This is a genomic window from Glaciecola sp. XM2, assembly GCF_018595715.1.
GTDB lineage: Bacteria > Pseudomonadota > Gammaproteobacteria > Enterobacterales > Alteromonadaceae > Glaciecola.
On sequence record NZ_JAHEOJ010000026.1, the window covers coordinates 57,672 to 115,342 of the forward strand.

Here is a 57,671-nt window from a genome sequence, read left to right on the forward strand (position 1 = left end):
CTTATTGCAATGCTTAGGGGATTGTCAGCAAAGCGAGTACAAAGATGTAACGGTTGAAAAGCTGCTGCATGAACTGGATGCCATTAGCCTATCGGATAAGAATTTGATTCGCATGGATTCGATTAAACAAAAATTTAAGATGATTGCCTGATCCAAGGGTTAAACCTCATCGGTATATGATAGTATTATCGTTTTTACGGATTATCCTATGTCGACTCCAACTGCCCAAGACAATGTGCACAGCCACAGTGTCACTCTGAACAACGCTGATCAGCTCGACCTGTCGCAATATAAAGGCAAGGTTCTATTGCTGGTCAATACCGCAAGCAAATGCGGCTTTACCCCACAATATGAAGGCTTAGAGGCTTTGTATCAATCCCATAAAGATAAGGGCTTAGAAATCATTGGTTTTCCCTGTGACCAGTTTGGGCATCAAGAGCCAGGCAATGATGATGAAATTGCACAGTTTTGCTCACTGAAATTCAATGTAAGCTTTCCTATGTCGACAAAAGTTGAGGTTAACGGAGACAATACCACCCCGCTTTATCAGACGCTAAAAACTCAAGCGCCCGGTTTGCTCGGTTCGACACGAATTAAATGGAACTTCACTAAATTCTTAGTCAGTAAAGACGGGCAAGTGGTTAAACGTTATGCTCCCACCACTAAACCACAGGATATTGTGAACGACATTGAAGCAGAACTTGCCAAAACCGTTTAGGGGTTTCGCATTTTAAGTGAATTGGGCTTGGCAATAACAAGCCAGGTTAATTTGCCACCATACCGACTACCGCCAAATGCTTGGAGTTTGGACTTATCGAGAGTCTGCCCGCCCCCTTAATCCCAAACTCACTCAAATCTGCAACCGCTTGCATTGTGCCATTTTCAAATGGCTTGCTTTGAAACAAAACATTGTTTTGTATCATAAATATTCGTTGGTCTTGTGACCAAGTATAATCATGATTATCCCCAACAATGCTTAGCAAAGGCGTGACAGAAAGAGTAGTCGGGTCAATCATTTTAATCACGACTTGTTCGTTCAATTGGCGATGCACAAAACTGAAATTATCAGTTTGTGGAATAAGGTGTGGCGTTGCCGGTGGAGTATTACCTGCAACAAAGTGGTAAGTTGATGTTGATTGATTAACAAGCTTAATGCTAAAGCCATAACGGGACCAATATAAAAAATCCTGGGTCTTATCATTAAAAGCGAAATAGCCTATCGGCTCTCTGTTGTCACTTGCTTGCATTAACCAGCTCGGTGCATTCGGGGCACTTCGCTGTGCACGCCAAACGCTGCCGTTTCTATCACTGACAAATAACATCGACGCATTATCGGCGCTCGGCGTCGGTGAGTACTCGGTGTTGGCACCGTCAGTCACTTGCCTGTGCTCTGCTGTCGCAAGCACGTACTCGAACACATCTACAACACTGTCTTGCTCCCGCGAATACAAGAACGTGGTGCTGTCAGGCGTAAAATAGGGCTGGTTGTCATACCCCATGCGCTTAGTGGTATTGACGACATTAGAAATGCTGACTGTGTCACCCTCTATAAGCAAATCAAATAAGAAAATTTCGGTCAGGGATGCCGGACTTACAGGCGCCTCTTGCGGGGCTTCAAGATATTCTGACAATGCAGATTGTGTATACATCAACAATGGCAAAGCGCTTATCAAAACTTGGAGAAACTTCATCTATTGTTCCTTTTATTGTGTATGCCACCGAGCGTAAGGGCGCACTATCTTGCCCGCCTCTACTAGTTATCTGTGAGGGGCTTATTGTTAAACCCTTTAATGAAATCAGGGAGTTCACTAGCAGGCAATGGCTTACTAAAATAATATCCTTGGTAGTCACAATTTTTATCACCTAAAAAGGCTACCTGGCTTTCAGTCTCTACGCCTTCGGCAATGACCTCTAGCTTCAGCGTTTTTGCCAAGCCAATAATGGCATCAGTGATAGCCTTATCATCTTCATCATCAGGTATATCGTTGATAAAAGAGCGGTCGATTTTTAAGCGATCGATAGGCAGCTGTTTCAAATAACTGAGCGATGAATAACCTGTACCAAAATCATCAAGGGATACCGATATTCCCATTTGACGAAAACGCTGCAGCTTCTTAATCGCTTCATCGGTGTTATCCATGACCAGACTTTCAGTAATCTCTAGCTCGAGAGATGAGGCCGATAACGCAGTTTGCTCTAATATACCGACCACCTCTTCAACAAAGTCAGTGTTATAGAATTGCACAGCACTGAGATTTACGGCCATTTTACCTAGCTTGTAGCCTTGCTGCTGCCATTGCGCTGCTTGTTTACACGCTGTTCTCAAGACCCATTTTCCGATCTTACCAATCGTGCCATTTTGTTCAGCGATTGGAATAAATCTATCAGGGGGAATGAGACCGTCTGTGGGATGCTGCCAGCGAATCAAGGCTTCGATACCCACGATTTCATTTAAGTCGGCCGAAAACTGCGGTTGATACACTAAAAAGAACTGCTCTTCGACGAGCGCTTTCTTCAAGGCATTTTCCATGTATACAAACTCAGCGGCTTGGCTGGTAAACTCCGAAGAATAAAATGTAAAGGTGTTTTTACCGCTCTCTTTGGCTTTATACATTGCCGCATCGGCATGGGCCATCAGATATGCAATATCCTGCGCATCTTGGGGATACATGCTGATACCGATGCTTGCTGTCACGCTAATTTCAATATCGTTAATGATAAAAGTATCTTGCAGCGAATGAAGCAAATGTCGGGCAACGTGTGTTACATCCGCCACGTTTTTTGCATCCTCCACAATCACTACAAACTCATCACCACTGATGCGAGCAACAGTATCTGACTCTCGTATTGACACACAGAGTCTTTGTGCAACGTGACGTAAAAGCGTATCGCCCACCGGATGTCCCATGCTGTCATTGACGTGCTTAAATCGGTCAAGGTCAATAAACATAAGGGCTAAGGAGCGATTATTGCGAGCAGATATGCGTATACTGTGCTCCAACTTTTCAGTTAACAAAACGCGATTAGGTAGGTCGGTAAGCGGATCGTGATGGGCCAAGTGAGTCAGTTTGTCTTGCTGTTCTTTGAGCGTAGAAATATCAGAAAATACGCCAACGTAGCCTTGCGCCTCGCCTCCTTCATAAAAGGTATTGATGGTCAGTAGCTCAGGGTACACAGTTCCATCTTTACGACGATTCACAATTTCTCCCTGCCAATTCCCCTCTCTTTTAATCGACACCCACATTTTGCGATAAAAGTCTCTATCTTGAAGGTCAGAGGTGAACACATTTGGCGTCTTGCCCATAACCTCTTGTTCTGTAAACCCCGTTATTTTACAAAAGGCCTTATTTACTTCTACAATTTTACTATTTAAATCAGTAATCATGACCCCCTCTGCCGTGCTCTCAAACACGGCGGCGGCCTGTCTTAGCTTTTGTTCTGAAGAGATGCGATCTGTGATATCGATAGCAGAGCCGTAAACAACGCCTTCATCAAGGGAAATATTTGAAGACCACGATAAATAACGATAATGCCCATCGTAATGTCGATATCGATTCACAAAGTTTTCAGAGTACCGATAACCCTCAACAATCTCGTCTTTTTCTTGATTGGTCATCTCAAGATCATCGGGGTGCAAAAACGCTGAAATATTCTGACCAACAAAGTGCTCAATAGGATAGCCTAGGGTGTTCGTCCAATTTTGATTGACCTTTAAGAAGTTACCCTCAAAGTCGAATATCGCATTTAAGGCAAAGGGTTGTTCAAAAAAGCTATCTAGTGCTTTTTCTAAATGTTGTTCTGTCGTGACGTCAAGTACGACACTATTCCACATTATGTCGCCATTTTCCGCCCGTCTCGGAGAGCCCGTGCCTTTTAAGTTTTTAGTTTTCCCCGATGGCGTAACAATTTGCCATTCATGTGACCAGTACGACAATGATGTTGCAGATTCAACAATCGACTGTTGTAAAGCTTCAATATCATCTGGTTGCACCATGTCCCAGATGAGCGAGGGTGATTCTACAGCCTCCCTAGGAGATACCTCCCACACATGTCGACAGCCAGCACTCATGTAAGCAATTTTATCGGTGTTGTCAGCGCATAAAATATATCTAAAAATGGCACCTGGGATGCCGTTAGTTAACTCTTCATATAGCGCTTCGGCTTGGGATGAATTGCCATCTGAGTCTAACAAATACAGTTTATTATCAATCGCTGCGTCATCTAGCTGACCTGTGGCGTCATGACTAATATCTGAACTTTTAGAGGTATTGGCGTTGTCTGACTTCATATACAAGGTATATTTGAAGGACGTATATATACAATGTTAGGTATTAGCATGTATTCGTCCTGAGTTCATCTGCGAGATATTGTTAGTGTAATGTATAGATCTGAATTTTAGCAAGTTTTGGACCGGTAACAATTTACGTATTTTGTGCGTTGTCCTTTATCGTTTTATGTATTTAATCGTCAAGATCCCTACCGGGCTATCAATTGTGAACACACAATGTAAAACGAAACGCAGTTAGTTCAGCTTTCTCACTCGAATATAAAAGTACTTCCCCAGCCATTTATAGGGCGTCTGAGCGCCATACTGCTTCTCAAGTGCAAGCAACTCGTCAAACCGATTACTCTGCATACTTGGGTCTCGCATGTAGTCATGAAAGCAGCGGATACCCGCGCTTAACTCGATACTTATATCATCTCGTTTTGCCAGATGCTCCAGCACGCTAGCAGGTGACTGTGGATTGTGCGGATTCAATCGCACGACATTTCGCACTTTCATGCCTTTTTCTATGTAATCAAAATTGCCGTAGATTGCGTTATTAAACAACATTGCTTGTTGGTTGAAAAAACTCACACTCATCTGCCCGTCCACTTTTACATGCGCTAACAGTGCGTCTAATGCCTGTAAAGGATGCTCAAGCCATTCTAAGACAGCATGGCACACGACAAGATCATATTTGCCGCTTATGCTATCGATGCCGCCTAATGTAAATTGAGTATGAGGATGCCCATTCAGTCGCTCACGGGCGATACTAAGGGCTTCTTCAGATACATCCACTAGATGCAAGTGATGACCTTGCTGCGCAAAGGCCTGCGCCATCATACCAGTGCCAGCCCCTGCATCTAATACAGTCATGGGCGCACCATTGAGCAAGTCGCTTAGATAAAAACACAGCAACTGGTGGCGCATTTGCCCCTTTGTTGTGCCGTAGATATTGCGGTCAAACTTGTTTGCAATGCCATCAAAACTGCCACTTTTCATAGATGCTTACGCCGGATTTTGAATATCAACAAAACTCACTTTTAGCCCAAAATTTTCAGCTAAGTGCTCGCCGACAGCTTTTACGCCATAACGCTCAGTAGCATGGTGTCCTGCGGCGAAATAATCGATGCCGAGCTCGCGCGCACTGTGGGTGGTTTGTTCGGAGATTTCACCAGAGATAAAAGCGTCGATACCGCACCCATCTGTCGATAGGTTTACCAGCTCATCTATAAACCCTTGCCCACCACCGGTGCACCAAGCAACGCGTTTTATCTGGGCACTACCACCCACACTGACCGGTGCACGATGCAAAGCGTGCTGCAAACGCGCGCTCAACTGCTCGTGAGTAATTGCCTCTGGCAAAATCCCCTGCATGACCACACCTTCAGGTGCAATATCAACCACAGGAGTAACCTCAGTTAGTGCCAGTAGCTTTGCAAGCTGTGCATTGTTGCCAAGCGTTGGGTGAACATCTAAGGGTAAGTGGTACGCAAACAGATTGATATCATGTTGCAAAAGCGCCGCAATTCGACGCTTTTTCATTCCCACGATGTTATAAGCCTCGTTTTTCCAAAAATAACCGTGATGAACTAGAATTGCGTCGGCATCCAAGGCAATCGCATGGTCAATAAGCGCCTGACTTGCCGTCACGCCAGTTACGATATGATGAATCTCCTCTTTACCTTCAACTTGAAGGCCATTTGGACAATAGTCTTTAACCAAATGAGGTGATAATAGTTGATTTAGAGTCGATAAAAGCTGATCACGCTGCAATTTCGCTTCCTTTTGCTAAGAAATTAGACTTTTTCGTCAGATTATGGTTTCATTCATAATATTAACATCATTACAACAATAAAGGTTTATTTTACTCAATGAGCAAACTAGATAAAGACAGCGTCATCGAAAAATTCACCACTGCTTATACAGCGGCAAATGGTAAAGCGCCTCAGATTGAAGCTAAAGGCGGTTGGTACAGCGTAGATGGCGGTAAAAACATGCGCTTGGCACAATTGGACGAATTAGCCGATAGCATGGCAGGCAGTGCACCAGCACCTAAAAAGGCCGAAAAGGCAGCACCTGCCAAAGAAAAAGCAGCGCCTAAAAAAGCTGAACCGAAAAAAGCTGAACCAAAAAAAGCAGAGCCTAAAAAGGCTGCAGCAAAGAAACCCGCTGCGAAGAAAGCTAAGAAGCCAGCTTCCGCCTTCTCTGTAAAGGATTTCTATACTGCGCAGATTCAAGAAGCTAATCCTGGCAGCAGAGCACCACGCTAGATTCTAAAGAATAGACGCAATAAAAAAAACAGCACGTGGTGCTGTTTTTTTATGTTTGCTCGTTAATGTGTAAGCGCATCTCGCTGAATACTAAAAGTGCCAGCGCCCTGCTTGATTCATCACTTTAGTGACCACGTTTTCCACCCCTTCTGAGGCCGCAATACCCAGTTTTTGCGCAAGGGTCTTTTTCGTCGCATATTTCAATCGATATAGCTTATGGGTGTCATTCGCTTTCAACAAAAAATCATCCGACGTTTGGATGTCATCTACGAGATTTAACGCTTTAGCTTTAGTGCCATACCAATATTCGCCTGTTGAGACCTTGGCGATATCAATATCCTTGCGATGTTCGGATACAAAATCCTTAAACATCTGGTGCACCTCTTCCAACTCACTTCTAAACTTTTGGCGACCGTCGTCAGTGTTTTCACCAAACAAGGTCAGCGTGCGTTTGAATTCTCCTGACGTGTGCATTTCAAAATCAATATCGTTCTTTTTCAAGATTTTATTAAAGTTGGGGATTTGTGCAATCACACCAATAGAACCAACAATTGCAAACGGCGCGGCAATTATCTTGTCAGCCACGCAGGCCATCATATAGCCGCCACTCGCCGCTACCTTATCGATACTGATGGTCAGTTTAAGCCCTTTGTCTTTTATGCGCTGAAGCTGAGACGCAGCCAAGCCATAGCCATGCACTACACCGCCACCACTCTCCACATTCACTAAGACCTCATCTCCTTCTTGCGCAACACACAAAACTGCAGTGATTTCTTTGCGCAATGAGTCTACTTCTTTGGCCATCGAAGAGCCGACAAAATTGATCACAAAAAGGTTGGGCTTAGCGTCAGTTTCGGCATCTGCGTCTTTTTTCTTCGCCTTTTTTGCTTTTTGCGCCTTTTTATCTGCTTTTTGTTTCTCTTTTAGCTGGTCCTTATCTAATAGCACCGATTCAGCTTGGTGCTTTAGGTCATCAAAGGTCTCTGAAATAGAATCAAACTCTAAGCTGCCTGGGCGTTGCTTTTGCTTACTCGCCATGGACACAACAAAGCCGACTACAATCAAGATAGCAACCACCCATGTGATCACTTTGGCTGCAAACAGCCCGTATTCAAATAAAAACTCCAAACATTTACTCCATTTATTTTAAGCGGCGTGTGTAGTGGATGTGGGGCCTTTTGTAAAAACAAGAAGGGTGTGTTTAACAAAACACACCCTTAAACTTTTTATATCGTTAGCCTCTGCGCATCTTACGAAGTCGCGCTTGACTAATTGGCCACAACAGACGTGTCGGTTACCACTATCGTTGGCGTTCCCATTTGAGTAGTGGCAAAGAACTGCGCAAGTTGTCTTTGCATTTCTACTGTCGTTGCCGCGCTTGGTACAGGAGCAAGCAAAGAACCATGAGAGCCAGCTATAAATCTTACTATGCCGTTACCTTCAGTGGTAACGCTCACGCCCGGCAATCCAATTAACCCTGCTAACGCTTCTGTTCCAGAAAGCGGTGGAACAAAGTTAGGGATGGTTTGGTCAGGTAATGCAGTACTTCCATCGTCGTTTGTACCACCACCGACTACCGATGCCATATAAACAGGCGTTGATTGCGCACCAAGAATAGCGGCGTAAGTATTTGGGTCACCTGCATCTAGCATTGTTTGCGCAGCATATGCAAATTGAGCAAATATAGCGTTAGCCGTGGCTTGCTGCTCGGCGTTAAACGTAGCAGAGAATGCTGCGTACGCACCTGGTAAGGCAGATTCAAGAGGTAGCTGATTTTCTGCTGCAAATTGACCTAAAAACGCTTGAAACTCTGGTGATGTAGCCGCAAACAAAGACCCTTTAACAAGGTTTCCAAACGAGCCAGACTCTAAAAGGAAACCAGCGATACCACCGCCAGGAACGTTTAACCCTGCTCCTTTAATCGCAAACATAGAATCAAAATTCGCTAACGCTGGATTAACTTGCGCCAAACTTTCATTTGCGATTGCGGTAGCCGATGTCGCAGCTATTGCACCTAAAGACTGACCGGCAAGATAAACGCTAGAGGCGTCGATATCAACTGAACCTGATGGGTCGACAAGCGCGTTGACACCCAATCTTAAACCAATCAAATCGATGATCGCCTGTCTGTTATTATCGCGAGATGATAGCAAGTTAGCTAGGTTGAAGTAATCGGTAGTAGAACCACCTAAACCATTCGTCGCGTTAATGATTGTGCCATCTTCTAACACAAAACCACGCTCACCATGCAAAGGTTGGTCGATTGCAATCGTTGCAAAACCAGCCAACGAGAGCGCACCACTTGCAGCTAACATGGCTTCTTTACTGCTGGTAATACCGTGAGACAAAATAACCACTGGCCATCCTGCTTCTGGTTTTGTTATCGCAGACACTGTGGGATTAATAGCCGCCAGCGTTTGAATAAAATCGACATCAGGTACAGATATTTGAACACTTAGGGTTTCAGTACCATCAGCATTACGGCCTTTTGGCTTTGGAATCGGGCTGTAGCGCGTTAAGTGACGGCTATCAAGAATCCCTAATGCAGATACGTCTAAATCTAATAAGCTACCGCCAGATGCAGTCTGACAATAGTCATTTAATGGACCAACAGGTAATGTTCCATTAGCAATAAGACCTGGAATATTTTCAGCGCCAATACCTTGTAAGGCTAAGCCATTAGTACATGCTGCTTCCCAGCTGTCACTAAGTGGCTCGGTTGGGCTTAAATAATACGGCAGATTAATAGTCGCTTCAGTCACTTCTGCTGAGCATAACAAACCAAAAGCGGCGAAAGTAGAAGACGCTGTTGGAAATAAGGGGGAATCTGGATTGGTAGCCGCGCCAACTAAGCCAGCACAATTACCTAGACCAACAGCTTGTAAGCCAGCAAAAGCATCAGCGCCTAAAAACAACGGCGCAACCACATCATATGCAGTTCGAGGTGACGTAGCATCCACTAAGATTGCAGGTAAAAATTGGCCTGCAGCCGCTGTAGCAGTTGCAAGATCTGCCCCTTGGCCTAATGCAGTGCTAAAGGCCTGCGCAAACCCGCCTATTTGCAAACCTTTTATGGTATTAAAGATGTCACTGGTAGTTTGCGTGGTAAACGTAGAGCTGTAGATAATAGAGTCTGCATCTACACCGCCTTGACTGACTAAGACGCTCTCATATGAATTGACTAAACCCTGCAGCGCTAGCTGAGACTCAGATCCAAGAGGAGAAGTTGCAATGGGCTGGCGCACTAACTCATACGTAGTTGAACCCTTCAACGCGCGACCATCACTTGCTTTGAGACCGTCTGTAAGCACCACATAATAGCTCGTGGCTCCCTCAAACGCTTTTAATGGGATAACATTGATGTTATTGCCTGATGCCTGAGCAACAAAGTCAACACCAAACGTAAGCTCATCATATATCTTACAACCTGTTAATGGCGACGCAGTTGTGCAATCAGGGTCTCTAAGATCACCCCCTATTGCGCCTCTGAATATACGAACAGAGCCTGGCGTGCTAACAGACGCAGCATCAAGACTAATACCCGCGGCATGTCCTGTGGATATCGAAAACGCAGCCTGCGTACTCCAACCATCTTGAGCACCTAATGCAACACCTGGATCGCTATAATCGGCAACGCCGTTATTAGCTAATCGAGATTCAACCTCGTCTGGCAATTCTAGCGTACCATCCTGTGTTTGCCCTGCAAGCGCGAACAACAAATCGGTAGGCACCGGCAACACAGCATTTGTAGGATCGAATAATATTCTTGATGCTGGTCTCTCCGCTGTCGCTTCAGCTTGTAGATCCTCGATGGTTTCGCCACCACCACATCCGGCAAGCCCCAATGCTGCGATTATACTTGTGCTTACTAACAGTTTTTTCATTCTTTCTCCCTACTCAATCCATGAATGCTTAATTTGTTGAGTGACTAAAAATAATTGGTAACACGCGTTTTGCATTAGCGTAACTCGTATGACCAGTTTAATAACGCCTATAGTATTGACTTTATCAGCACTTTGCAAAGTGTTTGTAAACGTAATGTAATAAAAAACTCAATTATGATGTTTAGTATTAGCTGATACTTTAGGTAATTCAAATTATGGGCTACTATTTGCGCCTCTTTTTTCAACATATGCGTTTTTATGTCTAATTTAGCACCCCATTTAAGCTTTTCGCCATCTCCTACTGCCCTGCAATCCAAAGTCATTTTAGTGACTGGGGCTGGAGACGGTATTGGTAAAACCGCTGCGCTCACATACGCATCGCTTGGCGCAACGGTCATCCTCTTGGGGCGCACCGTCGAAAAACTCGAGGGTGTATACGACCAAATTGTCGCTGCGGGTCATCCTCAGCCAAGCATTGTTCCAATGGACTTGGCAGGCGCTACCGCTCAACATTACCAAGGCTTAGCAGACACCATAAATGGAGAGTACGGCAAGCTCGATGGCGTATTACTAAACGCAGGTATCTTAGGCGCATTGTGCCCGTTTGCTGAAATCAAAAGCAAAGAATATGACAACGTTATGCAAGTTAACGTCAACAGCCAGTTCTATTTGCTACAGGCTTTATTGCCGTTACTTAAACATAACAAAACGGCGTCGGTCATTTTTACTAGCTCTGGCGTGGGACGCGTGGGACGCGCATTCTGGGGCACCTACAGCATATCGAAATTTGCTACCGAGGGAATGATGCAAGTGCTTGCTGATGAATTTAAAAACAGCGGTTTACGATTTAACTGCATCAATCCAGGTGCCACGCGCACTGACATGAGAGCCAAAGCATATCCAGCGGAGGATGCTTTACTGCTTAAAACACCAGAAGACATTATGGCAACGTACACCTATCTGATGGCTGATGATTCCATGGGTATTACTGGCCAAAGCTTGGACTGTCAGCCTAAGTAAAACCTAAACAGTAAATAGAACACCACAAAAAAGCGCCTTTAGAAGGCGCTTTTTAGCATTGAAGAACGATTAATTAATCACCAATTTTCGCCCAAGTATCGCGCAGTTCAACCGTTCGGTTGAAAATAAGCTTGTCAGGTGTACTTTCTTCGTCAACACAAAAATAACCTGTTCTTTCAAATTGAAAGCGTTCAAGGTTTTCAGATTGCGCTAAAGCGGGTTCAACAAAGCCGTGCTTAACCACCAAAGACGATGCATTAATACAGCCTGCAAAATCCTCTTGTGCAGCAGGGTTTGCCTCAGTAAACAATCTGTCATAGAGCATAAACTGCGCTGGCTTCGCTTCTGTTGCACTTACCCAATGAATAACACCCTTTGCCTTGCGGCCATCTGCAGGATCTTTGCCTAATGTGTCTGGGTCATAAGTACAGTATATTGTAGTCACTTCACCGTTTTGGTCTTTATCGACGCTATTTGCCTTTAGGAAATAAGCATTTCTAAGCCGCACTTCTTTATCTAAAACGAGGCGCTTAAATTTCTTATTCGCTTGCTCTCTAAAATCTTCTCGTTCTATCCAAAGGGTTTTTGAAAAGGCGATTTTGCGTGTACCCATGCCCTCTTCGCTTGGATGATTAGCCGCATCAATCCACTCAACCTTATCCTCGGGATAGTTTTCTATTACCACCTTAATTGGATCGAGAACCGCCATGCGTCTTGGTGCATCGGTATTTAGTTCATCGCGAATACAGGCTTCTAACATGCTCATCTCTACCATGTTATCCATCTTGGTTACGCCAATCCGTTTACAAAATTCTTGGATAGAAGCAGGAGTGTATCCACGACGTCGAATACCGGCGATGGTTGGCATACGCGGATCATCCCATCCATTCACGTGCTTATCTTCCACTAATTGAATGAGCCTGCGTTTACTCAACACGGTGTACTCAAGGTTGAGACGACTAAACTCGTACTGACGAGGTGTGCACTCAATGCTGATATTTTCAATCACCCAGTCATATAAACGGCGATTATCCTGGAACTCTAGCGTACATAAAGAATGCGTGATCCCCTCAATTGCGTCTGAAATACAATGCGTAAAGTCATACATTGGATAGATGCACCACTTATCCCCAGTTTGGTGATGATGCGCAAACTTTACCCGATAAATGACCGGATCGCGCATGCACATAAACGCAGACGCCATATCAATTTTAGCGCGCAAGCTACAAGAGCCCTCTTTGTATTCACCAGCCTTCATCTTTTCAAAGTGAGCGAGGTTTTCTTCAGGAGTGGTATCACGGTATGGGCTATTTTGACCTGGCTCAGTTAAGGTACCACGCAAGGCTCTGACCTCGTCAGGAGAGCTAAAATCAACGTATGCTAAGCCCTTTTCAATCAACTCAACCGCATAGCCATACAGAGCATCAAAATAATCTGAGGAATAACGTTCTTTGCCTGCCCACTCAAACCCGAGCCATTTAACATCTTGCTTTATTGCATTGACGTAATCGATGTTTTCTTTATCAGGGTTGGTATCATCAAAGCGCAGATTACAGGTTCCTTGGTAATCTTGTGCGATACCAAAATTCAAGCAAATCGATTTTGCATGCCCCATGTGTAAATAACCATTTGGCTCAGGCGGGAAGCGTGTAGCAACGCTTGAATGTAAGCCAGAGGCCAAGTCTTTATCGATGATTTGACGAATAAAGTTGGACGGACGTGGCGCAGTCTCGGCCATAGAATGTATATCCTTTTGCGAATGTAGTTCAGGTAATAAGCAAAGTATATCACCCCGACACAAATTTCATCATGGCTTTTTGTTGATTATTTTGGTTTTTGTATACTGCAAATACAAAAAATCCGCGATAAACGCGGATTTTTTTAATCGCTTAGAAAAGCGTTAATTACCAACCGGTAATCTCGCGCAATCCTTTACCTATTTCAGCAAGTGAACGAACCGTTTTAACGCCAGCATCTTCCAATGCTTTAAACTTCTCGTCAGCAGTACCTTTGCCTCCAGAAATAATTGCTCCGGCGTGGCCCATACGCTTACCAGCAGGTGCAGTTACACCAGCAATGTAAGACACAACAGGCTTAGTTACGTTAGCTTTGATGTAGGCAGCCGCTTCTTCTTCAGCAGTACCACCAATCTCACCAATCATCACGATCGCTTCAGTTTCAGGGTCTTCTTGGAACAAGGCTAATATGTCGATAAAGTTTGAACCAGGGATTGGGTCACCGCCAATACCAACACACGTTGATTGACCAAAACCTTCGTCAGTGGTTTGCTTAACCGCTTCATAAGTCAATGTACCAGAGCGAGATACAATACCTACTTTACCTTTCTTATGAATGTGACCTGGCATAATACCAATCTTACACTCATCAGGGGTAATAACACCCGGGCAGTTAGGACCAATCATGCGCACGCCTTTGCCATCGACATATTCTTTTACGTATAACATGTCGATAGTTGGGATGCCTTCGGTAATACATACAATCAGTTCAATGCCAGCATCAGCGGCTTCGACGATTGAATCTTTACAAAATGGTGCAGGAACGTAGATAACCGTTGCAGTCGCGCCAGTGGCTGCAACTGCGTCTTTAACGGTGTTAAACACAGGTAAACCCAAGTGAGTTGTACCACCTTTACCGGGTGTTACACCACCAACCATTTGCGTACCATAAGCAATCGCTTGCTCAGAATGGAATGTACCTTGTCCACCAGTAAAACCTTGGCAGATTACTTTCGTATCTTTATTAATTAATACTGACATTATTTGCCCTCCGCTGCAGCAACGACTTTCTGCGCTGCATCCGACAAAGATTCAGCTGCAATAATATCTAATCCAGAGCCGGCTAACACTTCGCGACCGAGTTCTGCATTGGTGCCTTCTAAACGAACTACCACTGGCACTTCAACACCTACTTCTTTAACTGCACCGATAATACCTTCAGCAATCATGTCACAACGTACAATACCGCCAAATATATTTACCAATACTGCTTTTACATTAGAATCAGATAGGATGATTTTAAACGCTTCAGCTACACGCTCTTTCGTTGCGCCGCCACCAACGTCTAGGAAGTTAGCAGGGTTACCGCCGTGCAAATTAACGATATCCATCGTACCCATTGCCAGGCCTGCGCCATTTACCATACAGCCTACGTTTCCATCAAGGGCAACGTAGTTAAGCTCCCATTTTGCTGCAATCGCTTCACGCTCATCTTCTTGTGAAGGATCGTGCATGTCGCGCATTTTTGGCTGACGATATAAAGCGTTGCTGTCGACCGCGAGCTTTGCATCTAAGCAATGTAAATCACCGTCTGCTTTAATCACTAGCGGATTAACTTCGATTAGTGCGATATCCAAGTCTTCAAACATCTTCGCAAGGCCTAAGAAGATCTGCGTAAACTGCTTAATCTGAACACCTTTAAGGCCAAGGGCGAAAGCAATTTCTCTTGCCTGATAAGGTTGTGCACCTACAAGCGGATCGACTTCTGCTTTTAGGATTTTCTCAGGTGTTTCTTCAGCTACTTTCTCAATTTCAACACCACCTTCTGTAGAGGCCATGAATACAATTTTACGAGAAGTTCTATCGACAACTGCGCCTAAGTACAATTCTTGGGCGATATCTGTACAAGTCTCAACAAGGATGCGCGTAACAGGTTGACCGTTTTCATCTGTTTGGTAAGTGACAAGATTTTTGCCTAACCAATTTTGTGCAAACGTTCTAATTTCGTCTTTAGTTTTAACAAGCTTAACGCCGCCAGCTTTTCCGCGACCGCCTGCGTGCACTTGGCACTTAACTACCCATTCGTTTCCGCCAATGCGGTCGGCTGCTTCAACAGCACTTTGGGGAGTATCAGCAGCGTATCCTTCAGATACAGGCAAGCCGTACTCTTTGAATAGCTGTTTACCCTGATATTCATGCAAATTCATGGTGATTTATCCAATTTTTGTTGAGTGATGGGCCAAACATAGTGGCCCTGATAATCGACGCAGGCTATATTTCAAACCTGCGACACTGACGATGATACCTTAAGTATCATCTAAAGCGCTCGTTTCAGACCAAAGTATCAAACGTCTAATAACAAGCGAGTTGGATCTTCCAACATTTCTTTCACGGTCACTAAGAAGCCGACCGATTCTTTACCATCAATGATGCGGTGATCGTACGATAACGCTAGATACATCATTGGTAAAATTTCTACTTTCCCATCAACAGCCATAGGACGATCTTGGATTTTATGCATACCCAAGATAGCACTTTGAGGTGGGTTGATGATTGGCGTAGACATTAGCGAGCCGAAGACGCCGCCATTGGTAATGGTGAAGTTTCCGCCCTGTAACTCTGCCAATGACAACTTACCGTCACGACCTTTGATGGCTAACTCTTTGATACCTTTTTCGATGCCCGCCATACCCAACGTATCGGTGTCTTTTAACACTGGTGTCACAAGACCACGTGGGGTAGAGACAGCAATCGAAATATCAAAGTAGTTATGATAGCAAATATCATCGCCATCGAGTGAAGCATTTACTTCAGGGAAGCGTTTTAGCGCCTCGGTTACCGCTTTTACATAAAACGACATGAAACCAAGACGAATACCGTGACGCTTCTCAAAGCTATCTTGATACTGCTTGCGAAGGTCCATAATGGGCTTCATGTTCACTTCGTTAAAGGTTGTTAGCATGGCTGTTGAGTTTTTAGCTTCTAACAAGCGATTGGCGATGGTTTTACGTAAACGCGTCATTGGCACGCGTTTTTCAGTACGTTCACCGACTGCAACGACCGGTGCAGATTCTGGTGCCGCTTTCGCTGGCGCTGGGGCACCTTTAAGATGTTTTTCAACGTCTTCTTTGGTGATACGTCCACCTTTTCCAGAGCCTTTCACAGCACTAGGATCAATGTCTTTTTCAGCTAGCAGTCTTCTGACAGATGGCGATAACGCATCGGTATCTGCCTCACCACTGTCACTTGGAGCGTCTGCTTGAGCAGGCGCAGCACTTGCGCCAGCACCTTCAATGAAGGTGGCAATAACTGCTTCAGCCGTAACCGTTTCACCCTCTTGGGCGATGATCGCTTTTAACGAGCCATCCGCTGGTGCAACGACTTCTAGTACCACTTTGTCAGTTTCAATATCAACGAGGTTTTGATCACGAGACACTGCCTCACCTACTTGTACATGCCAAGTAGCAATCGTTGCATCGGCAACCGACTCCGGTAATACCGGCACCTTAATTTCGGTTTCTGCGCCACCGGCATCACTTGCTGGGGCTTCGCTTTCAGTTTTTGCTGGTTCTTTTGACGACATCTCGCCCTTTCCTTCTTCTATGGTTCCAATGACTTGTTCACCCATTACTGTTGCGCCTTCTTCGGCAGTAATGTCACCCATCACCCCATCAGAAGGAGCAACAACTTCTAGAACAACTTTATCTGTTTCAATATCGACTAAATTTTGATCTCGCGTGACAGAATCACCCGCTTTCACATGCCAAGTGGCTATCGTTGCATCTGCAACCGACTCTGGAAGAACTGGAACTTTGATTTCATGTGCCATTGGGGTTCCTTATTTAAGTGTGAGTGCGTCTTCAATCAACGCTTTTTGTTGTTGATTGTGGACAGATACATAGCCAACCGCAGGAGAAGCCGAAGCCTTTCTACCCGCATAAGTCAGCTTTGCATCAGACGGTATTGAGTTAATGAAGTGATGCTGACTACAGTACCATGCGCCTTGGTTTTGCGGCTCTTCTTGACACCATACCCAATCTTTCACATGACTGTATTTTTCAACTACTTTCGCCATCTCTTCTTGCGGGAATGGATAAAGCTGTTCTATACGCACGAGCGCAACATCGTCTTGTTCATTTTTACGGCGTTGGTCTAACAAATCGTAATATACCTTGCCTGAGCACATTACCACGCGCTTAACCGATTTCGGCTTTATCTCATCAATCTCATCGATGACGTTATAAAATACGCCCGCTGCCAACTCGTCAATGCTACTTACTGCTAACGGGTGACGCAGTAACGACTTAGGAGACATCACAATCAGCGGACGACGCATTGGTCTGACCGATTGACGACGCAACATATTATAAACTTGCGCTGGGGTTGATGGCACGCAAACTTGCCAGTTATGGTCAGCACACATTTGTAAGAAACGCTCTAAGCGTGCCGAACTATGCTCAGGCCCTTGCCCTTCATAGCCATGAGGAAGCAACACTGTAAGGCCACATAACCTGCCCCACTTAGCCTCACCAGATGAAAGAAACTGATCAAATACAACTTGGGCGCCGTTTGCAAAATCACCAAACTGGGCTTCCCAAATGGTTAAGGTTGCAGGCTCTGCCGTTGCATAGCCATATTCAAATGCCATCACCGCTTCTTCGGATAACACCGAGTCGTATATTTCGATATTACCTTGGTCATCGCTAATGTGCTTGAGCGGCATATATTCATCACCACTATCTTGACCGTGCAATACCGCATGACGATGGAAAAACGTACCGCGACCAGAATCCTGACCGGTAATACGAATATTGGTCCCTTCTTTTAAGATAGAGGCATACGCTAAGTTTTCTGCCATACCCCAATCGAGTAGACGTTCACCTTCAACCATTGCCACACGGTCTTTGTAAAGCTTGTTCACTCGAGATTGCAAGCGATGACTTTCAGGGATGTTCGTTAGGGCTTCGCCTAACTTTTTCATGTCATCGGTGCTGAGTTTGCCGTTATATTCAGCATCCCAGTCGTGGCCAAGAAACGGTGTCCAATCTACTGAGTGCTCTGTCATCGGACGCCATTCATCTACCACGCAAGCACCATGGTCAAGCGCTGCACGATACTCCGCCATTAAACGCTCAACCTCAGCGGCATCAATAGTACCCTCTGCAATAAGCTGATCGGCATACACTTGGCGAGGAACAGGATGCTTTTTAATTTTTTGATACATCAACGGCTGAGTTGCATTTGGCTCGTCGGCTTCATTGTGCCCGTGACGGCGATAACATACTAAATCAATAACGACATCACGCTTAAACTTGTTGCGATAATCTAATGCGAGTTTGGTAACAAACAATACCGCTTCAGGGTCATCGGCATTAACGTGGAAAATTGGCGCCTGCACCATTTTAGCAATATCGGTACAATACTGCGTAGAGCGGGTATCTTCGGTTTTAGACGTTGTAAAGCCCACTTGGTTATTAATAACAATGCGTACCGTTCCACCCACCGAGAAGCCGCGTGTTTGAGACATGTTGAACGTCTCTTGCACCACGCCTTGCCCTGCAATAGCTGAGTCACCGTGAATAGTAATAGGTAATACTGCTGAACCATCGGTGCAATTACGACGTTGTAGACGCGCGCGTACCGAGCCCATGACCACCGGGTTAACGATTTCTAAGTGCGATGGGTTAAATGCCAAAGCCAAGTGCACGTTACCGCCAGGAGTTGCGAAATCTGAAGAGAAGCCTGCGTGATATTTTACGTCGCCAGCACCGAGTGAATCGTCGTGCTTGCCCGCAAATTCGTCAAACAATACAGAGGGGTTTTTACCGAGAACGTTAACCAGTACATTCAAGCGGCCTCTATGCGCCATTCCCAATACGACCTCTTTAGCGCCTTGGGTACCGGCCTCAGTAATTAGGCCTTTTAACATTGGAATCAATGCATCGCCACCCTCAAGTGAGAAGCGCTTGGCACCAGTAAACTTCGCTCCAAGGTATTTTTCCATACCATCAGCTGCTACCAGGCCCTTTAATATTTTGATTTTTTCATCACGGCTAATAACCGGCTTAGCTTCTACCGATTCTATGCGTTGCTGAAGCCAGCGTTTTTGCTCAGTATCGGTAATGTGCATGTATTCAGAACCGATTGAACCGCAATACGTGCGGTTTAGTGATTTAAACAAATCACCCAACTTCATCTTTTCAGCATCTACCGCATATGAACCTAAGTTGAAGATGGTTTCAAAATCTGATTCTTTTAAATTATGATGTGAAAGCTCTAAGTCGCGAACGCGTTCTTGTTGCCATAACCCTAATGGGTCTAAATTAGCATGCTGATGACCACGGAAACGATAAGCATTTATCAGCTGCAGTACCTTAACCTGTCTTTCATCAGTGGGAATATCGTTTTGTGCAGATCCACCACCGCCCATGCGAGCAGCTGGGCCAAGCGCGGCCATTCTCTTAAACTCTTCTCGAATATCGGAGTGGTTAGTTTCAACACTCACGCCATCGACTTTAGGAAGTTCGTCAAAAATAGATTTCCATGTTTCAGGAACGTCTTGGGGATTGCTTAGATAGATTTCATAAAGTTCTTCGACATAAGAAGCATTGCCGCCTGCCATATGGGACGAATCCCACCACGCTTTCATCACGCTATTTTGCATTATTTAGCCTTGATATCATCATTAACCAACGAAAGGTACTATATTACAAATGCTATTGTATTCTAAGTAATTTTCTTTTTAAATCTCCTACCACTATAGTGGTAAAGAAATTTGCAAAAAATGGTCTAATTGCAAAAAAAATAGCCACTCTTTGCAGAGTGGCCATTTTATATGAGGTATTTAACCGTTCAACACTGTCAATTATACAGCTCGTTGCAACAACATTGACTTAATATGGCCAATTGCTTTTGTTGGGTTTAATCCTTTTGGACATACACTCACGCAGTTCATGATGCCGTGACAACGGAAAACACTGAACGCGTCATCAAGATCGCCCAAACGCTCGTCGGTTGCTGTATCACGGCTATCTACTAAGAACCTATAGGCATGTAACAAGCCCGCAGGCCCGATGAACTTGTCAGGATTCCACCAGAACGATGGACATGCAGTGGAACAACATGCACACAAGATACACTCATATAATCCATCTAGCTTTGCGCGGTCTTCAGGGCTTTGCAAATGCTCTCTTGCTGGCGGTTGCTTTTGATCGTTAATCAAAAACGGCTTGATTTTCTCGTATTGCGTGTAGAACTGAGACATATCAACGACAAGGTCGCGCACAACAGGCAAGCCTGGTAGTGGGCGAACAACAATTTTGCCTTTGCCTAGCGCAGATAGTGGCGTAATACATGCCAAGCCGTTTTTACCGTTCATGTTCATTCCGTCAGAGCCGCATACGCCTTCACGGCATGAGCGTCTGAACGAAAGTGACGGGTCCTTTTCTTTTAACGCAATAAGCGCGTCAAGCACCATCATGTCCTGGCCTTCTTCTACCTCAAGCTGGTAATCTTCCATGCGTGGGGCATCGTCTACATCTGGGTTATAACGATAAATTGAAAAAGTAAGTTGCATCAGATTACTCCTAATTAGTACGAACGCACTTTCGGAGGGAATGCTTCCCTCAACTTCGGTGCCATGTTTACATCACGTTTTCTCATTGAATCTGACTCTGGCAGATACACTGAGTGACATAACCAATTTTCATCATCACGCTCAGTAAAGTCGAAGCGGCTATGTGCGCCGCGGCTTTCTGTTCTAAAGTTTGCTGCCACAGCAGTGCTGTATGCAGTTTCCATTAAGTTGTCTAGCTCTAAACACTCAATACGTTGAGTATTAAAGTCGCTGCTCTTATCGTCCAAGCGAGCGTGCGCTAAGCGCTCTTTAATTTCTTTAAGCTCTTTGAGGCCTTCAGCCATCGCTTCACCTTCGCGGAATACAGAGAAGTTTAATTGCATACACTTCTGCATATCTTTCTTGATTTGAACCGGGTCTTCACCTTTACCCACTTCAGAACCTTCCCAGCGATTAAAGCGAGCCATTGCGCCTTCAAGATCTGACTCAGAAGCGTCAGATTTAATATCGATTTGATCAAGGCTCTTGCCAAGATGCAAGCCAGTTGCACGACCGAATACAACCAAATCGAGCAATGAGTTACCACCTAAGCGGTTTGCACCATGCACAGATACGCAAGCTATCTCTCCACATGCGAATAAACCATCGATTTGTGATTCGTTGCCATCTTTATCGATGCTAATTACCTGACCATCAACATTGGTAGGTATTCCACCCATCATATAGTGGCAAGTAGGAATGACAGGAATCGGCTCCTTAACAGGATCAACGTGAGCAAATGTGCGAGAAAGCTCCAAAATACCTGGTAGACGCGACTCAAGTACGTCTTTACCGAGGTGATCAAGCTTCAATTTCAAGTGAGTGCCCCAAGGACCTTCACAGCCGCGACCTTCACGAATTTCAGTCATCATCGAACGAGCAACAACATCGCGCCCGGCTAAGTCTTTAGCATTTGGTGCGTAACGTTCCATGAAGCGCTCACCGTCTTTGTTCAGCAAGTAACCACCTTCACCGCGACAACCCTCTGTCACAAGCGTACCTGCACCAGCTATACCCGTTGGGTGGAACTGCCACATTTCCATGTCTTGAACAGGAGCACCAGCGCGCATCGCCATACCAACACCGTCACCGGTATTGATGTGAGCGTTAGTAGTAGAAGCGTATATACGTCCTGCACCACCGGTCGCCAAAACAACCGCGCGTGATTTAAAGTAAACTACCTCACCGGTTTCAATATCGATAGCAGTACAACCTACTACTTGGCCTTGTTGGTTTTTCACCAAATCTAGCGCGTACCACTCACTGAATACTTTTGTTTTGTTCTTTACGTTCTGCTGATATAGAAGGTGTAACAGGGCGTGGCCGGTTCTATCTGCTGCCGCCGCTGTGCGCGCTGCTTGCTCGCCACCAAAGTTACGAGACTGACCGCCAAATGGGCGTTGATATACTTTTCCGTTTTCAAAACGAGAGAAAGGTAATCCCATATTTTCCATTTCGATAATGGCTTCTGGGCCGGTCTTACACATATATTCAATGGCTTCTTGGTCACCAATGTAATCTGACCCTTTAACGGTGTCATACATGTGCCATTCCCAGTTATCTTCATGGGAGTTACCTAACGCGACGGTAATACCGCCTTGCGCTGATACCGTGTGCGAACGGGTAGGAAACACTTTTGATAATAATGCGCAAGAGCGACCAGATTGAGAAATCTGCAGTGCCGCACGCATTCCCGCGCCGCCAGCACCAATTACTACTGCGTCAAATTCATGAACTGGTAAAGTCATCTTTAAACACCCCACAATACAAATAAGCCAACCGCAACATAAGCAAAGGCGATTAAATTCAATACAAACTGCAACGCTGCTCTTAAGCGATACGGTTTAACATAGTCAGTCAGCACCTGCCAAAGACCAACGCGCACATGCAACATAATTGCTACTAGCGCGGCAAGCGTGAATGCTTTCATATATATAGAAGAGAAGATACCCTGCCAGATCTCAAAGGTCATATTTTCGGTGGAAATAAAAACGTACACCATGTAGAACGTGAACGCAGCGATGACCGCGGCACTTGCTCTAAGGGTGACGTAATCTTGAATACCGTCGCGCTTCATTGATGCTTGATTTGTTACCACAATACCACTCCTATCACGATAGTTAATACAATCCATACGCCGATAGTGATATCAGCACTTAGGTTGCCGGACTTGAGTTCTTCCCAGTAACCCATGTCCATGACTGCATGGCGGATGCCACCGAGAATATGATAAGAAAGTGCCGATAAGGTACCTATCGCAACAATCTTACCTAGAATGCCGCCCATCACACTCTCGACAAGAGCAAAGCCTTCGGCAGATGCCAAAGAAGTGGCCCATGCCCAAATAACGAATAACAATGCAAAAAACATTGCTACGCCTGTTACTCTGTGAAGAATTGAAGCCTTGCCGGCAGATGGTAATTTGATTGTGGTTAAATCGAGATTTACTGGTCTTTGTTTTTTCACAATAAAACGCCTGTTGTTGTTTCCTTATAGAAATACCACAAAGCAAGCACTTCGAGATATTCTACTTTGGTTGTGTGTGTATTACGCATTTACACCTGTAAATGTTAACTAATTGTGAACAAGAATTTATAAAGTTATTACAAAATAACCCTTATAATTCAGGGGGTTTGAATATAACAATGCAAATCGCGAATAGCAATTAAATGTTGCATGCTAGAACTTTGGTCGTAAAGAATTCTTTATAGGCGAGTATCGATGTAGATTATAGAGAATATATATTAAGCAGATATGCATTTAAATTGACTTCACTGTGCTTTAAGTTAAGAATATCGCCACTTTTCGCACTAATTTGGACAATTTCCACCATATTGTGAACAAATTGCGCACTTTATCCGTTTAATCGGATTCCTCAACTTAGGAGAGTATTTTATGTCAGAAAAGATGGCCACATTAAAAGCAGGTGATGTCGAAATCGAGTTCCCGATTATAGAAGGAACGGAAGGACATCCAGTGATTGATGTTAGAGCACTTGGCAGCAAAGGCTACTTTACTTTCGACCCTGGTTTTATGGCAACAGGATCATGCGAATCGTCCATTACTTTTATTGATGGCGCTAAGGGCATCTTGCTCCATCGTGGTTTCTCTATTGAAGATTTAGCGCGCGACTCAGACTACATTGAAGTGTGCCACATGTTACTTCACGGCGAAAAACCAACGGAAGAAGAGTATCAAGAGTTTAAACACACCATCACGCGCCACACAATGGTGCATGAGCAGCTCAACATGTTCTTCCATGGGTTTAGAAACGACGCGCATCCAATGGCGATGCTGTGCGGCACCGTAGGCGCGCTATCATCATTTTACCATAGCGACTTAGACGTATCAGACCCAGAGCAACGCAAGCGCTCTGCACATAGACTGATTGCGAAAATGCCAACGCTTGTAGCAATGTGCTACAAATACAATGTAGGTCAGCCGTTTGTGTATCCACGCAACGATTTGAGCTACGCAGCTAACTTCCTAAACATGATGTTTTCTGTACCTGCGGAAGATTACAAAATCACGCCTGCTGTTGAGCGCGCCATGGATCGCATCTTCATTTTGCATGCTGACCACGAACAAAACGCCTCTACATCTACTGTAAGATTAGCGGGTTCATCTGGTGCTAACCCATACGCATGTATCGCAGCGGGTGTCGCTTCTCTTTGGGGGCCGGCGCACGGTGGTGCTAACGAAGCATGTTTAAAAATGCTAGAAGAAATTGGCAGCGTTGACCGTATTCCAGAGTTTATTGCTCGTGCAAAAGACAAAAACGATCCGTTCCGTCTAATGGGCTTTGGCCATCGCGTTTACAAAAACCATGATCCACGCGCAACCGTAATGCGTGAAAGCTGTCATGAAGTATTAGCTGAGCTAAACGTTGACAACCCGCTGTTAGATGTTGCAATGGAACTGGAGCGTATCGCGTTGAGTGACCCATACTTTGCTGAAAAGAAACTCTTCCCTAACGTAGATTTTTATTCAGGCATCGTGCTTAGTGCAATTGGTATTCCAACGAACATGTTTACGTGTATCTTTGCTTTAGCAAGAACGGTAGGTTGGATTTCACATTGGCACGAAATGATGAGTCAACCAGGTCAGAAAATTGGCCGTCCTCGTCAGCTATACACCGGTCACAGCAAGCGCGAATATACGCCGCTTAAAAAGTGATGGTAAAAAGATAAAGAAAAGCGCGTTTATCGCGCTTTTTTTGTTTAACATATACGTGTTTTTAACACGCGATAAAAAAGAAGAGCACCATGCATAATGCCGCAAAACTCTTAGGCTACGCCGGATTATTACCGTTTATTGGAATACCTATTCTGATTTTAACGGGGCAGATATATTACTATCAGGGATACACTTATTTCATTCAATATTCGACGATAATTCTGTCGTTTTTTGGTGGTATCCACTGGCTAGACGCATTACAAAATCGCCGTAAAAACCACCAACTATATGTGGCGATGCTACCGAGCATCGTAGGTTGGTCATCACTTGTTTTTCTAGACGGATATCTTTTGCTTAGCGTGCTTTCCATTACCTACATTGGCATGCTTATGTATGATAAATACGTATTGGCCTTGGAAAAGGATATCTTGATTGACTACACGTTTTTGCGCACCATTTTGACAACCATTGTCGTGATTTGTCACTTGTTCATGGCATCTATTTAAACCGCAAGTACCTTAGTATGATTTTAAGGTACGCGCGTTATTTTACTGCTAAGGACCTCTGATCTAGCAATGATGATACTCGCTGGCTTGCTTGTATACTGATGAATCGCGACAAAGTATTGTACCGGCAAGTGAAGATTTCGGAGATTTACCTCATTTTCACTAGCGTGATCTAGCACGCCAGGCCATAGGATACTCATATTTCCTTGACCCGGAAGCAGTTTGCAAAATGGTGTGCCATCTTCATTTAAAATACTTCGGTTAGTAAAACTTTTACCGTCTTCTTTATGCACAAACTGCACTGTGCAAAAGTAGCGATTGGCGTCGCTTTGTTCATTATCGCTTTTTATTTCATAATCAAAGCTAAGATTAATAAGGTGCTGATAACGATTACTGTCTAAGCTCTCAGTAGCAGACACATTGCTAATAGTCGCAGCACTAATACTCATTGGCTGAGGGCCTTTTTGGCATGCCGTTATCAGCAATACCATTATCACAAGCGAAACATATTTCATCTTTTAACCTTCTTTTCACTATTCACAGTGAGCAGCACTCGGGCGGATATAATGATAAGCTCAACTTGCCTAACCTGTTATAAGACTGGCCAAAAGCTCTGTCTTTTCTCTCATTAATGCAATATCAGCCTTCGATTCGACATTTAAACGAATAACCGGTTCGGTATTCGACTTTCGTAAATTAAAGCGCCAATTACCAAACTCCATACCAATGCCATCCGTCTTGTCGATGTGCTGTGCTTGAGATTCAAAGTGGGTAATGATGCGTTTAATCGTCTGCCCTGCGTCCTCTACGCGATAATTTATCTCACCAGACGATGGATACAGCCCAATACGCTCTTTGACCAACGACGATAGTGGTTTTCCTGTCGTGCACAGTAACTCTGCCACTAATAACCATGGGATCATGCCTGAATCGCAATAAGCGAAGTCCCTAAAATAATGATGAGCACTCATCTCACCACCATAAATGGCGTCTTCTTTGCGCATACGCTCTTTAATAAACGCATGCCCGGTTTTTGACTTGATGGGTTTACCACCCGCTTGCTTAACAATATCTTCAGTATTCCAATACACACGAGGGTCATAAATGATGCTAGCGCCCTTCTCTTTACTTAAAAAGGATTGAGCGAGCAGGCCTACAATGTAATACCCTTCAATAAATTCACCGGTTTCATCAAACAAAAAACATCGATCGAAATCACCGTCCCAAGCAATACCCATGTCGGCTTTGTGCGCGATAACGGCATTAGCAGTATCGTCGCGGTTCTCTGGCAACAGTGGATTAGGGATACCGTTAGGGAAGTCTCCGTCTGGCAGATGATGAACCTTTATAAACTCGATAGGAATCTGTTGGTGGGAAAATAATAGCTCCAATGCATCAATGACGTGTCCTGCAGCGCCATTGCCCGCATTAACCACACATTTCAACGGTTTTAGCTTGCGAATATTAATGTATTCACACAAATGTAAAATATAGTCGTTTACGCAGCTGACACGTTCATAAGACTTTGAGGCTAACAAACTTAAATCTTTTATGCTCGACTCGCCTTTTAAAAAAGCCTCATCGGTCACGCGCTCACCATAGGATGACAACTGCGCTTCTACGAGAGTATCGTCAAACCCTTCCGCAATTTCTTTTATAGCGTTAAGACCACTGTCGCCACTGATAGGCACAGAGCCGGCTTTAACTAATTTCATACCGTTGTAATTAATGGGGTTGTGACTTGCGGTGACTTCAATCCCGCCGTCGACGCCAAGGTGTTTGGTTGCAAAATAAATTTCTTCCGTCCCTGCCATGCCCAAATCAAACACTTTTGCGCCGCCATCGATTAACCCGGCACTTAATGCTAGCTTGAGCGGTCGCGCGGTGTGACGGACATCTGAGCCTACCACCACTGTTTTAGCGTTTAAGTAGCTCGCAAACGCTCTGCCGATGCGATACGCCACGTTTTCATCTAACTGCTCGATGAGTTCGCCGCGAATATCGTAGGCTTTAAAACATGTAATTGGCTTCATTGGATTCCTTTCTGAATTACGAATAAAGGTGCAAGCGTCAATAGTAGGTAAAAATAGTGATTTGTTCAATCGTCATGACCGATGAGCACAATAGCGCCATACAATTAAAGGGTATAGAAGCGAATTAAGAATGTGACGCATTACCCTTAATGAAAGGCAAAACGTCACATGATGGCTTATGCCAGTGCGCCAGACTGATAGTCTCTAATGGCCTGATGAATTTCCTCCTCTGTGTTCATCACGAAAGGACCATATTGAACGATGGGTTCATTAATGGGCTCACCGCTGACAAAAATCGCTTTAGACTCACAGCTTGCTTTAACCTCAATGTCGCCGTCAAACTTCAATACACCTAGCTGACCTTTTGTCAGGATTTCTGCACCGACGGATACTTCACCTTCGTACACGTATAAAAACCCATTGTGTGAAGACACCGTTGGCCACTTAATGTGAGCATCAGCTTGCAAGTGAACATCTAAAAACTGGGGCTGAATCGCTTGCGTTTTCACGGGTCCTAAAACATCGTTGAACGTGCCTGCTAGCACTCTCACCAACGCATTGTCTAGCTGTACTTCAGGGATTTTATCGGTAGGTATGTCTTGATATCCTGGTGGTGACATTTTTTCGCTCGCAGGTAAATTTACCCACAGCTGAAACCCACGCATACGGCCTTGTGTCTGCTGCGGGATTTCTTCATGAATGATGCCTTTACCCGCATTCATCCATTGTAAGCCACCGTCTTCAATCACTCCCGAATTCCCAACGGAATCTTTGTGACCCATCTTACCTTCAAGCATATAAGTCACGGTTTGAAAACCACGGTGAGGGTGCTGAGGAAAGCCAGCGATATAATCTTGGGCATCTTCTGAACCAAATTCATCGAGCATCAAAAACGGATCAAGCCTTTTTAAGCCTGGCTGTCCAAGCACCCGAGATAGCTTCACACCCGCACCGTCAGATGCAGGCATGCCGGTGGCCTTAGTCAATATTCTGGTCATCACTATACACCTCTATTGTGAGCCGATAACAAATCTTGAACAGGGCCTGTAGGCACAACCTGAGTTGGATTTATCATGGTATGGCTATAATAATAATGCCGCTTAATGTGATCAAAATTAGTGGTGTTTGCTACGCCATCCGCTTGATATAGCTCTTTCATGTAGTTAAAGATATTGGGGTAATCCGCAATTTGTCTGATATTACATTTAAAATGACCAACATATACGGGATCAAAACGAATCAAGGTGGTAAACAAGCGCCAATCTGCTTCGGTAATAACGTCTCCCACTAAATAGCGTGACTTCGCCAAAATGCCTTCCACCTTATCTAAGGCTTTAAACAAATCCGTAACCGCTTCTTGATAAGCCGCTTGTGTCGTCGCAAAGCCCGATTTATAAACACCGTTATTGATATTGTCATAGACATAATCATTAATTAACGCAATTTGTGCGTGTAGCGATTTAGGGTAATAGTCGTCGGTGTTACCGGTAATATCATTAAATGCGCTGTTGAGAATGCGAATGATGTCAGCGGATTCGTTATTCACAATTTGCCCGGATTTTTTATCAAACAACACCGGTACTGTCACTCTTGTCGTGATATCTGGCTTCACTTTAGTATAAACCTGATGCATATAGTCAAAGCCAAATAGATGGTCTTGTGTTGCGCCCTCGTATTGACCAAACTCCCAGCCGTTTTCTAGCATGTCTGGGCTCACTACGGATACTGAGATATGTTCTTCTAAGTTTTTAAGGGCTCTAAAAATTAATGTGCGATGCGCCCAAGGACATGCAAGGGACACATACAAATGATATCTGCCAGATTCTGCAGGAAATTTTGCTTCAGGGCTTGCTTCTATAATGTCTCTGAACTTAGAATCCTGACGAACAAATTTGCCATCGCTCTTTTTAGTGTCGTACCATTGGTCTTTCCACTGGCCGTCTACAAGTAATCCCATCATTTATCTCCAGTTATTTTGATAGATGAATTAAAACACTAACTTTAGTGAACGTATATTGGTATAAATCGCCTAAATCATTCAATTAAATAGAAAGGTTATATGTCTTACTCCCAACGCTTCTCAGGTTTAGTACGCTTATATGGTCAAGCTGGCCTGACAAAATTGCAGCATTCATCCGTCGTCGTGATTGGCATTGGTGGTGTGGGTGCATGGGCAGCAGAGGCCCTCGCGCGCTCTGGCGTTAACCATATTACGCTTATTGATTTAGACGACATCAACATCAGCAACGTCAATCGCCAGCTCCATGCGATGAGTTCAACGCTAAATCAAAGTAAAGTGGAAGTGATGAAAGCGCGGATATTAGACATCAACCCTGACTGCACGGTTGATGCCATTGAAGATTTTGTCACGCCTAACAACGTTCATGAATATGTAAACGACAGTGCCGATGTGGTAATTGACGCGGTAGACAGTGTTAGTGCTAAAGTGGCTATTGTGGTTCATTGCAAGCGCAACAAAATAAAACTGATTACGGTAGGTGGTGCAGGTGGGCAAATAGACCCCTTGCAAATCACCACCGGCGATCTCGCCAAGACTATTCAAGACCCGTTACTCGCAAAAGTGCGCAGCGAACTTCGACGTCATCACAACTTCTCGAGCAACCCGAAAAGACGTTTTGCTGTGGAAGCGATATATTCTACCGAACAATTACGCTATCCCAGCGATAACGGCACTGTATCGTTTGAAAAAACAGGCGCGCAAGGGAGCGGTAAGATGGACTGCGCCACAGGATTTGGAGCCTTCGTAGGCGTTACCGCAAGTTTTGGAATGATAGCGGCTACCCGCGCAATTGCCCACCTAATCTCTACAACATCCTAAACAGCGGCCTTTGTGGCTAGTCGATGTTTTCGCACGTCATAGACAAGTGAGATAGATAACCAAATACCAATAAGCGTAAACAATAAGACTGAATTCTCCGCCATCGACATGACTTGTTCGCTCAGTACTGCAGTGCCAGCAATCAATAATAAATAATAAGGAAGGTTCAGTAAGCCAGCGAGCCAAACCACGCGAAACGATTTGCCATTAGCGCCCTGTGAGAACATAAAAAAGGCCAACGAATTAATATGAATCATCGCGAGTAACAAATGACGAAGTTTGGTCTCGGTTTCTATTTCATCTTTATTTTTGAGGTTTTTACCCAAAAAATAATTGATAATTGACCCTAAGGTTGCGGCTAATACCATCGCCACGGTGAGATAAACTACGTCGGTCGCAGTAGGCTTTGCCCCAATCACTAATAAAACAGCGAAAAACTGGCCTGGAAAGTAGAAACCAACATAGATGATGGACTCTAATAAGATAATGAAGAATATTACCAGATAGAAACCTTCATCTAGCGCACCTTCAAGCTTTTCAAGGATCTGCAAACCCGGTGGAATAACATCATAATTGACCAAAAGCGTGATTACGGTTAAGGCAATAAGGGCAGTCAGCGGTAAATAAGAAGCAAATTTCATAAGGTGCAGTATAGTAAAGGCTTATATAAAGATTACAGGTAAACCCTTAGAAAAGATTAATTTTCATAATTACGAATAATTAACTTACTATGGCGGGTCTTATTTCAATATGATTGTGATTTTATGAGGAACTGAGCCTTTGTATCGTCCTAAAACAACCTTGGAACAGTGGCGTATTTTACAGGCAGTTGTCGATTTCGGTGGCTATGCCCAAGCCGCTGATGCGCTCAATAAATCGCAATCTTCGCTGAACCATGCGGTTGCAAAATTGCAGTCGATGTTGGGTGTGCAGCTCCTAGAAGTCATTGGTAGAAAGGCTGTTTTAACTGCGGCTGGAGAGGTAATGTTGCGCCGCTCTAGAAACTTAACGCAAAACGTAGAATCCCTCGAATTGTTAGCCGTAAATATCCATCAAGACTGGGAGCCTGAGATCATCGTGGCGGTAGATTTAGCCTATCCAAGGGATGCATTATTCCCCGTTTTAAAAGCATTTTTACCTCAATCTCGCGGCAGCCGCGTAAAAATAAAAGACACGGTCTTAACCGGTACAGAAGATGCTATCTTAAATCATGAAGCGCATCTGGCGATTAATATGTCCATCCCAGTGGGGTTTTTAGGCGAACCGCTATGTCATGTTAGCTTCGTACCGGTGTGTCATCCCACCCACGAGCTGGCGCAAATTGAGGGAGAAATTGATCCTACGACCCTCGCGCAACACTTGCAGGTCGTTATTGCCGATACCTCCAGCAAACCCTCTGAAAAAAGTGGTTGGCTCAAATCCGAAAATAGGTGGACAGTTAGCCAGTTTGATACGGCAATTGACTTACTGCAGCATAACGTTGGCTTTTGTTGGCTTCCAACCCACAAAGTATCAAAATATATCGACGCCGGCGAGCTTGTGACCTTAAAAGTGCGTGGTAGCCAGTTTAAACAAATGACCGCATTTTTGATTTGTCCTACCCCCGATGATAAAGGTCCAGGTACTGAGCTTCTTGAAAATCTTATTTTACAACACCGGCAAATTGATCTACCTTCACCCTAGCATTGTTCATCGAAAGGAAAGTCATGTTACAACAAGAGCTTGATACACTCATGCAAGAAACAGCAGAAGATGCGGTGAAAACATCACAAGAGCAGTTTGGCATCAGTTTGGATTATTCTGCAGCAAGCATTGATCAGGTCGATGCTACCATCACCCGTTTTGTAAAAGAGTTCCCGAGCCAGTCTTTAGAAAACAAAGCTATCTTTACGATCTGCAACATGTACGGCGCATATATCGGAGAAGTCTTCAAGGAGCTTGCCGGAGGTCAATGGCACTACGACACCTCAGCCCCCGAAGCGCCCACTATTTTTCTGAAAATCAAAGACAAATCCTATGCCTTTGCCGGCGTATGCTACGATAAACTCGTCAAAAATCCTGATATTCAAGTGGGCGAGTATTTTCAAAAAGCGCTAGCGGCTAATACCAACTAGGCTCGCATCAGTGTTCACGTACCCAGTCATTGACAATGTCGCGCATATGGCGGCTTTTCATTGCATACACTAAACCAATGAGTGCAATAAGAATTGAGAACCCATGAGTGGCAGAAAAAGCAAAGTGGATGCGAGATAAAATACCAAGTTGCACGCTTATATCAGCCAATAATGCGACGACAAATAACATTACTAATGGTTTAAATAGCCACATTCGCTCGCTGCGCCATATCTTATTACGCTGACTTAACAATATCAGTACCACTAGCGCTGGCAATACCGGCAATAACGACCAATAAAAATCATATTTCGACGGATAGAATAAGGTCATCATGCGGCTACTATCTTCACGAAACGACAGTGAAATAATCAATAGCAAAAAGCCTCTGCAAACAAATAATAAGAATGCGTAGAGCAATAAGGGCGGTTTTAACCGCCCTGCTTCATCGTAATGGTGTAGAGGAAACTTTAAAGGCATGGCTATCTATCTTGTCTAATGACCGTGAAACGTAGCGCCTTTCTTTTTAAACAACAGCGTCATGCGGTCGCTCTCACCAATGGCAAGCATGGCTTCTCGCATCTGTGGATCATCGGCTGAACCATTTAAGCTTGGCGGTAGTCGCCACACAACATCGTTTGATGTGGGTTTATCTAACGCATTTGCATTAATCTCGGAGAGCGCGACTAACTCAAAACCTGCACTTTCAAATGCCTTAATCACGCTAGACTGTTTAAGGTAGCCGGCGCCGCCTGATGCCCATGTCTCATCTGCATCCTCAGGCGCTCTGTGCTGAACTACGCCCACTAAACCATCAGCGTTTAATAGCTCAAAAGCAGCTGTAATCGCCTCGGTCATCGTTCCTGCTTGCTCTTCAAAACGCGCTAAATTATGTAACGCGCGGACAAATAACACTCGGTCTAACGTGCCCTTTATATCATCGGGTACGGTTGCAAAGGTAAATCCTCGACTCGCAATACCGTTGTCAGACAAATCTGCTACCATGTCCGGAAATTCAGCGGTACGTGCCGACATTTCAGCGATTCTCTCAGGCGTAAAAAAGCCGAATAACGGCCACATAGACTCATTGTAGTTGATGCCGTACAAAGCCCCTTCGGCGCCAAGGTAATTGGCTAATATTTCAGAGTACCAGCCGCCTCCCGGTAGCGCTTCTGCAACTTTCATACCTGGCTCAACATGGAAAAATGATAAGGTTTGCACAGGCCGACGGCTAGCATCGCGTGCTCGTTTATCGGCATCTCTGTCTAGCACTACGCCAGCAAGTTTTTGATTGCCATCGTGCGCCTGCACATTTGCTAACATTGATGCGGTCATTAATGAACTTGCTATCAACACACTCGGTGCCCATTTTTTTACTGCCTGTAAGACTGTCGCCATAATTTGGACTCTTCCTATTTATGTTTTGAAAATTTCAAACGCCGTTACGCTATTATAGACAGCCTTAAGCGGTTTCGCGTGCATTATTTAAGGCCTTTTCATGTCCTAAGTGTGCAGCGCACAGAATTAATGTTGCCCAAAATAAATCAAGCTGAATTATCCACCCAATTCATTTATACTACGCGCCTTTAAATTTGTGCATTTTTTAAGCTAGGTAGACAATGACCGTTAAACAATTCGACCCTAAACAGACCACCACGCTCAAATCACCGAGTAACGCATTGGGCGAAATGGCTAAGCAAAGCTCAGAGCATGGCGAATTAATTGATGTCAGAATGCAAGAAAGCGGCGCTAAAATCGGCTTTGTCAGTTTAGGTTGCCCTAAAAACCTAGTGGATTCTGAGCGCATTTTAACCCAGCTTCGCACCGAAGGTTACGATGTCGTTCCTACCTACAACGACGCCGAACTTGTGATTGTAAACACCTGCGGTTTTATTGATTCGGCAGTGCAAGAATCCTTAGACACCATTGGAGAAGCGTTAGCTGAAAATGGCAAGGTGATCGTAACAGGTTGCTTAGGCATCAAAGAAGATGAAATTCGTGAAGTGCACCCCAACGTACTTTCTATCACAGGCCCTCATGCTTATGAGGAAGTGGTGTCGCAAGTTCATGAACACCTTCCAAAGCCAGTACACAATCCGTTTTTGCATTTGGTGCCCGATCACGGTATCAAACTGACCCCAAAGCACTTTGCATACTTGAAAATATCAGAAGGTTGTAACCACCGCTGCACATTTTGCATCATCCCATCAATGCGCGGCGATTTGGTCAGCCGTCCGGTAGGTGATGTACTAGGCGAGGCCAAACGATTAAAAGCCGCGGGCGTTAATGAATTGCTCGTGATCTCACAAGATACCAGTGCATATGGGGTCGATGTTAAATACAAAACCGATTTCTGGGATGGCATGCCGGTGAAAACCCACATGCAGCAGTTGTGTGAACAACTAGGTAAACTGGATATTTGGGTACGCTTGCATTATGTATATCCTTATCCCCATGTCGATGACCTTATCCCCCTCATGGCGCAAGGTAAAATACTCCCGTATTTAGATATTCCATTTCAGCATGCCAGTAAACGTATTTTACGATTGATGAAACGCCCTGGCAGCGCAGATAGAACCGTTGAGCGCATTCGCAAATGGCGCGAGATCTGTCCAGACTTGGTCATCCGCTCAACCTTTATCGTTGGCTTCCCCGGTGAAACCGAAGAAGAATTCGAAGAGTTACTTACCTTCTTGCGAGAAGCTCAGTTAGACCGCGTAGGTTGCTTTAAATATTCTCCCGTAAAAGGCGCCACCGCAAACGCTCTGCCAGGACACGTGAGTGAAGATGTCAAAGAATCTCGCCTGCAACGCTTTATGCAAGTGCAGTCTGAAATCAGCTACCAGCGCCTACAGGCAAAAATTGGTAATGAATACAACGTTGTCATCGACAACATCGATAGCGAAGGCGCTACCGCAAGAAGCTTTGGTGAAGCCCCTGAAATAGACGGCATTATTCATATAAACGACGTTCATGACCTGACAGTGGGTCAACGCGTATGGGTTGAAATTATCCATACTGATGAGCACGATATGTGGGCGGTGTTAAGCGAAGAACAAGACGCTTAACCAATATATACAAGGCATCTAAGTGTCACAAAAAATCACGTTACTTGATGGCGGTATGGGACAAGAGCTTTTAAGTCGAAGCACTCGGCCCGTCACTAGCCTTTGGTCGGCCGACATCATGTTAAATGAACCTGAACTGGTGCGCGACCTTCACAGTGACTTTATAAAAAGTGGCGCGCGCGTCATCACGTTAAATACCTATACAGCCACACCAGAGCGTTTAACCCGTGAAAACGAAATGGCAAATATTGGCAAGCTGCATCAGTCAGCCATGCGCGCCGCCCTTGATGCAAGAGATAACGCTATGTGCGACGGTGTGCGCATTGCCGGCTGTTTACCTCCACTAGTGGCAAGCTATCGGCCAGAGGTGTCATTGTCGTTTGACCAAGCCCTACCAAGCTATCAACGTCTAGTTGCGCTACAAGAGCCTGCGAGCGACCTCTTTATATGTGAAACCATGGCCACGATTGCTGAAGCCTCTGCAGCTTGTCATGCAGCGCGTGATGCAGGCAAATCCATTTGGGTTGCATTCACTGTCAGCGATACCGATGCTGGTGCACTGCGCAGTGGCGAATCAGTGCAAGATGCGGTGAACGCGGTTCAACAATATAAACCTGAGGCAATCCTGCTCAATTGTAGTCAGCCAGAAGCCGTTGATGCGTCATGGCGCGGGTTATCGCTGGCAACGCAAGCGATTGGCGCGTATGCAAACGGTTTTAAATCGGTCAGTGATTTGCATCCCGGTGGAACCGTTGAAAACATGGAAACGCGCGAAGACTTAGGCCCATCCCGATACGCAAAACATGCCCTTAACTGGATCAAAAACGGTGCTTCTATCGTGGGTGGATGCTGTGAAATAGGCCCAAAACATATTGCATATCTGCACCAAGCGCTGTTGGCGCAAGGGTATGAATTAAGTTAGGTCTGTTGCATCACCCGATGCAAACGGCGGTTCTATCCACGATACTAGGCGCCCGGCGCAAAGCCCCTTTACTGAGCGTTTAGCTTCGCAAGATCTTCTGGCGTGTCTACACCATGTGGTGGCGCGTCAACCGCTTGTGCGACATGAATCGAATAGCCGTGCTCTAACACGCGCAATTGCTCCAATGACTCGCAGTACTCCAGTGCACTGCTGCGCATCTGACCAAACTTAGTCACAAACTCAGCGCGGTATCCATAAATACCAATGTGACGAAAATAATCATAAGACAACTTTTCAAGCGTCAAGCCATGACTCTCACTGACTTTCATGTCTGCGCGTGGATAAGGAATTGGCGCGCGAGAAAAATAAAGCGCTTTGTTATGCTCATCTTTAACCACTTTCACAATATTCGGATTCAGCACATCTTCAGGTAAGGTAATGGGAAAACACAAGGTGGCCATGGGGTAATGCGTAAACTGAGCGAGGTTATCGGCGACCTGGCGAATATTGGTGGGCGGAATAAAGGGTTCATCACCCTGTACGTTAATAACAATCTCTTGATTATCGATTTTTCGCAGTTCAATCACCTCTGCAATACGCGTTGTACCCGAGTCATGATCAGAGGATGTCATGCATACGTCTGCACCAAATCCTTGGGCGGCTTGTTCTATTGAAGCATCGTCTGTGGCCACAATCACTTGCCGCGCACCCGCTTCTAAAGCGCGTTCATATACATGTTGGATCATCGGCTTGCCCTGAATAAGCGCCAAGGGTTTGCCGGGGAATCGACTCGATGCAAAGCGAGCAGGAATAACAACGGTAAAATCAGTCATGTGCTTTGACCGATTCAAATTCTTCAGCACTCATGGTGCGGCTTTCGCTTTCTAAAAGCACAGGAATACCGTCTTCTATGGCATAGGCTAAGCGGTCAAATCGACACACTAGCTCTTGCTTTACCGGCGTATTTTCATCAGTTGAATCAGACGGCACATCATGCAGTACAAGCTGGCCTTTACATGTTGGGCAAGCGAGAATGTCTAAAAGCTTTTTATTAAATGCCATCTTCAGTCCTTATTGGATAATTACCACGTGGGTGGGTGTGCATATTATACATCTAGTTTTGCACACATATACTCATAAAATGTTTTCGGCAGCTTTGCGTCAACCCGAAGGTACCAAGCGTTTTGTTCCGCAAACGAGGCGCATTTTACGGCATCTTTTTCGGTCATCAAAACGAAGTCTGCCTTGGGCATGTCAGTGGGCTTAAATTGATGATGGTCAGCAAAGGCCAAGCTCTCACTGACTTCAATGCCCGAGGCATTTAAAGTATCAAAGAAGCGCTGTGGATGCCCTATTCCGGCTAATGCAACAACCCTAGCCTCGCTCGAAAACAGACTCAAGCCTTGCGCCAGGCTGATTTGCTCATGGGTTTTAACGTTAACCCAAGCACTGGGCAATAGCTGCATTTGAGCGATATCGGTAGATACCTTGCTAAGTGCCGCCTGCGTGTGGGGTTGTTCCCCATTATACACAATGTAATCGACGCTATTTAACCGAGCAACAGACTCTCTTAGCGGTCCCATAGGCAACAAATACCCATTACCCACGCCGCGCCCATCCATTACGCAAAGCTCAATATCTCTTTGCAAGGCGTAGTGTTGCAAACCGTCATCGCACAATAACACTTGTGCGTGGGTATGCTGCTCAATAAACGCAGCGCCTCTGGCGCGTTTAGGGTCAATCACCACAGGGATATTTAAGCGCCTAGCAATCAGTGCAGGCTCATCACCAACATCGTGCGGGTCATCATCACCTTGCAGTAAATATGGAAACTGTGTTTGAGTACCGCCATATCCACGCAATAGCACCGCACACGAAACACCTTTAGATAATAAGTGTTCGGCTAGTGCGATAACGGTAGGTGTTTTACCATTACCACCCACCGAAATATTGCCCACAATAACGACTTTGAGCGAGCTTTTGTAACTTGGCAACACATGCAGTTTAAACAGCAGGCGACGCAAATGGCTCAGAGTATAAAACAACATCGTGAATGGCAGTAGCACCCATACCCAAGCCCTGCCCTTATACCATGCGTACTGCAAAGACATATAGTGACTTAACCTGAAAACTGCATTTTATGAAGCTGCGCATACATACCGTCTGCATCGAGCAAGCTTTGGTGGGTCCCTGTCTCAATAATCTCACCATCTTCCACGACCAAAATAATATCCGCCGACTCAATCGTAGAGAGACGATGGGCAACCACGATGCTGGTGCGGGTCTTTTGCAATTCGTCGAGCGCAGATTGAATAAATTTCTCTGACTCGGTATCAAGTGCCGAAGTGGCCTCGTCTAATATGAGAATCGGGGCATCTGCCAGTATCGCGCGTGCAATGGCAATACGTTGGCGCTGACCACCTGAAAGCATTAGGCCATTTTCGCCGACTAAGGTATCGAAACCCTCCGACTGTTTGGCGACAAAATCGGTGACGTGTGCAATATCAGCCGCCCGAATAATATCATCACGGCTCACCTCACCTTCTTTTCCGTAGGCGATATTGTTAGCGATGGTATCGTTAAATAGGGTGACCTGCTGCGAAACCAAGGCAAACTGCTTCCTTAGGCTACGCAGTTTGATGTCTTGAATATTATGTCCATCAATACTAATCACGCCCTCGTTGGGCGCATAAAAACGGGTTAACAAGTTTGAGAGCGTGGACTTTCCGCTACCAGATCGCCCTACAAGGGCAACAGTTTGGCCGGGTTTGACGTTGAGGTTTACACGCTTCAGCGCAGGCTCTTTTTTAGTAGGATAGGTAAACGTGACGTTTTCAAAACTAATCTGACCGCTGGCTTTATCGAGTTCTATAACGCCGTTATCTTGCTCATCTTGATTGTCGAGTATTTCAAAAATACTCGCGCACGCGGCCATTCCTTTTTGAAATTCAGTATTCACCGTGGTTAGCTGCTTTAATGGCTTAAGTAGCATCACCATACACACTACAACATTAATAAATATTCCTGCGGTGAGCTTTTCAATCATCGCCGGTGTACTCGAAGCAAATAAAACAAAGGCCAAGGCAACAGAAGCGATAATTTGAATGCTCGATACGCTGAGTATTTGCGAGGTCACTAACTTCATTGTTTGTAAGCGGTTTTGATTGTTGCGCTGTGCAAAACGTTCAGATTCTAGCGCTTGCCCGTCGTGCATTAACACCACTTTATGACCTTTCACGGCCTGCTCAATAGACGTGGTCAATGAACCCATGGCCTGCTGTATAGCCTGACTTACCTTTCTAAATCGCTTGCTCACAAAAGATACAATGACGGCCACTAGCGGTCCAATCAATAAAAATATCAGCGACAGTTCCCAAGAATAGTAGAACATCGCCCCTAACAATCCAATCACCAGCACCCCTTCCCGAACAAGGGTTAACAACGCTTTTCCAGAGGCGTGTCGTACTTGCTCTGTGTCATAAATGATTTTAGAAATGAGCGTTCCGCTGCTGTTGTGATCGTGAAATTCAATGGGCAAGTGTATGTATTTTTCAAACAACTCTTGGCGCATTTTCATCACGATTTTTGTGCCAATGTATTCTAGGGTATATGAACCCATGAAATTAAAAATACCGCGCAGCACAAATAACGGCACAATAAAGTAGGCCGCCATTTGCAAATAGGCATAGTTACCGTTGTTTAAACTATCGTCGATTAAGGGTTGCAGCTGCATAAATACGAAGGTATCTACTGACGAATATCCCACCATGCCTAAAATCGCCACAGCGAATAATACTTTGAAGGGCTTTAAGTATGTTAGAAAGCGTCGAATGATAGGCTTATTAACAGCGCGCTCCTGAGATACTGAACTATCTATTGACTGTTGCTCCGTCAGACTCATTTTACTCCAAAATACAATAATGTAGGGCGCTTATACTGATTAGAACGCGCTCGCTTTACTTAATGGCGAAAGTATACCGATGTATCTTACTTTTCGCTAATCCGGAGTTTTATAATACCATCGATTATACATATCGTCTCTGTAGGTGCGCATGCGTACTTCATTCTCGCCTAATGCAAACTCAACTGCACCTTGCTTACCTGTTTGCACTGTATAGCTTCCTTGTTGCACGTAGCGATTAAAAACATCGCGATGGGGATGTCCCCAACGGTTGGCATACCCTGCAGTAAAAACCACATATTGGGGTGAGACTGCATTTACGAATGCAGGTGTCGACGATGAATTGCTTCCATGGTGAGGTGCAATCAGTATATCTGCCTTAAGATCAGCTTCGCTAGCCACTAAGGAGGCCTCGACCGATTGTTCAATATCGCCAGCAAACAAAATACGATGGCCATTTACATGCAGCATAATAACGCAACTATGGTTATTTTCATGCCCGCTTTGCGGTGACAGTGGCCAAATAATATCCGCTGTAATATCGTCTTGAAAAAAGCGCTTAGAACGCACACACGCGTCCGCAGGCGTATATATGTTATTGATAGCGATACTATCTTTTAAGGCTTGTAGCCCGCCAGCATGATCATTATCTAAATGGCTTAAAAATAATGTATCGATTTGGATCATGCCGGTTTGCTTGAAATACGGCAGCAATACCGACTCTGCCATCGAAAACCCAGATGGAAACGCAGGCCCTGTATCGAAAAGCATCACGGTGTTTTTGTGTTTCAATAACGCTGATGTACCCTGCCCTACATCAAACACCAGTAGCTTGCTCGTCGGATCACGACTCCCCGTTAGCGAGCATACAAAGGCAAGCCCGAACAAGACAATTAGCATGCGTTTTTGTGGCCAAAACGGTGTGAGTACCAATAAAGTTACTATCACAAGCAGCAACATGTGATACGAATTTAAAGAAGGTATTAGCGTGATATGTGGAAAGGACTCATGAAACACAGCGACGGCCTGCTCACTTAACATACTGACGCCATGCATGACTTTGAGGGCTGCGAACATTGCCAGGTTTGCGAATTCATATAGCCACACATAGGGCAGTCCCAACAACATAAAAAAGCTGCCTAACAAACATAGCGGCACCAGCACTAAACTCACCCATGGCACAAGGAGAAGGTTCGCAAACAGCGCAAAAATAGGCAGCTGACCAAATATAAAAAATGTAATAGGTGCGGTAATCAGCGATAACCATATCTGTAAATAGGCTGTGTAGCGAAAGACAGTCCAAACATTTTGCTTTTTAGGCAGCGGGTATCGCCAAGTGAATGCCCAAATACTCAGCACGGCTAAAAAACTAAACCAGAAACTTACGCTTAAGATTGAAAAGGGAAATAGCACAAAAAAGATGACCAACAATCGCAAAAAAATACTCGATAACCGCCAATATGCTTGCACCAACGTCAGATACGCCAATAACATAAATGAAATAAGCGCTCGCAGTACGGGCACTTGAAAGCCTGCTAGATAAGCATATACAACGCATAACACGCACGCGCCTAGTAGGGTGAATTTACTAATGTGAATTTGACGCAAGCCCCCTACATAAGAACCAAGGGCTACTGGTCGACGAAGCAGTAACAAGATATAACCGCTCACAATCCCTAAATGCATTCCAGATATGGCAAATAGATGCGCCGTGCCGGTCACTTGTAACAACGCCCAATCGTCGTCACTCAAATCCCCTCTGTAACCAAAGCTAAGGGCTTGTAACCATCGCCCTTGCTCAAGCGACAAGCTATCGAGTGTATTAATACTCTGCTGTCTTAAGCTGATTGCATCGTTTAATAATGCATTGCTTACGCTTGTAATAACCGCGCCCGTTGCAACAATATTATGACTGGCTAACCACGTTTGATAATGAAAAGAATGTGGATTTGCCGCGCCGTGGGGGGCTTTTAGTTTAACTAATAAACGATACTTGTGACCTTGCTGCGGGTGAAATTGAGGGGCATGCCAAGACAATCTTACTTCAGGTGAACGCATTGTAGTATGCTTTCCTATTTTCGTTAGGCGCATCGTAAAACGAACGGGAGCAGCGAGGTTTTGACCTTCAGCGATATCTGACGGTGGAGATGAGGCGCTAACAACAACGCCTTCAATGATTACATTTTGTTGGAAGACTGAACTATCGATTTGGCCGCTGTCATACCAATGTCCCATGGAAGCTGCCCAAGCAAACCCGAATAATGCCCCCAGCATAACTGCCGATAACGAATAAATAAGCATCAGCACAATTAATACAATGGTCATAATTATCAGTGAAACATCAGGTAAATTAGGCCATAATGCGCTGGTTAAAAAAATGCTGATAAAAGCGGTAGCCGCTTTGTCTATGGAAGTCACTTAGGCCTCATTGTGTAACGTACTGATATGCCAAGAAAGTTTATTCAACGGCTTTTGCCGGATCATAAGAAAGTGAAAGAGACCAGGTCATTACGCATGTTTGGCGCGCTCTTGCATGATCCTAACTTATGGCATTTAAACCGCCGCTCAGCAAAAGGTGCCTTTGGCCTTGGATTGTTTTTTGCATTTTGGCCTGTTCCATTTCAAATGGTGTTATCAGCAGCTGTCGCTATCCCACTTCGCGTCAACCTACCTTTATCCATCGTGACATGTTGGATATCTAATCCCTTTACTATGCCGCCATTATTTTACGGTGCTTATTTGGTTGGTAGTACTGTACTTGGTACTGAAATGTCGCCGTTTTCTTTTGAGTTAAGTTGGGCATGGCTTATTGACTCGATTGGCACAAAAGGCCCTGCATTTTTATTGGGGTGTTTGATTTGCTCTGTGGTTGCGGGATTAATTGGGTACTTTGGGCTAGATTGGGTTTGGCGTTGGTCAGTGAGCAAGGCTTGGCGTAAACGTCGCGGTGCCATTGAGTTTAAAGACCAATAACACGCGCTTCGACAAGGGAACACCATGATTGAAATCACAAGGCATAGATAAGTATTTACCCTCTAAGATTGAGGAAAAACACCTCACATACTCCTACAAAGTGGCTAGATAATCCACAAACGCCTGCTCATCCCACGTTTCAATGCCAAGTTCAGCCGCTTTTGCCAACTTAGAGCCTGCTTTTTCTCCGGCTATTAACAAGTCGGTTTTAGCCGACACGCTACCTGAAACTTTAGCACCAAGGTCTTGCAGTTTGGCCTTTGCTTCGCTTCTTCCCATTTGCGACAGCGTGCCGGTTAACACTACGGTTTTGCCCACAAAGGGTTGCTCATCGGGTGAAGCTAACTCTATATCTGGCCAGTTAACCCCTGCATCCCTTAACTTTTGGATGACCGCAAGATTGGCTTGTTCGTGCAAAAACTCATGAATATGACTGGCAACAATTTCGCCCACATCTTGTACTTCAAGCAAGGCCTCAATATCGGCTTGCAATAAGTTGTCTAGGGTCAAAAAATGCATGGCTAAATTGCGGGCGGTAGCCTCACCGACTTCACGAATGCCTAGCGCATATAAAAACTTGGCAAGCGTAGTATTTTTTGCATCATCAAGAGCACGTAATAGATTGACCGCCGACTTGTCTCCAAAACGCTCCAACGCAGTTAGCTGGGGTAGCGAAAGATGAAACAAATCTGCGGGATGAGAAATCAAGCCTTGTTCGACTAACTGTTCAACCAGTTTGTCTCCCAAACCGTCTACGTCCATCGCTTTACGAGAGGCGAAGTGTTTAATGGCCTCTTTGCGTTGAGCTGGGCACACTAAGCCGCCGCTGCATCGAGCAACGGCCTCGCCATGAGGCTTTTCAACATGAGAGTCACACACCGGACAATGGGATGGGAATTCTATTTGTTTGGCATCGTCAGGGCGTTTATCGAGCACGACTGAAACCACTTGAGGTATAACGTCACCTGCTCTTCGAATAATCACCGTATCACCAATCATCACGCCTAAGCGCTGCATTTCATCTTGGTTATGCAAGGTAGCATTAGAGACCGTTACGCCGCCAACAAACACTGGCTCTAAACGTGCAACGGGCGTTACCGCTCCTGTTCGTCCCACTTGAAACTCAATGGCTCGCAATATAGTCATTTCTTCTTGCGCCGGAAACTTTTGTGCAAGCGCCCAGCGAGGGGCTTTTGAGACAAAGCCTAACCGTGATTGCAACGCTAGGCTGTTGGTTTTAAACACCACACCATCTATGTCGTAACTGAGCGAGTCTCGCATTTCGCCTATTTTATTGAAATACGCAATACACGCCTGTGCGCCGGTTACGACAGCGGTCTCTTTACAAAGAGGCAAGCCCATCTTGCCAAGGCTTTCCAAACGTTGTGAGTGGGTCTGTAAGGCAGATATTGCACCGCCCTCTAATATGCCCACCGAATATGCATAAAAACGCAAGGGACGACTTGCCGTAATGCTAGAGTCAAGCTGGCGCAAACTGCCTGCTGCCGCGTTACGCGGGTTCACAAATGGCTTTGCGCCCTTGTCTCGTTGAGCCTGATTAAGCGCCTCAAAGCCCTGTTTGGGCATAAACACCTCACCGCGTACTTCAAGCCGCTGAGGTAAATCCTCTCCTACTAATCTTAACGGCACATTGGCGATGGTTTTTACATTAACGGTAATATCCTCACCGGTCTGTCCATCTCCGCGTGTTGCAGCAAAACTCAATATTCCGTCAGCATACATAATCGAAGCGGCCAAGCCGTCAAGCTTAGGCTCGCAAGCAAACTCAACTTCTGCGTCAAGGTTTAACCTATCTAAAATGCGCTGTTCAAAACTCACAAGATCAGCATCTTCAAAGCCATTATCTAAACTGAGCATCGGCATTTCGTGAACAATACTGTCGAACTTGCTGAGCACTGCACCGCCGACCTTTTGCGATGGGGAGTCTGGGGTTTTCAGCTCTGGATACTGCCGCTCGAGTGCAATCAAAGACTGCATCAACCTATCATATTGAATATCCGGCACACTCGGATCGTCGAGCACATAATATTGATACGCATAGTTCTCGAGCTGCTGTTTTAACTCGTTATGCTGCTTAGCAGGGTTGTCTGACATAAATTAACTACTATCTGGTAAGGCGGCGACGCTCAAACTCGCGAATACGCTCACTGTATTGTTGAAGGCTTTGTTTGGAAAGCAGCACTTTATTGCCATCTAAGACTTTACAATCAAACTCTTCGGCAATTTTTCGCGCGGCGTTATGCATCATATTAAAGACCTGCTGCGCCTCTCCCTCAATCGGCAACATCATAAATAACGATACGCCCTGTGTGGTAAAGGTTTCCATATTATCGATATCAAACACACCAGGTTTAAACAGGTTAGTCAGGCTAAATAAAATTGGCCCCTTGCCGTTGGTATTGACATGACGATGAAAGATATCGTGCTCACCAAATTTAAAGCCTAGGGTCAACAACATAGGCAACAACGCAGCCCCATTGATAGGATTTTCGGCGTTGGCTTTGATATTCAACACCAACACGTCTGTTGGCTGCGAAGCATCCTTGTCATTGCTCTTAGGTGCATCTACCGAGCTTGGTTCAATGCGCCCGCTTTTGCTAGCTAGCTCTGGATCAGTGGGTTCAAAATCAATGCGCATTTGATCATCTGATGCTTTGGCAGAGCCACGTACTTGGGGTTCTTTACGAATCTTTTCTGCGACCGTTTTTCTGTTTCGACGCACAAAGCGTTTGGCCTGCTCAGCAAAGCTTAGCTCCTTTTCGACCCCCTTGGGAGCCTGGCCCTCATCATTTTCTTTGGACATCGTCGGGGGCTTTTTAGGGCCATCTTGTACATCTAACGAAAAATCGGGGGCGGGCTTTGCTCGCTCAATTGAAGGCTTGGTGTCGTGCGCAGGCGCTTCAGCCTCATCTGATAATGTTTTCGCTTCAGCCCCATCTGATTTTTTCAATAAAAAGCCCGGTGGCTCTGGCAAGGGTTCAGACGCATCTGTAGATCTTGCAGGACGTGTGAATTCAGGCTTTGGTTGGGTGACAACCCCAGAATAAATGGGTGCATCCACGCCTTGCTTTTGAGGATTTGACGCTGGTGATATCGCCGCATCCTCAACAACACTAAGCACCGGCTTACGCTCGGTGTTGTCTTCTACATCGGGAGGTTCAGCTACACTGACCACGTCGTCATTTAAGTGGATATCACCTTTAGTACGCTGCTCATTGGCATCATCGCCTAGCACGGGCTCAAGTATCTCAGCCTCATCAAACGCTACCTCTTCAGTTGGCGGGGTAGACGCTTTTGTTGGTGACGGCTTATCTTCATCAACAGCGCTTGTGGTTCTATTTGTGTCAGAGACACTTATTACACGCGCCTGACTTACGCCAACGTCGTCGTAGTAATCGTCATCATCCTCGTCATCTTCATAGCTCTCGAAACGCTCGCGTTCGAATTTTGGCTCTGAATGACGGGGCTGAAAGCTGTTCGGCTTAGTAAGCTTTTTATTCTTACGAATCGTCCAAGCGCCATGCAACAAAATGCCTATAATAAAGGCCGTGCCAATCGCAAAAAGGGTAATACGGAGTTCGTCTTGCATTACAATCCTGTTGTCTATTTTTTGTTATTCAGCAATAGCTAGCGCTTCTTCCATATCGACTGAGACCATTCTCGATACGCCAGGTTCCGCCATAGTGACACCGGTTAAATGGGTCGCCATCTCCATCGCTACTTTATTATGTGTTATATAAATAAACTGTACGGTTTTAGACATTTCTGATACCAGTTTACAGAAACGTCCAACGTTTGCATCATCTAATGGTGCATCAACTTCATCGAGCAAGCAAAACGGCGATGGATTCAGTCTAAATATCGCAAACACTAATGATAATGCGGTTAACGCCTTTTCACCACCTGATAATAGGTGAATGGTACTATTTTTCTTGCCTGGTGGTCTGGCCATAATGGTTACACCGGTTTCTAGCAAGTCATCGTCGGTCAATGCTAAATAGGCAGAGCCGCCGCCAAATACCTTCGGAAATAAGGTTTTAAGATCGTCGTTGACTTGATCAAAGGTTTCTTTAAAGCGTGTTCGCGTTTCTTTATCTATCTTACGCATGGCGTTTTCGAGGGTTTCTAGCGCCTGAGTTAAGTCTTCGTTTTGACTGTCAAGATGTGCCTTTCTAACCGACTGCTCTTCGTATTCTTCCACCGCGGCTAAGTTGACTGCACCTAATCTGCCTAAATCAGCTGAGGTTTTATCAAGCTGCGACTGATAATCACCCTCTTTCGCATCTTCAGGTAAATTTTCTAGCACCTCTTTTATATTTTGCTGCATTTGGCTCAGTTGCTCGACAAAGGTTTGCGCCTTTACTTTAGCGGTTTGTGCACTGAGTCTTTCGCTTTCGATTTTTTGTTTAATGGCATCAATTTTTTCATTAATACCCAGTTGCCCTTTTTCCATGTCCAAAAGCTTCTCATCGATGGTATCGAGTGCATGCTGAAGTGACTGCTGGCGCTCGCCTAAGCTAGCTTTTTCAGTGAGCATGTCTTGCAACTTTTGTTGTTGCTGGGCACTTGGCATAGATAAGGTTTCAGCTTCATCTTGGAGCAAGAGCTCTTTCTCCTGATAATCAGATACCTGCATTTGCTTGTTCTTTTTTTGCTGAACCAGAATTTGATGGCTGTTCTGTAAATTTTGACTCAACAGCACCTGCTTGTGCAATTGCTGTTGCGCCTGCTGCACTTGCGATTGCAAGCCTTGAAGCTGAATCATAATACCTTGCTTGTCGGCTTCTGCAGCGAGTTTTTCGGCCTCTACCTCGGCTAAATCGATGCTCAGACCTTCAATTTCTTCACTGAGCATCTCTAGGCTCATGTGCTCTTGCTCTAAAATCTGCGTTTGTTTAACAAGCTCTTCATTGACTTTTTGCTGACGCTGCGCCTGCTGAGCCTGCATCTTCTGTAGGTTTTCGAGGTCGCGCTCAAACAAGCCTTTTTCGCTCTGTAGCGCACCTAACTGCGTTTGCGCCACAACCTGTTGCTCTTGCTGCGCTTTCAACTGATTCATTAGCTCAGCGTGCACTTCGCTTGCCTCTTCAAGTGCTGAAGTTGCCATGGATATCTCATCTGTCAGCGCATCTAATCTTGCTTTGCGTAATACTTTACTGTCAGCTTGTAGCGCATCAGATACATAAACATCTCTGGCAAACCTTTCACCATTGCGGGTAATGACCATCCATTCAGGCGGAAGATCAATGAGCATTTGCGTTGCCTCATCACGGTTCTGGGCAATGATTATTTGATTGAAATAGTGCGGCAGGCGTTCGTTGTGGACTAATGTTGCTAAGGTGTTTTCACGCTTTTGTTCACTAAAGCGAGTCTCTAACATAATCGGTACGCCAGGTGCTTCATTTTCACTTAGCATCTGTGCATGATCGATATTTGCGCCGACCAAAGCGTTAGGATATATACTCAAAGCCGCTTCCAGCACTTTTTCATAACCACTTGGAACTGTAAATACCTGCCATGCCGGCTTGTGCTCACTGCCGCTTAAAAACGAAGGAGGTTTTTGAGTGTCACTTTGCTGTAATGCCGCCAATGCGTTTTGTTCAGCGCTTAAATTGATGCAGTGGCTTTCGGCAGATTTTACGGCTTCAGACGCTTGAGTCACCTCATCACTTATGGTCTTTACGCTAACATTAAGTTGATTGCAAAGCTCACTGGCAGCGCTCTGTTGTTTACATAACTGCTCAATCTGCTCTTGGATGCGCAAAATATCTTCACCGCCAATCATGGCAAATTCTTCTAACTCGCGTTTTAACTCCTCAATGCGCCCCTCAGTTCGCTCTTGCAGACTTAAGGTCTGCTGCAGTTGACCATGTTTTTGCTGTAAGTCCTGTTTCTGGCGATAAAAACGGTCTTCAGTCTGCTTGGCAGTCATTAATACTTGTGTTTGCTTATCTTGAAGCGCTGCATGGCGGTCTTCTAATTCATGTAATTGCTCTTCGAGAACGTCCTTTTCAGGCGCCAGCTGATTGATTTGCTCGTCTAATACACTAAGCTCATCGTCAATCTCTCGCATGGCAGATTCAACCTGCTTGGTCTGCTGATGTAAACTGAGTATTTCAGCATCAATTTGACCGGCGCGTTTTTTGGCGAACAGCTGCGATTGCTCTAACTTAGTGATGTCGTTACCTAACTGATAAATATGCTGCTGAACGTCACTTAGCTGCTGTTTGGTGATGGACTGGTCGTTTTTAAGCGCCTGTATACCTGACTCATCGCCCTGTTTACCTGCCACAAGACTCTCAAGCTCCTGGCGAAACTCACTTACCCGCTTGTCTGACTCACTCAACAATGCCGACTGTGCTAGCCATCTAATACTGGCAACCTGCGCTTTTAAGGTGCGCTCTTCTTGCTTTAAGGCTTTATAACGGGTTGCCGCAGCGGCTTGACGCTTTAACTTAGCAAGCTGCTCGCCAATGGCTTGGCGCACATCATCGAGGCGATCTAAGTTGTCTTTGGTGTGAGAAATTCGATTAAGGGTTTCTTTGCGACGCTCTTTATACTTGGAAATGCCCGCCGCTTCTTCGATGAAAACGCGCAGTTCTTGGGGCTTTGACTCAATCAGTTTTGAGATCATACCCTGCTCGATAATCGCGTAGCTTCTCGGTCCTAAACCCGTCCCTAAAAATAGGTCAGTAATGTCGCGGCGGCGACACTTAGCACCGTTTAACAAGTAGCTCGATACAGCATCTTTGGTGACCACACGCTTAACCGATAATTCATTATAGTTGGCGTATTCACCGCCAATACGTCCAGAGCTATTGTCAAACACCAGCTCTACCGAGCACTGGGAGACCGGCTTTCTGGCGTTTGAGCCATTGAAGATCACGTCGGTCATGGCGTCGCCGCGCAGATTTTTAGCAGAGCTTTCGCCCAATACCCAGCGAACCGCATCAATCACATTTGATTTTCCGCAGCCATTTGGACCCACAACCGCCGTCATATCCCCAGGGAAAGGGATATTGGTTGGGTCAACAAAGGATTTAAATCCTGCTAGGCGAATCTTCTTTAAGCGCATTTTCTTCTTATAATTGTCTTTGAGCTAATAACACCCTTACACCACAGTTTACTGTGTGATTGGCGTATATTCCATAATAGAAAAACTTCGTAACAATTGAAAATATCTTTTTCCTTATCATGCCATATAATACCAATCTCAATACAGGAGGTTATATGCAAGAACGTGGTGGCACGAGTTATTTTTTTCAGGGCTTTGAGCTAATTCGTACAAAAGGGCTTAAGCGCTTTGTGTTAGTACCCTTAGTCATTAACGTCATCCTGTTTTCGGTCGCGTTTTATTTTATTCTAGATTACATTCAAGCCGGTGTGGACTATATCATTGCTTGGATACCGGATTTTCTTGGCGTGATAAAAGACGGCCTTGTCTATATATTATGGCCTATTGCGGTGATTACCGTACTTTTGGTATTTGCGCTAATTTTTGGCACTTTAGCAAATTGGATTGGTGCGCCATTTAACGGTTTGTTATCTGAAAAGGTAGAACGACATTTATTACAGCAAGACTTGGGTGATGAAGGGCTACTTGACGTGTTCAAAGATATTCCACGCACCTTAGGCAGAGAGGTATCTAAACTTGTCTACTTCATTCCCCGAGCGCTAGGCTTTTTGATTCTATTTTTTATTTTACCCGTCATCGGACAGGTTTTATGGTTTATGTTTAACGCTTGGATGATGGCTATTCAGTATTGTGACTACCCGTTCGACAATCATAAAATTGGTTTTCAACCTATGCGCCGGCAACTTCTTAATCACAAAGGAGATTGCTTTGGGTTTGGCCTAATGGTGAATCTGTTTTCGTTAATTCCGATTGTTAACTTTATTGTGATGCCAGTAGCAATATGCGGTGCTACGGCAATGTGGACTGAGCAGCTGCGGGAGCAAGCGCTGTCTCAAAAGCAACTTGATATGTCTGCCAGTGGGCGATAGCGCTTCTTTGCTGATTGCGCTTAGCAAGATGCAGAAACTCCTGAGCGACCGCCTTATGATTCGCTGTTCTATCGAGTTCTTGCTGCCATAAGGCAATATACAGTGGCGGAATATAATCGGTATCGTGATGCTCTAAAAACGTAATGTCGGCACTTGGCTTATAACTATCGTTGCTAGCATATCGACACGTTTTACTCGGTGCTACAGAAAACGTAATGCTTTGAGCCTCTTCTATATCATCAGCCTGGGCGCTATGGCTCAGCTGTTCCCATTGCGCCAATTTTTCTGTATCCATTCCGTCTAGCGCTGTGGCAATCATGATATTTGGCGCGTTCGATGCCTCGCAATGCTGCTCTGCAAAGCCGCTAGATAAAGCATATTCATCAACAAACCCAGCAAAGTGTGCTAACTCATGCACAAATACCGAATAGTCGTCTGCTCTATCAAGATACATGACCCCACGCTGTACATAGGCTCTACCAGATTCAGCAAACACCACAAGGTGCGTGAAATTAGGCGTTTGGAGAATGTCGGCCAATGGTGAAAGATCGCATTTTATTCGACCATTGCGTGAGGTCTCATCTTGGGGTGTACAAGGTAATTCATCTTGCTCAAGCCAAACGACTGGGTTCACACATATGTCTAAGGTATCAAAACGAGCGTCATTCGCAAACAAGGCTTCAAAGGAGGTTGCTTGCACCACCGAATCGAGTCCGCTGGCAACAAATTGTAATTGTTGAGCACATTGAGCAGGATTGTTTAAAGCGACTGCGCTTACAATTTCGCTTTTTGGGGCCTCGCTATACATTAACGAAGCCTCGGTTCGAGGTACGTTTTTTAGTACATTGATATAGTCGATAGCCAATGGGTTACCCATCTCGTAAGACACTTCAAATGCCGTTAACGCGGCGCTTTTATCTTGTAACTGCCAATGCAGCTTTGCTAGCTTAAACGCGCTTTGTCGATCAAAATGTGCGGCTTTATCGAGCCAATATAAAGCTTCAATCGCATTATCACGATTCGCTTGCACATCCGAAGAAGACATAATTAAGTTTTGATGATGAAATTTTGCGAAGGTAATAACCGCTGGCGGATAACCCTGCTGAGCAGAGGACTCAATTAACTCAAACTGTTCCGGCCCTTCGCTTACTAACAACGATAGTTCAAACGCACTTTTGGGGTCGCCCTTTTGCGCAGCAAACCTAAACCATCTGCGCTGCTCAGACTCTCTGGCTGTGCGCATAGCAAGCTCATATGCCGCTTCTGCGTCACCTATCTGGGTAAGTTGTTTTAGCCAGTACGATGAATCCGACGCCTTCGCAAGGAACAATAACTGTTGGCGCGCTGCCTCATTAGAAATAGCAGCTGCTCGATACAACAAAACTGCTTTTGAGAGGGGATTGTTTTGTGCTTGAGCAAACGCACGGAGATGCTCAGGATTGTAATTGCTGCTTGCATACATGCCAAAACAAATACATATAACTACCGTCAGCTTGATTACATAACCCATTAATGCATCGACAATCAGTTTACTGCGCGCTCAGATGCACGAATATTGGCCAGTTCTACACGAGAGAACTTATGCTCAACATATTCATGCACATTGGTGCTCAATGAGAGTTTAAAATAGTTGGCGGCGGTGGTGTTATTGCCCTTAGCTGCGTGATATTTGCCTAAATAAAAGTAGGCCTCACATAATCGATTATTTAACTCCGTTTGAGAGCGCACATCACTTATCAATGCAGCTACCACGCCTGCTTCGGTGCTCTCGCCTAAGTAAAAATCAACCATTGTGGTTGCCCAACGCTGATCATCGAGCTGTTGGCGGTTGGTACGAAGTTGCTCTAGCGCACGCACTTCATTCGTTTGGCGTGAAGCAATAAAGTGCCATAACGCTCGAATAGGGTCGCTGGGCTCTTGATCAAGAAACACCTGCGTATCAAGTGATGCTAAATCACTTCGACCACCATAATACAGCGCGATCCCGCGGTTAAGAATGGCAAAATGATAATCAGGATTAATTTCTAAGGTTGAGTCAAAAGCTTCGTAAGCACGAATAAACTGACCTTGTTGGGTGTAATGCACGCCAACAGAGTTATACGCTTCGGCCATGTCGGGCTTTAATCGCAAGGTTTCGGTGTAATCTCGTTGTGCTAGGCTACTTAGGCCAAGAGAATCATATGCGATACCGCGTTGAAACAAGAGTTCCGCGCGTTCGGCATCACTCAGCGCTGCCTCGTACAAGATGTGCGTATATCGTGCAATTACCATTTGCGAACGCTGGCTCACCGGCTCTGGCTCTGCAAGCAATAACGAGTTTACAGAGGGCGAGCGTGAGGTTGTGGTGCACCCACTTGAGAGGGCAACCATAAGCAAAACAAAATATAGCCGAATTCGCTTGGCTTTAAGCAATGTAATCACTCCTTTTTACTTTTCACAACGCCCTATTAAGAACTTAAGGAGCCGAGTAAGTTTCCTACCACGGTGTAAAGTGTACTCAAAATCCGTAATTTTGGATAGTGCACAGCTTCAAAAAGAGCTAATAATCACGCTTTTTGGCGTGCACTAAACTTGGCTTTTTGCTCTTCTGTCGCAGGGGTTTGATGATTCGCTTTCCATTCACTGTAAGGCATTTTATATACGTATTCGCGCGCTTGCTCATCAGTCAGCTCAACGCCTTGCTCCTGAGCTGCAGCGAGATACCATTTTGATAAACAGTTTCTACAAAAATCGGCCACAATCATTAAGTCGATGTTTTGCACATCTTTATTGTCGTCTAAGTGTTTTAGTAAACGTCTAAATGCTGCTGCTTCTAGTTCTGTTTGAGTCTTCTTATCCATTTCTTTTTATCTCTTGTGTAATAGTCAAAAACTAATGATAAAAAAAGGAGCATATAGCTCCTTTTTTCAGTTATTTTGCCGCTTATTCAGCGTCACTTGCATTACCGTCAGCTTCTGGCGCTTTTGGCTTTTCAAGTAACTCTTTCATGCTTAAACGCACGCGGTTTTGACGATCGATTTCCATGACCTTCACATCAACCATTTGGCCTTCTGTTAAGTGGTCAGTTACTTTATTCACGCGCTCATGAGCGATTTGTGAAATGTGAACCAAACCTTCTTTACCAGGAAGCACTTCAACGAATGCACCAAAATCAACGATACGCATAACCTTACCGTGGTAAGTTGTGCCTACTTCGATTTCTGCGGTAACCTGCTTGATGCGGTCAATGGCCACGTCAGCTTTGGTTTTTTCGGTTGCGAAGATTTTGATTGTACCGTCGTCTTCAATTTCGATGTTGGTATCAGATAGCTCAGTAATAGAGCGGATAGTCGCACCGCCTTTACCAATCACGTCACGGATTTTGTCTTGGTCCACTTTCATGGTGTAAATACGCGGTGCATACTCAGACATTTCGTCACGGTGACCAGAAATCGCTTGGTCCATTACACCTAGAATATGCAAACGAGCTTCTTTTGCTTGCTTAAGTGCAATTTGCATGATTTCTTGCGTGATACCTTCAATTTTTATGTCCATTTGAAGTGCAGTGATACCGTTGGTAGTACCCGCTACTTTAAAGTCCATGTCACCTAAGTGATCTTCATCACCTAGAATGTCTGAAAGTACAACAAAGTTCTCGTCAGATTTCACCAAACCCATCGCGATACCCGCAACAGAAGCTTTAATGGGTACACCCGCATCCATAAGAGCAAGTGACGTACCGCACACAGACGCCATTGATGATGAACCGTTTGATTCGGTGATCTCTGATACTACGCGCACAACGTACGGGAATTCTTCAGCAGAAGGCATAACCGCTTGAATACCGCGCTTAGCTAAACGACCGTGACCAATTTCACGACGCTTAGGAGAACCTACAAAACCGGTTTCACCTACACAGTATGGAGGGAAGTTGTAATGCAACATAAAGCGGCTATCTTCACGGCCACCTAATGCATCAATCATCTGTGCATCACGTTCAGTACCTAAGGTTGCAACCACAATGGCTTGGGTCTCACCACGCGTAAACACAGCAGAGCCGTGAGTTCTTGGTAATAAACCTGTTGCCATGTCTAAAGCACGAATAGTTTGTGGATCGCGTCCGTCAATACGCTTTTCGCCCGCTAAAATACGTGAACGCACCGCGTCACTTTCTAGGTCGTGGCATAAATTGCTAATTTCTTTGGCATCGAGAGTTTCATCTGCAGCAACTAAATCAGCAATCGTTTTTTCAGTGACTGCATTTACCGCATCTTTACGCTCTAGCTTATCTGATATTTGATAAGCCGCTAACATGCCTTCCAGCGCTGCTTCTTTGACTTTGTCTTTAAGTGCAGTGTTTTCTTCTGGAGCAACCCAATTCCAAGATGGGGTATTTACTTCAGCTGCGAACTCTTTTACTGCATTAATCACAGTCTGAGATTGCTCATGGCCGTACATGACTGCACCAAGCATCACATCTTCAGACAAAATATCCGCTTCAGACTCAACCATTAGTACAGCACTTTCAGTACCTGCTACTACGAGATCTAACTGGCTGTTTTCTTGCTCAGATACACGCGTGTTTAAAATGTATTGATTGTCGGTATAACCCACACGCGCTGCACCAACAGGACCGTTAAACGGAATACCTGAGATTGCAAGTGCGGCAGATGTGCCGATAAGAGAAATTATATCCGTTGGGATATCTGGGTTAGCAGATACAACAGTGATGATAATTTGTACTTCGTTCATGAAGCCATCAGGAAACAATGGGCGAATGGGTCTGTCGATAAGACGCGAAGTTAAGGTTTCGCTCTCTGAAGGACGTCCTTCGCGTTTGAAAAACCCACCAGGAATTTTACCTGCTGCGTAAGTTTTTTCTTGGTAATTTACCGTTAATGGAAAGAAACTTTGGTCTGGATTCGCTTCTTTTTTACCCACAACAGTGACTAATACTGCCGTGTCGTCCATGCTAGCCATTACGGCTGCGGTTGCTTGTCTAGCGATTACGCCAGTTTCTAGGGTGACAGTATGCTGACCATACTGAAAAGTTTTTGTAATAGGAGTCACACTCTATCCTTTAATTAATCATTATTTTTACGCTTATTATCGCGCGCATAGTATAGCCGCATCTGCTCACTAATACTATGACTGAGCGATTAATTCCTTTAAAAACAATTTATAAAGCGCGATTCACATTGTATTTCACAAGCTGGCAGAACAATTGCAACGCTGTGATTATCAATGAGCAAATGCGTAAGTTACCCGAAGGTACTCATACCTATGTATGGCAACACGTGCACAATCAGCACGCAAATAAGCCGATAGTATGAGCTACCAAGGTCGAATTTTAAGCAGTCAGAGGGCCATTTATATTGGTTTAACTTCTGACGGAGTATAGAAGATGACATTTAAACGAGTTGACGATTTTAGAGTGCAGCCGTGCGCGGTGGAATATTTGCTGTTATATATTTCATGCTCAAGCTTTATTTTAGTGAGCACCGCGAGTCTGTTAGGGCACATTAATGCCCCAACCGCCTTTGCAAGCCTGTTAGTGTTTGCCGGTATTGCCGCCTTTTTGATTGCTTGTAGAATCAAACGCCGACAACGAGCCTCGCTTTTTTACATGGAATGGCTAAGCGGTCTGTCTAAAAATGAATTTTTAGAATTAAAACATCGCGTCAAATGCAACAGCCAAGAACACCAATGCATCGCGCAGTTGCATGAAATTGATAAGGCTAAAAATAAAGGGAAAGCACCTACGCTAGCATAGGCACTAATATAGCGCTGGTTTATTTGAAGATAACGTCTCTGGCGGTGCTGCATATTGCAGCCACGGCGGGGTGACTAACCTTACGCTCGGCGGATATCGCATAAAACTTCTGTTTGATATCCGATAAACGCCCAATTATCTCCAATCCAAAAGTCTCTTTTACTTCATCCTCAATAATGCTTGGCATGAAAAACACCCCAAAACCCGCTTTACCAAAAGACTTCATCAACGCACTGTCGTCGTACTGCCCTTTAATAATTGGGTAAATATTGGAGTCATGGCACCACTTATCAAACAGTTGCCGAATTGCGTATTGTTTTGTTGGTAACAAGACCGGCGCCTCGTTTAAGCAGGCGGGGAAAGGACCTGACAATTTTGCCGCCAGACTTGGAGCCGCAAAAAATGACAAATCGGATTGTCCTAAATAGTGATTATATGCTTTGACGCTAAATGCGCTGGAAAGCGGCGTATCGGTTAACACCATATCCACTTCATGCACTGCAAGTTCGCCTAAAATGGCCTCTACAGGCCCTTCTTTGCACATCATGCTGACGTCTTGCGACAACATTAAC

At 45.0% G+C, this 57,671-nt stretch carries 49 protein-coding genes (2 of these 49 cut by a window edge); 14 read left to right on the plus strand and 35 right to left on the minus strand.

Annotated features, from left to right (window positions below; all coding sequences use genetic code 11):
* Positions 1 to 151 carry the 3' portion of a tetratricopeptide repeat protein gene (locus tag KJ365_RS13850; protein ID WP_214452274.1) on the plus strand. It extends 1,487 nt beyond the left edge of the window, so only the last 151 of its 1,638 coding nucleotides appear in the window; its start codon lies beyond the left edge, outside the window; it ends in the stop codon at positions 149 to 151.
* Positions 152 to 208: 57 nt separating this feature from the next.
* A complete protein-coding gene (locus tag KJ365_RS13855) occupies positions 209 to 718 on the plus strand; it encodes a glutathione peroxidase (RefSeq protein ID WP_214452275.1) in 510 nt (169 codons plus the stop codon).
* Between the two features lie 46 nt (positions 719 to 764).
* Here KJ365_RS13855 and KJ365_RS13860 read toward each other — a convergent pair whose 3' ends face one another.
* The 4 genes from KJ365_RS13860 to KJ365_RS13875 form a co-directional block, all read right to left on the minus strand.
* Positions 765 to 1,691, minus strand: a complete 927-nt coding sequence (locus KJ365_RS13860) for a TolB family protein (RefSeq protein ID WP_214452276.1) — start codon at positions 1,689 to 1,691, stop codon at positions 765 to 767.
* A gap of 62 nt (positions 1,692 to 1,753) precedes the next feature.
* Positions 1,754 to 4,288, minus strand: a complete 2,535-nt coding sequence (locus tag KJ365_RS13865; protein WP_214452277.1) for a sensor domain-containing protein — start codon at positions 4,286 to 4,288, stop codon at positions 1,754 to 1,756.
* Positions 4,289 to 4,522: 234 nt separating this feature from the next.
* The gene (locus KJ365_RS13870; protein WP_214452278.1) at positions 4,523 to 5,266 is read right to left on the minus strand and encodes a methyltransferase domain-containing protein; all 744 of its coding nucleotides are present in this window, start codon (positions 5,264 to 5,266) and stop codon (positions 4,523 to 4,525) included.
* Positions 5,267 to 5,272: 6 nt separating this feature from the next.
* Complete coding sequence (locus tag KJ365_RS13875; RefSeq protein ID WP_214452279.1) at positions 5,273 to 6,040, minus strand: Nif3-like dinuclear metal center hexameric protein; 768 nt, start codon at positions 6,038 to 6,040, stop codon at positions 5,273 to 5,275.
* 98 nt (positions 6,041 to 6,138) lie between these two features.
* Between KJ365_RS13875 and KJ365_RS13880 the strand changes: the two genes are divergently transcribed.
* Complete coding sequence (locus KJ365_RS13880) at positions 6,139 to 6,537, plus strand: hypothetical protein (RefSeq protein WP_214452280.1); 399 nt, start codon at positions 6,139 to 6,141, stop codon at positions 6,535 to 6,537.
* 90 nt (positions 6,538 to 6,627) lie between these two features.
* Here the strand turns inward: KJ365_RS13880 and sohB are convergent, their stop codons facing one another.
* Together sohB and KJ365_RS13890 are read right to left on the minus strand one after the other, a co-directional pair.
* Positions 6,628 to 7,665, minus strand: coding sequence for a protease SohB (gene sohB / locus KJ365_RS13885; protein ID WP_214452281.1), 1,038 nt, complete (start codon positions 7,663 to 7,665; stop codon positions 6,628 to 6,630).
* A gap of 140 nt (positions 7,666 to 7,805) precedes the next feature.
* Entirely contained in the window at positions 7,806 to 10,421 is a 2,616-nt protein-coding gene (locus KJ365_RS13890; RefSeq protein ID WP_214452282.1) for a VolA/Pla-1 family phospholipase, read from the minus strand.
* 258 nt (positions 10,422 to 10,679) lie between these two features.
* Between KJ365_RS13890 and KJ365_RS13895 the strand changes: the two genes are divergently transcribed.
* Positions 10,680 to 11,441, plus strand: a complete 762-nt coding sequence (locus tag KJ365_RS13895; RefSeq protein WP_214452283.1) for a YciK family oxidoreductase — start codon at positions 10,680 to 10,682, stop codon at positions 11,439 to 11,441.
* Between the two features lie 73 nt (positions 11,442 to 11,514).
* On the opposite strand, the gene glnS is transcribed toward KJ365_RS13895, so the two are convergent.
* The 9 genes from glnS to sdhC form a co-directional block, all read right to left on the minus strand.
* Positions 11,515 to 13,179 carry a glutamine--tRNA ligase gene (glnS, locus tag KJ365_RS13900; RefSeq protein WP_214452284.1) on the minus strand — a complete coding sequence of 555 codons (1,665 nt, stop codon included), beginning with the start codon at positions 13,177 to 13,179 and terminating at the stop codon, positions 11,515 to 11,517.
* A 166-nt stretch (positions 13,180 to 13,345) separates the two neighbouring features.
* Positions 13,346 to 14,218: a succinate--CoA ligase subunit alpha gene (sucD, locus tag KJ365_RS13905; protein ID WP_214452285.1), complete on the minus strand. Its 873-nt coding sequence runs from the start codon at positions 14,216 to 14,218 to the stop codon at positions 13,346 to 13,348.
* Complete coding sequence (sucC, locus tag KJ365_RS13910; RefSeq protein ID WP_214452286.1) at positions 14,218 to 15,384, minus strand: ADP-forming succinate--CoA ligase subunit beta; 1,167 nt, start codon at positions 15,382 to 15,384, stop codon at positions 14,218 to 14,220. The genes sucD and sucC overlap by 1 nt, the downstream gene beginning before the upstream one ends.
* A 137-nt stretch (positions 15,385 to 15,521) precedes the next feature.
* A complete protein-coding gene (odhB, locus tag KJ365_RS13915) occupies positions 15,522 to 17,006 on the minus strand; it encodes a 2-oxoglutarate dehydrogenase complex dihydrolipoyllysine-residue succinyltransferase (protein WP_214452287.1) in 1,485 nt (494 codons plus the stop codon).
* 9 nt (positions 17,007 to 17,015) lie between these two features.
* Entirely contained in the window at positions 17,016 to 19,841 is a 2,826-nt protein-coding gene (locus KJ365_RS13920) for a 2-oxoglutarate dehydrogenase E1 component (RefSeq protein ID WP_214452288.1), read from the minus strand.
* 201 nt (positions 19,842 to 20,042) lie between these two features.
* The gene (locus KJ365_RS13925; protein ID WP_214452289.1) at positions 20,043 to 20,753 is read right to left on the minus strand and encodes a succinate dehydrogenase iron-sulfur subunit; all 711 of its coding nucleotides are present in this window, start codon (positions 20,751 to 20,753) and stop codon (positions 20,043 to 20,045) included.
* A 14-nt stretch (positions 20,754 to 20,767) separates the two neighbouring features.
* Entirely contained in the window at positions 20,768 to 22,540 is a 1,773-nt protein-coding gene (sdhA, locus tag KJ365_RS13930) for a succinate dehydrogenase flavoprotein subunit (protein ID WP_214452290.1), read from the minus strand.
* Between the two features lie 2 nt (positions 22,541 to 22,542).
* A complete protein-coding gene (gene sdhD / locus KJ365_RS13935) occupies positions 22,543 to 22,890 on the minus strand; it encodes a succinate dehydrogenase, hydrophobic membrane anchor protein (RefSeq protein WP_214452291.1) in 348 nt (115 codons plus the stop codon).
* Positions 22,884 to 23,258: a succinate dehydrogenase, cytochrome b556 subunit gene (sdhC, locus tag KJ365_RS13940; RefSeq protein WP_214452292.1), complete on the minus strand. Its 375-nt coding sequence runs from the start codon at positions 23,256 to 23,258 to the stop codon at positions 22,884 to 22,886. Before sdhC ends, sdhD begins: the two co-directional genes overlap by 7 nt.
* A gap of 429 nt (positions 23,259 to 23,687) precedes the next feature.
* Between sdhC and KJ365_RS13945 the strand changes: the two genes are divergently transcribed.
* Complete coding sequence (locus KJ365_RS13945; protein ID WP_214452293.1) at positions 23,688 to 24,968, plus strand: citrate synthase; 1,281 nt, start codon at positions 23,688 to 23,690, stop codon at positions 24,966 to 24,968.
* Positions 24,969 to 25,057: 89 nt separating this feature from the next.
* A complete protein-coding gene (locus tag KJ365_RS13950; RefSeq protein WP_214452294.1) occupies positions 25,058 to 25,474 on the plus strand; it encodes a DUF3429 domain-containing protein in 417 nt (138 codons plus the stop codon).
* Positions 25,475 to 25,497: 23 nt separating this feature from the next.
* On the opposite strand, the gene KJ365_RS13955 is transcribed toward KJ365_RS13950, so the two are convergent.
* The 4 genes from KJ365_RS13955 to KJ365_RS13970 form a co-directional block, all read right to left on the minus strand.
* Positions 25,498 to 25,989 carry a hypothetical protein gene (locus tag KJ365_RS13955; protein ID WP_214452295.1) on the minus strand — a complete coding sequence of 164 codons (492 nt, stop codon included), beginning with the start codon at positions 25,987 to 25,989 and terminating at the stop codon, positions 25,498 to 25,500.
* 69 nt (positions 25,990 to 26,058) lie between these two features.
* On the minus strand, positions 26,059 to 27,507 hold the full coding sequence (locus KJ365_RS13960; protein ID WP_214452296.1) for a phosphohexomutase domain-containing protein: 1,449 nt from the start codon (positions 27,505 to 27,507) through the stop codon (positions 26,059 to 26,061).
* 176 nt (positions 27,508 to 27,683) lie between these two features.
* On the minus strand, positions 27,684 to 28,505 hold the full coding sequence (locus KJ365_RS13965) for a pirin family protein (protein WP_214452297.1): 822 nt from the start codon (positions 28,503 to 28,505) through the stop codon (positions 27,684 to 27,686).
* Between the two features lie 2 nt (positions 28,506 to 28,507).
* Positions 28,508 to 29,464: a glutathione S-transferase family protein gene (locus tag KJ365_RS13970; protein WP_214452443.1), complete on the minus strand. Its 957-nt coding sequence runs from the start codon at positions 29,462 to 29,464 to the stop codon at positions 28,508 to 28,510.
* 102 nt (positions 29,465 to 29,566) lie between these two features.
* On the opposite strand from KJ365_RS13970, the gene tcdA reads away from it, so the two are divergent.
* Positions 29,567 to 30,346, plus strand: a complete 780-nt coding sequence (gene tcdA, locus KJ365_RS13975; RefSeq protein ID WP_214452298.1) for a tRNA cyclic N6-threonylcarbamoyladenosine(37) synthase TcdA — start codon at positions 29,567 to 29,569, stop codon at positions 30,344 to 30,346.
* Here tcdA and KJ365_RS13980 read toward each other — a convergent pair.
* Positions 30,343 to 30,987 carry an SNARE-associated domain-containing protein gene (locus KJ365_RS13980; protein ID WP_214452299.1) on the minus strand — a complete coding sequence of 215 codons (645 nt, stop codon included), beginning with the start codon at positions 30,985 to 30,987 and terminating at the stop codon, positions 30,343 to 30,345. The genes tcdA and KJ365_RS13980 overlap by 4 nt on opposite strands.
* Positions 30,988 to 31,126: 139 nt before the next feature.
* Between KJ365_RS13980 and KJ365_RS13985 the strand changes: the two genes are divergently transcribed.
* Both KJ365_RS13985 and KJ365_RS13990 read left to right on the plus strand, forming a co-directional pair.
* Positions 31,127 to 32,029 (plus strand): LysR family transcriptional regulator, encoded by a 903-nt coding sequence (locus tag KJ365_RS13985; RefSeq protein WP_214452300.1) that lies wholly within the window; start codon positions 31,127 to 31,129, stop codon positions 32,027 to 32,029.
* Between the two features lie 23 nt (positions 32,030 to 32,052).
* Complete coding sequence (locus KJ365_RS13990; protein WP_214452301.1) at positions 32,053 to 32,460, plus strand: hypothetical protein; 408 nt, start codon at positions 32,053 to 32,055, stop codon at positions 32,458 to 32,460.
* A gap of 7 nt (positions 32,461 to 32,467) precedes the next feature.
* On the opposite strand, the gene KJ365_RS13995 is transcribed toward KJ365_RS13990, so the two are convergent.
* Positions 32,468 to 32,938, minus strand: a complete 471-nt coding sequence (locus tag KJ365_RS13995; protein WP_214452302.1) for a DUF2919 family protein — start codon at positions 32,936 to 32,938, stop codon at positions 32,468 to 32,470.
* Positions 32,939 to 32,953: 15 nt separating this feature from the next.
* Positions 32,954 to 33,856, minus strand: coding sequence for a class I SAM-dependent methyltransferase (locus KJ365_RS14000; RefSeq protein ID WP_214452303.1), 903 nt, complete (start codon positions 33,854 to 33,856; stop codon positions 32,954 to 32,956).
* Between the two features lie 221 nt (positions 33,857 to 34,077).
* Here KJ365_RS14000 and rimO point away from each other — a divergent pair, with 221 nt between their 5' ends.
* Positions 34,078 to 35,526, plus strand: coding sequence for a 30S ribosomal protein S12 methylthiotransferase RimO (gene rimO / locus KJ365_RS14005; RefSeq protein ID WP_214452304.1), 1,449 nt, complete (start codon positions 34,078 to 34,080; stop codon positions 35,524 to 35,526).
* 22 nt (positions 35,527 to 35,548) lie between these two features.
* Positions 35,549 to 36,448, plus strand: coding sequence for a homocysteine S-methyltransferase family protein (locus KJ365_RS14010; protein ID WP_352109417.1), 900 nt, complete (start codon positions 35,549 to 35,551; stop codon positions 36,446 to 36,448).
* A gap of 68 nt (positions 36,449 to 36,516) precedes the next feature.
* Here the strand turns inward: KJ365_RS14010 and kdsB are convergent, their stop codons facing one another.
* From kdsB to KJ365_RS14035, 5 genes are all read right to left on the minus strand, one after another.
* Positions 36,517 to 37,281 carry a 3-deoxy-manno-octulosonate cytidylyltransferase gene (gene kdsB, locus KJ365_RS14015; protein ID WP_214452305.1) on the minus strand — a complete coding sequence of 255 codons (765 nt, stop codon included), beginning with the start codon at positions 37,279 to 37,281 and terminating at the stop codon, positions 36,517 to 36,519.
* Positions 37,274 to 37,510: a Trm112 family protein gene (locus KJ365_RS14020; protein ID WP_214452306.1), complete on the minus strand. Its 237-nt coding sequence runs from the start codon at positions 37,508 to 37,510 to the stop codon at positions 37,274 to 37,276. Before KJ365_RS14020 ends, kdsB begins: the two co-directional genes overlap by 8 nt.
* A gap of 44 nt (positions 37,511 to 37,554) precedes the next feature.
* Positions 37,555 to 38,559, minus strand: coding sequence for a tetraacyldisaccharide 4'-kinase (gene lpxK / locus KJ365_RS14025; protein WP_214452307.1), 1,005 nt, complete (start codon positions 38,557 to 38,559; stop codon positions 37,555 to 37,557).
* Positions 38,560 to 38,567: 8 nt separating this feature from the next.
* Positions 38,568 to 40,349 (minus strand): lipid A export permease/ATP-binding protein MsbA, encoded by a 1,782-nt coding sequence (msbA, locus tag KJ365_RS14030; RefSeq protein WP_214452308.1) that lies wholly within the window; start codon positions 40,347 to 40,349, stop codon positions 38,568 to 38,570.
* 96 nt (positions 40,350 to 40,445) lie between these two features.
* Entirely contained in the window at positions 40,446 to 42,767 is a 2,322-nt protein-coding gene (locus KJ365_RS14035; RefSeq protein WP_214452309.1) for a DNA internalization-related competence protein ComEC/Rec2, read from the minus strand.
* A gap of 27 nt (positions 42,768 to 42,794) precedes the next feature.
* Between KJ365_RS14035 and KJ365_RS14040 the strand changes: the two genes are divergently transcribed.
* The gene (locus KJ365_RS14040) at positions 42,795 to 43,322 is read left to right on the plus strand and encodes a DUF2062 domain-containing protein (protein WP_214452310.1); all 528 of its coding nucleotides are present in this window, start codon (positions 42,795 to 42,797) and stop codon (positions 43,320 to 43,322) included.
* Positions 43,323 to 43,415: 93 nt separating this feature from the next.
* Here KJ365_RS14040 and ligA read toward each other — a convergent pair whose 3' ends face one another.
* The 3 genes from ligA to smc are packed head-to-tail and all read right to left on the minus strand — an operon-like array spanning position 43,416 to position 50,418.
* Positions 43,416 to 45,437 (minus strand): NAD-dependent DNA ligase LigA, encoded by a 2,022-nt coding sequence (gene ligA / locus KJ365_RS14045; protein WP_214452311.1) that lies wholly within the window; start codon positions 45,435 to 45,437, stop codon positions 43,416 to 43,418.
* 10 nt (positions 45,438 to 45,447) lie between these two features.
* The gene (gene zipA, locus KJ365_RS14050) at positions 45,448 to 46,932 is read right to left on the minus strand and encodes a cell division protein ZipA (RefSeq protein ID WP_214452312.1); all 1,485 of its coding nucleotides are present in this window, start codon (positions 46,930 to 46,932) and stop codon (positions 45,448 to 45,450) included.
* 24 nt (positions 46,933 to 46,956) lie between these two features.
* The gene (gene smc, locus KJ365_RS14055) at positions 46,957 to 50,418 is read right to left on the minus strand and encodes a chromosome segregation protein SMC (protein WP_214452313.1); all 3,462 of its coding nucleotides are present in this window, start codon (positions 50,416 to 50,418) and stop codon (positions 46,957 to 46,959) included.
* 155 nt (positions 50,419 to 50,573) lie between these two features.
* Here smc and cysZ point away from each other — a divergent pair, with 155 nt between their 5' ends.
* Positions 50,574 to 51,347, plus strand: a complete 774-nt coding sequence (gene cysZ / locus KJ365_RS14060; RefSeq protein ID WP_214452314.1) for a sulfate transporter CysZ — start codon at positions 50,574 to 50,576, stop codon at positions 51,345 to 51,347.
* Here the strand turns inward: cysZ and KJ365_RS14065 are convergent.
* From KJ365_RS14065 to pnp, 4 genes are all read right to left on the minus strand, one after another.
* On the minus strand, positions 51,268 to 52,809 hold the full coding sequence (locus KJ365_RS14065; protein ID WP_214452315.1) for an SEL1-like repeat protein: 1,542 nt from the start codon (positions 52,807 to 52,809) through the stop codon (positions 51,268 to 51,270). The two genes, cysZ and KJ365_RS14065, sit on opposite strands and share 80 nt — an antisense overlap.
* A gap of 62 nt (positions 52,810 to 52,871) precedes the next feature.
* A complete protein-coding gene (nlpI, locus tag KJ365_RS14070; protein ID WP_214452316.1) occupies positions 52,872 to 53,759 on the minus strand; it encodes a lipoprotein NlpI in 888 nt (295 codons plus the stop codon).
* A gap of 134 nt (positions 53,760 to 53,893) precedes the next feature.
* Positions 53,894 to 54,187, minus strand: coding sequence for a DUF1244 domain-containing protein (locus KJ365_RS14075; protein WP_214452317.1), 294 nt, complete (start codon positions 54,185 to 54,187; stop codon positions 53,894 to 53,896).
* Between the two features lie 82 nt (positions 54,188 to 54,269).
* Positions 54,270 to 56,396, minus strand: coding sequence for a polyribonucleotide nucleotidyltransferase (gene pnp / locus KJ365_RS14080; RefSeq protein WP_214452318.1), 2,127 nt, complete (start codon positions 56,394 to 56,396; stop codon positions 54,270 to 54,272).
* A 334-nt stretch (positions 56,397 to 56,730) separates the two neighbouring features.
* Here pnp and KJ365_RS14085 point away from each other — a divergent pair, with 334 nt between their 5' ends.
* Complete coding sequence (locus tag KJ365_RS14085; protein WP_214452319.1) at positions 56,731 to 57,099, plus strand: hypothetical protein; 369 nt, start codon at positions 56,731 to 56,733, stop codon at positions 57,097 to 57,099.
* A 19-nt stretch (positions 57,100 to 57,118) separates the two neighbouring features.
* Here KJ365_RS14085 and nhaR read toward each other — a convergent pair whose 3' ends face one another.
* Positions 57,119 to 57,671 carry the 3' portion of a transcriptional activator NhaR gene (nhaR, locus tag KJ365_RS14090; protein ID WP_214452320.1) on the minus strand. Its footprint extends 350 nt past the window's final position, so the window shows 553 of its 903 coding nt (coding positions 351-903); its start codon lies beyond the right edge, outside the window; it ends in the stop codon at positions 57,119 to 57,121.

Excerpts from the sequence above, each read along its gene's own strand:
- KJ365_RS13855 (WP_214452275.1), top strand. The coding sequence starts at position 209 with ATGTCGACTCCAACTGCCCAAGACAATGTGCACAGCCACAGTGTCACT.
- KJ365_RS13860 (WP_214452276.1), bottom strand. The coding sequence starts at position 1,691 with ATGAAGTTTCTCCAAGTTTTGATAAGCGCTTTGCCATTGTTGATGTAT.
- KJ365_RS13865 (WP_214452277.1), bottom strand. The coding sequence starts at position 4,288 with ATGAAGTCAGACAACGCCAATACCTCTAAAAGTTCAGATATTAGTCAT.
- KJ365_RS13870 (WP_214452278.1), bottom strand. The coding sequence starts at position 5,266 with ATGAAAAGTGGCAGTTTTGATGGCATTGCAAACAAGTTTGACCGCAAT.
- KJ365_RS13880 (WP_214452280.1), top strand. The coding sequence starts at position 6,139 with ATGAGCAAACTAGATAAAGACAGCGTCATCGAAAAATTCACCACTGCT.
- KJ365_RS13890 (WP_214452282.1), bottom strand. The coding sequence starts at position 10,421 with ATGAAAAAACTGTTAGTAAGCACAAGTATAATCGCAGCATTGGGGCTT.
- KJ365_RS13895 (WP_214452283.1), top strand. The coding sequence starts at position 10,680 with ATGTCTAATTTAGCACCCCATTTAAGCTTTTCGCCATCTCCTACTGCC.
- glnS (WP_214452284.1), bottom strand. The coding sequence starts at position 13,179 with ATGGCCGAGACTGCGCCACGTCCGTCCAACTTTATTCGTCAAATCATC.
- sucD (WP_214452285.1), bottom strand. The coding sequence starts at position 14,218 with ATGTCAGTATTAATTAATAAAGATACGAAAGTAATCTGCCAAGGTTTT.
- sucC (WP_214452286.1), bottom strand. The coding sequence starts at position 15,384 with ATGAATTTGCATGAATATCAGGGTAAACAGCTATTCAAAGAGTACGGC.
- odhB (WP_214452287.1), bottom strand. The coding sequence starts at position 17,006 with ATGGCACATGAAATCAAAGTTCCAGTTCTTCCAGAGTCGGTTGCAGAT.
- KJ365_RS13920 (WP_214452288.1), bottom strand. The coding sequence starts at position 19,841 with ATGCAAAATAGCGTGATGAAAGCGTGGTGGGATTCGTCCCATATGGCA.
- KJ365_RS13925 (WP_214452289.1), bottom strand. The coding sequence starts at position 20,753 with ATGCAACTTACTTTTTCAATTTATCGTTATAACCCAGATGTAGACGAT.
- sdhA (WP_214452290.1), bottom strand. The coding sequence starts at position 22,540 with ATGACTTTACCAGTTCATGAATTTGACGCAGTAGTAATTGGTGCTGGC.
- KJ365_RS13945 (WP_214452293.1), top strand. The coding sequence starts at position 23,688 with ATGTCAGAAAAGATGGCCACATTAAAAGCAGGTGATGTCGAAATCGAG.
- KJ365_RS13950 (WP_214452294.1), top strand. The coding sequence starts at position 25,058 with ATGCATAATGCCGCAAAACTCTTAGGCTACGCCGGATTATTACCGTTT.
- KJ365_RS13955 (WP_214452295.1), bottom strand. The coding sequence starts at position 25,989 with ATGAAATATGTTTCGCTTGTGATAATGGTATTGCTGATAACGGCATGC.
- KJ365_RS13960 (WP_214452296.1), bottom strand. The coding sequence starts at position 27,507 with ATGAAGCCAATTACATGTTTTAAAGCCTACGATATTCGCGGCGAACTC.
- KJ365_RS13965 (WP_214452297.1), bottom strand. The coding sequence starts at position 28,505 with ATGACCAGAATATTGACTAAGGCCACCGGCATGCCTGCATCTGACGGT.
- KJ365_RS13970 (WP_214452443.1), bottom strand. The coding sequence starts at position 29,464 with ATGGGATTACTTGTAGACGGCCAGTGGAAAGACCAATGGTACGACACT.
- tcdA (WP_214452298.1), top strand. The coding sequence starts at position 29,567 with ATGTCTTACTCCCAACGCTTCTCAGGTTTAGTACGCTTATATGGTCAA.
- KJ365_RS13980 (WP_214452299.1), bottom strand. The coding sequence starts at position 30,987 with ATGAAATTTGCTTCTTATTTACCGCTGACTGCCCTTATTGCCTTAACC.
- KJ365_RS13990 (WP_214452301.1), top strand. The coding sequence starts at position 32,053 with ATGTTACAACAAGAGCTTGATACACTCATGCAAGAAACAGCAGAAGAT.
- KJ365_RS13995 (WP_214452302.1), bottom strand. The coding sequence starts at position 32,938 with ATGCCTTTAAAGTTTCCTCTACACCATTACGATGAAGCAGGGCGGTTA.
- KJ365_RS14000 (WP_214452303.1), bottom strand. The coding sequence starts at position 33,856 with ATGGCGACAGTCTTACAGGCAGTAAAAAAATGGGCACCGAGTGTGTTG.
- rimO (WP_214452304.1), top strand. The coding sequence starts at position 34,078 with ATGACCGTTAAACAATTCGACCCTAAACAGACCACCACGCTCAAATCA.
- kdsB (WP_214452305.1), bottom strand. The coding sequence starts at position 37,281 with ATGACTGATTTTACCGTTGTTATTCCTGCTCGCTTTGCATCGAGTCGA.
- KJ365_RS14020 (WP_214452306.1), bottom strand. The coding sequence starts at position 37,510 with ATGGCATTTAATAAAAAGCTTTTAGACATTCTCGCTTGCCCAACATGT.
- lpxK (WP_214452307.1), bottom strand. The coding sequence starts at position 38,559 with ATGTCTTTGCAGTACGCATGGTATAAGGGCAGGGCTTGGGTATGGGTG.
- msbA (WP_214452308.1), bottom strand. The coding sequence starts at position 40,349 with ATGAGTCTGACGGAGCAACAGTCAATAGATAGTTCAGTATCTCAGGAG.
- KJ365_RS14040 (WP_214452310.1), top strand. The coding sequence starts at position 42,795 with ATGCCAAGAAAGTTTATTCAACGGCTTTTGCCGGATCATAAGAAAGTG.
- ligA (WP_214452311.1), bottom strand. The coding sequence starts at position 45,437 with ATGTCAGACAACCCTGCTAAGCAGCATAACGAGTTAAAACAGCAGCTC.
- zipA (WP_214452312.1), bottom strand. The coding sequence starts at position 46,932 with ATGCAAGACGAACTCCGTATTACCCTTTTTGCGATTGGCACGGCCTTT.
- smc (WP_214452313.1), bottom strand. The coding sequence starts at position 50,418 with ATGCGCTTAAAGAAGATTCGCCTAGCAGGATTTAAATCCTTTGTTGAC.
- cysZ (WP_214452314.1), top strand. The coding sequence starts at position 50,574 with ATGCAAGAACGTGGTGGCACGAGTTATTTTTTTCAGGGCTTTGAGCTA.
- KJ365_RS14065 (WP_214452315.1), bottom strand. The coding sequence starts at position 52,809 with ATGTATGCAAGCAGCAATTACAATCCTGAGCATCTCCGTGCGTTTGCT.
- KJ365_RS14075 (WP_214452317.1), bottom strand. The coding sequence starts at position 54,187 with ATGGATAAGAAGACTCAAACAGAACTAGAAGCAGCAGCATTTAGACGT.
- KJ365_RS14085 (WP_214452319.1), top strand. The coding sequence starts at position 56,731 with ATGACATTTAAACGAGTTGACGATTTTAGAGTGCAGCCGTGCGCGGTG.